Source organism: Streptomyces klenkii (genome assembly GCF_003626645.1).
GTDB lineage: Bacteria > Actinomycetota > Actinomycetes > Streptomycetales > Streptomycetaceae > Streptomyces > Streptomyces klenkii.
Genome location: NZ_RBAM01000009.1, coordinates 54,330 through 112,000 on the forward strand (window position 1 = coordinate 54,330; position 57,671 = coordinate 112,000).

The 57,671-nt window shown below is 73.5% G+C and carries 45 protein-coding genes and 2 pseudogenes; 28 read left to right on the plus strand and 19 right to left on the minus strand.

Annotated features, from left to right (window positions below):
* Window positions 1-69 precede the first annotated feature (69 nt).
* From D7231_RS22075 to D7231_RS22095, 5 genes are all read right to left on the minus strand, one after another.
* On the minus strand, window positions 70-1,179 hold the full coding sequence (locus tag D7231_RS22075) for an isoaspartyl peptidase/L-asparaginase family protein (protein WP_120757242.1): 1,110 nt from the start codon (window positions 1,177-1,179) through the stop codon (window positions 70-72).
* Between the two features lie 146 nt (window positions 1,180-1,325).
* Window positions 1,326-2,117, minus strand: a complete 792-nt coding sequence (locus D7231_RS22080; protein WP_120757243.1) for a class I SAM-dependent methyltransferase — start codon at window positions 2,115-2,117, stop codon at window positions 1,326-1,328.
* Window positions 2,118-2,234: 117 nt separating this feature from the next.
* On the minus strand, window positions 2,235-4,376 hold the full coding sequence (locus tag D7231_RS22085; RefSeq protein ID WP_241999852.1) for a PIG-L family deacetylase: 2,142 nt from the start codon (window positions 4,374-4,376) through the stop codon (window positions 2,235-2,237).
* A 362-nt stretch (window positions 4,377-4,738) separates the two neighbouring features.
* Window positions 4,739-5,497 (minus strand): response regulator, encoded by a 759-nt coding sequence (locus tag D7231_RS22090; RefSeq protein ID WP_120757245.1) that lies wholly within the window; start codon window positions 5,495-5,497, stop codon window positions 4,739-4,741.
* Window positions 5,494-6,720, minus strand: coding sequence for a sensor histidine kinase (locus D7231_RS22095; RefSeq protein ID WP_120757246.1), 1,227 nt, complete (start codon window positions 6,718-6,720; stop codon window positions 5,494-5,496). The genes D7231_RS22090 and D7231_RS22095 overlap by 4 nt, the downstream gene beginning before the upstream one ends.
* Before the next feature lie 180 nt (window positions 6,721-6,900).
* Between D7231_RS22095 and D7231_RS22100 the strand changes: the two genes are divergently transcribed.
* The 8 genes from D7231_RS22100 to D7231_RS22135 all read left to right on the plus strand — a co-directional run bounded on the left by D7231_RS22100 (window position 6,901) and on the right by D7231_RS22135 (window position 14,973).
* Window positions 6,901-7,140, plus strand: a complete 240-nt coding sequence (locus tag D7231_RS22100) for a hypothetical protein (RefSeq protein ID WP_120757247.1) — start codon at window positions 6,901-6,903, stop codon at window positions 7,138-7,140.
* 112 nt (window positions 7,141-7,252) lie between these two features.
* On the plus strand, window positions 7,253-7,708 hold the full coding sequence (locus tag D7231_RS22105) for a cupin domain-containing protein (protein ID WP_120757248.1): 456 nt from the start codon (window positions 7,253-7,255) through the stop codon (window positions 7,706-7,708).
* A 122-nt stretch (window positions 7,709-7,830) separates the two neighbouring features.
* The gene (locus D7231_RS22110) at window positions 7,831-8,379 is read left to right on the plus strand and encodes a hypothetical protein (protein ID WP_120757486.1); all 549 of its coding nucleotides are present in this window, start codon (window positions 7,831-7,833) and stop codon (window positions 8,377-8,379) included.
* Between the two features lie 232 nt (window positions 8,380-8,611).
* A complete protein-coding gene (locus D7231_RS22115) occupies window positions 8,612-9,772 on the plus strand; it encodes an alpha/beta hydrolase (RefSeq protein WP_120757249.1) in 1,161 nt (386 codons plus the stop codon).
* Window positions 9,773-9,857: 85 nt separating this feature from the next.
* A complete protein-coding gene (locus D7231_RS22120) occupies window positions 9,858-10,538 on the plus strand; it encodes an ArsR/SmtB family transcription factor (protein ID WP_120757250.1) in 681 nt (226 codons plus the stop codon).
* A complete protein-coding gene (locus tag D7231_RS22125; RefSeq protein ID WP_120757251.1) occupies window positions 10,535-11,959 on the plus strand; it encodes an MFS transporter in 1,425 nt (474 codons plus the stop codon). Before D7231_RS22120 ends, D7231_RS22125 begins: the two co-directional genes overlap by 4 nt.
* 57 nt (window positions 11,960-12,016) lie before the next feature.
* Entirely contained in the window at window positions 12,017-13,198 is a 1,182-nt protein-coding gene (locus tag D7231_RS22130; protein WP_120757487.1) for an alpha/beta hydrolase family protein, read from the plus strand.
* A gap of 152 nt (window positions 13,199-13,350) precedes the next feature.
* Window positions 13,351-14,973 carry an alpha/beta hydrolase gene (locus tag D7231_RS22135; RefSeq protein WP_120757252.1) on the plus strand — a complete coding sequence of 541 codons (1,623 nt, stop codon included), beginning with the start codon at window positions 13,351-13,353 and terminating at the stop codon, window positions 14,971-14,973.
* Between the two features lie 54 nt (window positions 14,974-15,027).
* Here D7231_RS22135 and D7231_RS22140 read toward each other — a convergent pair whose 3' ends face one another.
* Window positions 15,028-16,080, minus strand: a complete 1,053-nt coding sequence (locus D7231_RS22140) for a polyprenyl synthetase family protein (protein WP_120757253.1) — start codon at window positions 16,078-16,080, stop codon at window positions 15,028-15,030.
* A 77-nt stretch (window positions 16,081-16,157) separates the two neighbouring features.
* On the minus strand, window positions 16,158-17,204 hold the full coding sequence (locus tag D7231_RS22145) for a tetratricopeptide repeat protein (protein ID WP_120757254.1): 1,047 nt from the start codon (window positions 17,202-17,204) through the stop codon (window positions 16,158-16,160).
* 294 nt (window positions 17,205-17,498) lie between these two features.
* On the opposite strand from D7231_RS22145, the pseudogene D7231_RS22150 reads away from it, so the two are divergent.
* The 3 genes and pseudogenes from D7231_RS22150 to D7231_RS22160 all read left to right on the plus strand — a co-directional run bounded on the left by D7231_RS22150 (window position 17,499) and on the right by D7231_RS22160 (window position 21,615).
* A pseudogene (locus D7231_RS22150) lies at window positions 17,499-18,894 on the plus strand (multinuclear nonheme iron-dependent oxidase).
* On the plus strand, window positions 18,891-19,889 hold the full coding sequence (locus D7231_RS22155; protein WP_158673793.1) for a TIGR04222 domain-containing membrane protein: 999 nt from the start codon (window positions 18,891-18,893) through the stop codon (window positions 19,887-19,889). The pseudogene D7231_RS22150 and the gene D7231_RS22155 overlap by 4 nt, the downstream one beginning before the upstream one ends.
* Window positions 19,890-19,995: 106 nt before the next feature.
* The gene (locus D7231_RS22160) at window positions 19,996-21,615 is read left to right on the plus strand and encodes a phospholipase D-like domain-containing protein (protein ID WP_120757256.1); all 1,620 of its coding nucleotides are present in this window, start codon (window positions 19,996-19,998) and stop codon (window positions 21,613-21,615) included.
* Window positions 21,616-21,683: 68 nt separating this feature from the next.
* Here D7231_RS22160 and D7231_RS22165 read toward each other — a convergent pair whose 3' ends face one another.
* Window positions 21,684-22,922: a serine hydrolase domain-containing protein gene (locus D7231_RS22165; protein WP_241999853.1), complete on the minus strand. Its 1,239-nt coding sequence runs from the start codon at window positions 22,920-22,922 to the stop codon at window positions 21,684-21,686.
* 580 nt (window positions 22,923-23,502) lie between these two features.
* Here D7231_RS22165 and D7231_RS22170 point away from each other — a divergent pair.
* The 6 genes and pseudogenes from D7231_RS22170 (at window position 23,503) to D7231_RS22195 (ending at window position 32,664) form a co-directional block, all read left to right on the plus strand.
* Window positions 23,503-24,309, plus strand: coding sequence for a phosphatase PAP2 family protein (locus D7231_RS22170; protein WP_120757257.1), 807 nt, complete (start codon window positions 23,503-23,505; stop codon window positions 24,307-24,309).
* Window positions 24,310-24,450: 141 nt separating this feature from the next.
* Window positions 24,451-25,638 carry an acyl-CoA dehydrogenase family protein gene (locus D7231_RS22175; protein ID WP_120757258.1) on the plus strand — a complete coding sequence of 396 codons (1,188 nt, stop codon included), beginning with the start codon at window positions 24,451-24,453 and terminating at the stop codon, window positions 25,636-25,638.
* Between the two features lie 174 nt (window positions 25,639-25,812).
* Window positions 25,813-28,173 (plus strand): serine/threonine-protein kinase, encoded by a 2,361-nt coding sequence (locus D7231_RS22180; protein WP_120757259.1) that lies wholly within the window; start codon window positions 25,813-25,815, stop codon window positions 28,171-28,173.
* Window positions 28,174-28,271: 98 nt separating this feature from the next.
* Window positions 28,272-29,366: pseudogene (locus tag D7231_RS22185) on the plus strand (NAD(P)H-dependent flavin oxidoreductase); the annotation flags it as partial.
* Window positions 29,367-29,521: 155 nt separating this feature from the next.
* On the plus strand, window positions 29,522-31,075 hold the full coding sequence (locus D7231_RS22190; protein ID WP_120757261.1) for an acyl-CoA synthetase: 1,554 nt from the start codon (window positions 29,522-29,524) through the stop codon (window positions 31,073-31,075).
* Window positions 31,076-31,125: 50 nt separating this feature from the next.
* A complete protein-coding gene (locus D7231_RS22195) occupies window positions 31,126-32,664 on the plus strand; it encodes an acyl-CoA synthetase (RefSeq protein WP_120757262.1) in 1,539 nt (512 codons plus the stop codon).
* Window positions 32,665-33,117: 453 nt separating this feature from the next.
* Here D7231_RS22195 and paaK read toward each other — a convergent pair whose 3' ends face one another.
* Together paaK and D7231_RS22205 are read right to left on the minus strand one after the other, a co-directional pair.
* Window positions 33,118-34,422, minus strand: coding sequence for a phenylacetate--CoA ligase PaaK (gene paaK / locus D7231_RS22200; RefSeq protein ID WP_241999854.1), 1,305 nt, complete (start codon window positions 34,420-34,422; stop codon window positions 33,118-33,120).
* 110 nt (window positions 34,423-34,532) lie between these two features.
* On the minus strand, window positions 34,533-36,197 hold the full coding sequence (locus D7231_RS22205; protein WP_120757264.1) for an acyl-CoA synthetase: 1,665 nt from the start codon (window positions 36,195-36,197) through the stop codon (window positions 34,533-34,535).
* A 191-nt stretch (window positions 36,198-36,388) separates the two neighbouring features.
* On the opposite strand from D7231_RS22205, the gene D7231_RS22210 reads away from it, so the two are divergent.
* The 5 genes from D7231_RS22210 to D7231_RS22230 all read left to right on the plus strand — a co-directional run bounded on the left by D7231_RS22210 (window position 36,389) and on the right by D7231_RS22230 (window position 40,715).
* Window positions 36,389-37,189, plus strand: a complete 801-nt coding sequence (locus D7231_RS22210; RefSeq protein ID WP_120757265.1) for a crotonase/enoyl-CoA hydratase family protein — start codon at window positions 36,389-36,391, stop codon at window positions 37,187-37,189.
* Between the two features lie 13 nt (window positions 37,190-37,202).
* Window positions 37,203-38,210 (plus strand): Zn-ribbon domain-containing OB-fold protein, encoded by a 1,008-nt coding sequence (locus D7231_RS22215; protein WP_120757266.1) that lies wholly within the window; start codon window positions 37,203-37,205, stop codon window positions 38,208-38,210.
* Window positions 38,207-39,202 (plus strand): lipid-transfer protein, encoded by a 996-nt coding sequence (locus D7231_RS22220; protein ID WP_120757267.1) that lies wholly within the window; start codon window positions 38,207-38,209, stop codon window positions 39,200-39,202. Before D7231_RS22215 ends, D7231_RS22220 begins: the two co-directional genes overlap by 4 nt.
* Window positions 39,199-40,380, plus strand: a complete 1,182-nt coding sequence (locus D7231_RS22225; protein WP_120757268.1) for a thiolase domain-containing protein — start codon at window positions 39,199-39,201, stop codon at window positions 40,378-40,380. Before D7231_RS22220 ends, D7231_RS22225 begins: the two co-directional genes overlap by 4 nt.
* 98 nt (window positions 40,381-40,478) lie before the next feature.
* A complete protein-coding gene (locus tag D7231_RS22230; protein ID WP_120757269.1) occupies window positions 40,479-40,715 on the plus strand; it encodes a DUF397 domain-containing protein in 237 nt (78 codons plus the stop codon).
* A 7-nt stretch (window positions 40,716-40,722) separates the two neighbouring features.
* On the opposite strand, the gene D7231_RS22235 is transcribed toward D7231_RS22230, so the two are convergent.
* The 3 genes from D7231_RS22235 to D7231_RS22240 form a co-directional block, all read right to left on the minus strand.
* The gene (locus D7231_RS22235) at window positions 40,723-41,739 is read right to left on the minus strand and encodes an isopenicillin N synthase family dioxygenase (RefSeq protein WP_120757270.1); all 1,017 of its coding nucleotides are present in this window, start codon (window positions 41,737-41,739) and stop codon (window positions 40,723-40,725) included.
* Window positions 41,740-41,910: 171 nt separating this feature from the next.
* Window positions 41,911-41,985: a putative leader peptide gene (locus D7231_RS38545; RefSeq protein ID WP_353620260.1), complete on the minus strand. Its 75-nt coding sequence runs from the start codon at window positions 41,983-41,985 to the stop codon at window positions 41,911-41,913.
* A gap of 157 nt (window positions 41,986-42,142) precedes the next feature.
* Complete coding sequence (locus D7231_RS22240) at window positions 42,143-42,586, minus strand: rodlin (RefSeq protein WP_120757271.1); 444 nt, start codon at window positions 42,584-42,586, stop codon at window positions 42,143-42,145.
* Window positions 42,587-42,898: 312 nt separating this feature from the next.
* On the opposite strand from D7231_RS22240, the gene D7231_RS22245 reads away from it, so the two are divergent.
* Window positions 42,899-43,396, plus strand: coding sequence for a hypothetical protein (locus D7231_RS22245; protein ID WP_120757272.1), 498 nt, complete (start codon window positions 42,899-42,901; stop codon window positions 43,394-43,396).
* Window positions 43,397-43,474: 78 nt separating this feature from the next.
* Here D7231_RS22245 and D7231_RS22250 read toward each other — a convergent pair whose 3' ends face one another.
* Both D7231_RS22250 and D7231_RS22255 read right to left on the minus strand, forming a co-directional pair.
* Window positions 43,475-45,481 carry an N-acetylmuramoyl-L-alanine amidase gene (locus D7231_RS22250; protein ID WP_422396746.1) on the minus strand — a complete coding sequence of 669 codons (2,007 nt, stop codon included), beginning with the start codon at window positions 45,479-45,481 and terminating at the stop codon, window positions 43,475-43,477.
* 270 nt (window positions 45,482-45,751) lie between these two features.
* On the minus strand, window positions 45,752-46,858 hold the full coding sequence (locus tag D7231_RS22255) for an aminoglycoside phosphotransferase family protein (protein WP_120757273.1): 1,107 nt from the start codon (window positions 46,856-46,858) through the stop codon (window positions 45,752-45,754).
* Between the two features lie 304 nt (window positions 46,859-47,162).
* Here D7231_RS22255 and D7231_RS22260 point away from each other — a divergent pair, with 304 nt between their 5' ends.
* On the plus strand, window positions 47,163-48,677 hold the full coding sequence (locus tag D7231_RS22260) for a DNA-binding protein NsdB (protein WP_120757274.1): 1,515 nt from the start codon (window positions 47,163-47,165) through the stop codon (window positions 48,675-48,677).
* Window positions 48,678-48,685: 8 nt separating this feature from the next.
* Here the strand turns inward: D7231_RS22260 and D7231_RS22265 are convergent, their stop codons facing one another.
* Window positions 48,686-50,149: a PP2C family protein-serine/threonine phosphatase gene (locus D7231_RS22265; RefSeq protein ID WP_120757275.1), complete on the minus strand. Its 1,464-nt coding sequence runs from the start codon at window positions 50,147-50,149 to the stop codon at window positions 48,686-48,688.
* A 354-nt stretch (window positions 50,150-50,503) separates the two neighbouring features.
* Here D7231_RS22265 and D7231_RS22270 point away from each other — a divergent pair, with 354 nt between their 5' ends.
* Window positions 50,504-51,928, plus strand: coding sequence for a HEAT repeat domain-containing protein (locus D7231_RS22270; RefSeq protein WP_120757276.1), 1,425 nt, complete (start codon window positions 50,504-50,506; stop codon window positions 51,926-51,928).
* Between the two features lie 51 nt (window positions 51,929-51,979).
* Window positions 51,980-52,537, plus strand: a complete 558-nt coding sequence (locus tag D7231_RS22275) for a hypothetical protein (protein WP_120757277.1) — start codon at window positions 51,980-51,982, stop codon at window positions 52,535-52,537.
* A 78-nt stretch (window positions 52,538-52,615) separates the two neighbouring features.
* Here D7231_RS22275 and D7231_RS22280 read toward each other — a convergent pair whose 3' ends face one another.
* Window positions 52,616-53,083 carry a hypothetical protein gene (locus tag D7231_RS22280; RefSeq protein WP_120757278.1) on the minus strand — a complete coding sequence of 156 codons (468 nt, stop codon included), beginning with the start codon at window positions 53,081-53,083 and terminating at the stop codon, window positions 52,616-52,618.
* A gap of 340 nt (window positions 53,084-53,423) precedes the next feature.
* Here D7231_RS22280 and D7231_RS22285 point away from each other — a divergent pair, with 340 nt between their 5' ends.
* Both D7231_RS22285 and D7231_RS22290 read left to right on the plus strand, forming a co-directional pair.
* Window positions 53,424-54,080: a DUF4956 domain-containing protein gene (locus D7231_RS22285; protein ID WP_120757279.1), complete on the plus strand. Its 657-nt coding sequence runs from the start codon at window positions 53,424-53,426 to the stop codon at window positions 54,078-54,080.
* Window positions 54,077-54,994: a polyphosphate polymerase domain-containing protein gene (locus D7231_RS22290; RefSeq protein WP_241999855.1), complete on the plus strand. Its 918-nt coding sequence runs from the start codon at window positions 54,077-54,079 to the stop codon at window positions 54,992-54,994. The genes D7231_RS22285 and D7231_RS22290 overlap by 4 nt, the downstream gene beginning before the upstream one ends.
* On the opposite strand, the gene D7231_RS22295 is transcribed toward D7231_RS22290, so the two are convergent.
* The gene (locus D7231_RS22295) at window positions 54,960-56,093 is read right to left on the minus strand and encodes an alpha/beta hydrolase (protein WP_120757280.1); all 1,134 of its coding nucleotides are present in this window, start codon (window positions 56,091-56,093) and stop codon (window positions 54,960-54,962) included. The two genes, D7231_RS22290 and D7231_RS22295, sit on opposite strands and share 35 nt — an antisense overlap.
* An 87-nt stretch (window positions 56,094-56,180) precedes the next feature.
* The gene (locus D7231_RS22300) at window positions 56,181-57,197 is read right to left on the minus strand and encodes an SDR family oxidoreductase (protein ID WP_120757281.1); all 1,017 of its coding nucleotides are present in this window, start codon (window positions 57,195-57,197) and stop codon (window positions 56,181-56,183) included.
* Between the last annotated feature and the right edge of the window lie 474 nt (window positions 57,198-57,671).

A 57,671-nucleotide genomic window follows, 5' to 3' on the forward strand; every position in this document is an offset into this window, starting at 1 on the left:
AGCACTGAGTACCCAAGGGCGCCGGTCAGTCGCCGGTCAGTCGCTGGTCAGCCGCCGGCCCGTCGTCGGTCACTCGTCCGGGAACACCTTCGTGACCACCTTGCCGTCGGTGGTCACGTAGCCGTAGAACATGCCCTCGCTGCTGTACGGGGCGGCGAGCACGCCCCGCGGGTCGAGCGCGATCACGCCACCCGTGCCGCCCAGGGCGGTCAGCCGCTCGTGCACGACCTCGTGGGCGGCCGAGGCCACGTCCCGGCCGCCGAACTCCATCAGGTGGGAGATCGTCGCGGTCGCGGCGCCCCGCAGGAACACCTCGCCGTGCCCGGTCGCGCTCGCCGCGACCGTGCCGTTCTTCGCGTACGTGCCCGCGCCGACGACGGGGGAGTCGCCCACCCGGCCGGCCATCTTGTTCGTCGTCCCGCCCGTGGACGTCGCGGCGGCGAGGTCCCGTCCGCGGTCCACGGCCACGGCGCCGACCGTGCCCATCGCGGCCTCGCCGACCGCCCCTCCGCCCGCGTCCGCCGGTGTCCGCCCGCCCCTGCTCCGCTCCTTGGCCTTCATCAGGCTGTCCCAGCGCGCCTGCGTCCAGAAGTAGTCCTGGGTGACGGGCGGCAGTCCGTTGCGCGCGGCGAAGTCGTCGGCGCCCTGGCCGGCCAGCAGCACGTGCGGGGTCCGCTCCATCACGAGCCGTGCCGCGGAGACGGGATTGCGCACGTGCCGCACGCCGGCGACGGCCCCGGCCGCCAGGTCCGAGCCGCGCATGACCGACGCGTCCAGCTCGTGCCCCGCGTCCTCGGTGAACACCGCGCCGCGGCCCGCGTTGAACAGCGGATCGTCCTCCAGGCCCCGTACGGCCGCCTCGACCGCCGCCACGCTGCCGCCGCCGTCCCGCAGCACCCGCTGCCCGGCGCGCAGGGCGCCGGCCAGCCCGTCGCGGTAGGCCTTCTCCGTACGGGCGTCGGTGTCCTCGCGCCGCAGCGCCGTCCCGGCGCCGCCGTGCACGGCCAGCACCACCCCGGTCGCCTCCGGCCGGGACGGCGTCCCGCGGCCGGGGCCGACCGCCAGCGACGTGGTGCCCGCGGGCTCCGCGGACGGCTGCGACAGCGCCGGGAGCGCCGCCACGACCGCCACCAGGGCGGCGAGTACGGGGACGATCCAGAGTCTCGAACGCACGCGCATGGGCCCTCTCCTCGCTCGCTCGGTGTCCCGCTCACCTTGCCGAGGAGAGCGCCGCGAGGGAACGGGAACCGGGGAAACGGCCCGGGAACGGCCGGGAACACCGCCTTGCCGCGGCGCGCGAAGACACCACTACGGGCCGGCGGGGCTTACACGGGCTTGCGCGCCTCGATGAGGAAGCGTGACGAGTGGGCGACGAAGGGGCCGTCCGCCCGGATGCGCTCGTGCAGTTCCCGCAGGCGCTCGCGGTACTGTTCGACGCTGAAGCCGGGCACCATCCAGATCACCTTCCGCAGGAAGTAGATCACCGCGCCGACGTCGGAGAACTCCATGCGCAGCGTCTCGGCGCGCAGGTCGACGACGCCGAGCCCCGCGGCCTCCGCCTCCCGCCGCTCGTCGTCGGGGTGGCGCCTGCGCCGGACCTCCTCCGGCTGCGGCCCCAGGAAGTACTCGACCAGTTCGAAGGCGCTGGCCGGGCCCACGTGCTGCGCGAGGTACGCGCCGCCGGGCCGCAGCACGCGGGCGATCTCCTCCCACCACACCGTCGCCGGGTGGCGGCTCGTCACGAGGTCGAACGCCTCGTCGGCGAAGGGCAGCGGCGGCTCGTCGGGATCCGCGACCACGACCGCCCCGAGGGGGTGCAGCAGCTTCGTCGCCTTCGCGACGTTGGGCGGCCAGGACTCCGTGGCCACCATCGTGCGGGGCAGCCGGCGCGCGCCGGCGAGGACCTCGCCGCCGCCCGTCTGGACGTCGAGGGCCGCGTCCACGTGGGCGAGGCGCTCGCTCATCGTCCGCTGATAGCCCCAGGAGGGGCGCTGTTCAGTGGCCCGGCCCTCCAGCCAGGAGAAGTCCCAGCCGGCCACGGGGACGGCCGCGGCCTCCGCGACCAGATCGTCGAAGCTGCGCTGCGCATCAGGGCTTCCGGATGGCGTATATGACATACCAGAAGTAATACCCCAAAGGGCCCGGACAGCCCGGGGCCGCAAGCGCCCGCGTTTCGCGCCGCCGCCTGCCGGGCCGGGCCGCCTTCGGCGCCGCCTCCCTCGCGTGAGGACGTCCTACGACGACTGGACGTTCGTCTGCGCCTTCCCGTCGTGGGCGATCCAGTCCGTGAACGCGTCCTTGCCCGTACCGTGCATCCGCGCGCTGCTGAGCCGGTTGTCCAGGCCCATGACGACGACGACCGGATTGCCCTTGCCGTCCAGCACGAGACCGGGGACCCCGCGGTGCGGGATGCCGTCCTTGCCCCACGGGCCCGGCCGGCCCGAACCGGTGGACAGCCGCACGCGGCCCTTGCCGTCGTGGTCCGTGAGGACGGTCGTGTTCCCGGCCTGGGCCACGGCGGGCCGGGCGTGGCCGCCGAGCGGCTCGCACTGGGCGGAGACCCGCCAGCCCTTGTCGTCCCCGAGCCGGTCGGCGACGAGCACGCGGGAGGTGTTCGGCTGGCGCATGGCCATGCGTATGCCGCCGTTGGAGAGCGGGGCGAGGCTCAGCGGGCCGGTGGCGGTGGGGAGCTTCGTCGGCTCCGTCATTTGCAGCGGGGACCCGGGGCCCTGCGACATCCAGTGGTGCACGGTCTTCGTGTCGGCGGCCACGAGGTGGATCCGGCCCTGGCTGTCGACGGCCGCGTCGAGCCCGTCCTCGGCCCGTACCGGCGGGCCGGTCGTGGGGAGCGTCTCCCAGCCGGAGAAGTCCTTGCCGCCGGAGCCGCTGCGGAAGGCGATCTCGCCCTCGAAGGTGCGGACGAAGACGTGCACCGTGCCGTCCTTGTCCGCGGCGGCGACCGGGTAGCCCATCTCCATCGTGCGGGCCGGGTCCTGCTCGGGCGAGTCCAGCGACTCCCAGGGGCCGAAGGCCGGGGTGCCGCCGTTGCTGCCGCTCTGGAGGGCGGTGACGACCTCGCGCCGGTGCGGCTGGTCCTTCACGGGCAGCACCGTGCGTATGGAGAACAGCTGGAGGGTGCCGTCGGGGTGGCGCAGCGCCTGTATCTGGCCCTCCAGCATCGAGCCGCCGACGGAGGTGGGCGTGGACCAGATGCCGCTGCCGGCCTTGGCCTCGGTCCAGCACTGCGCGGCGCCGTCGAGGAGGCCGAACGCCGCGAGGCGGCCGTCGGGCAGCGGCTGCACCCAGCGCATGGTGCCGGGGGCGCGGTGGCGGCAGTTGCTCGACCAGCCGCGGTACTTGGTGTGCGACGTGTTGCCGACCTTGCGGTCGCCGCAGCCCGCGTCGTCGCCGCAGTCCTTGCCGTCGGCCCAGCCGTAGGTGTCGAGGAACTTGAGCTTGTGGTCCGTGGTGGCCTTGTCGAGGTTGCTGGGGAGGTGGGCGACCTCGTAGCCGACGTAGCTGTCCACGGCCGTCGGGCGGGTGTGCTTGCGGCCCCAGTACTCGGCGAGCGCGGCCTGGGCGAAGAACGCCGACGTGGTGTGGTCCTGGTGGTCGTACTTGGCTATGCCGCGCAGGACGGGCGGGGTGTTCGGGAACTCCGGCGGCTTGGGCAGGTGCGCCGGGTTCGGGTCCAGGGTGCGGACCACGGTCGGCTGGTAGCGCTCGAAGATCGCGACGAGGGTGTCGATGACCTGCTGGCGGCCGTACTGGAAGGTGCGCTTGACCGGGCTGCCGGCCGGCAGGAGCGTCGTCAGCTTGGGCGCCGCCCCGAGCCACAGACCGCGCAGGCTCTCCTTGCGGGGGTTGCGCAGGGTGCGGGCCTCGACCAGCTCCAGGAAGATCAGCTGGACCTGGGGGGCGGCGCGCAGCGTGTGGAGCTCGACCTGGATGCCGGGCAGGAGGGACAGCGGCTCGACGGTCCAGGGGCTGAGCCAGTCGCCGGTGGCCATCTGGGCCGTCGCCTCGCGGAAGCCGTTGAGCCGGGCGCGGACGAATTCGCCGCGCTTCTCCGGCAGCCGCTTGTAGCCGCGGGCGTTCGACAACTCGTTGCGGCCGTCGGACTCGCCGCCGGTGAGGCAGACCGTGACGGAGGGGCCGCCGCCGAGGATCGACTGCTCCAGCTCCGGGTTCATGAAGTAGAGGGAGTCGTCGGGGTGGGCGATGACGTGCACGAACGACTCGGAGGTCGTGGCCTTCGCGGGCCGCACCGGGGTGCTCCCGTGCCCGGTCTCCTTCTTCGCGTCGGGCGCGAGCCACTGCCAGGCCCCCACCGCGCCCGTTCCGAGGACGATGCCGCCGCCCGCGACCTGGAGCACGCGTCGGCGCGGTATGTGCCCTGGCACAGGTATTCCCCCAACTCTGCTGCGCGGGACGCGCAGTGGAAAAGCGAAAGGGCGATTAGAACTAATCGCCCATGGATCTTGAGTTCGATCTTATGAAACGCAACCTGCTGTTTCCCCGCTGTTTTGTAACAGCCGTACGTCGGCCGCATGTAGTTTCGTGCGCGGTTACGCAACGCGGCCCGCGGGCGCGCGCGGGGGTAACCGAGGGTTGCGCAGCGGTAGCGGAACGGGGCCGGGGGCGGGATCCGGGGCGACGTCCGGAGAGGGATTCCGAGGCGGTCCGGGGGGTGGATTCCGCCCCCGGGAATCCGGGGGCGGAATCCCGGGGGCGGGGCTCAGGCCTCCGTGTCGAGGCCGCCCGCGTCATGGACGAGCAGGGCGATCTGCACGCGATTGTTGAGGCTGAGCTTGGTGAGGACGCGCGAGACGTGTGTCTTGACCGTGGCCACGCTCAGATAGAGCGTGCGAGCGATCTCCGCGTTGGACTGCCCGCGCCCCACCGCGACGGCGACCGCCCGCTCCCGTTCGTTGAGCAGGGCCAGCCGCGCCCGCGCCCGGTCGCCGCGGGTGTCCTGCTCCTGCTGCTGTTCGTGCCCCGCGACCCGGGCGATCAGCTGCTGCGTTACGGCGGGGGAGAGGACCGGCTCGCCCGCCGCGACCCGGCGCACCGCCGCGACGATCTCGGCGGGCGGGGTGTCCTTGAGGACGAAGCCCGCCGCCCCGGCGCGCAGGGCCCGCAGCACCTGCTCGTCGGCGTGGAACGTGGTCAGGACGATGACCTCCGGGGCCTGCTCGCGGCTGCGCAGCTCCTCGGTCGCGGCCAGGCCGTCCATGGCCGGCATGCGGATGTCCATCAGGACGACGTCGGGGGCGTGCCGGTCGACGAGCGCGGCCACTTCCGTGCCGTCGGCGGCCTCGCCGACGATCCGGATGTCGGGCAGGCCGCCCAGCATGAACGACAGCCCGGCCCGCACGAGAGGGTCGTCGTCGACGAGCAGGACCCGGACCGGCGGGGTCTGCGGCGAGCCGGGCCCGCTCGGGGCCGCCGGGTCCTGGGGGAGCCCGGGGCTGTGCGGGCGTTGCAGGGCGTTCATAGCCGCCACGGTAGCCAGCCGTGGACACGGAAGCCGCCGTCAGGGGTGGGGCCGTGCGCGCAGCGGCCGCCCGCGAGCGCGGCGCGCTCGGCCAGCCCGATGAGACCCTGCCCGGACCCGGGCACGGATACGCTGCCCTGCCCCGCAGGGGACCCGTCCCTCCCGCCGCGCCCGCCCTGTTCACCGCCCGGCGGGTTGACGATCTCGATCTTCAGGCCTGCCTCCGGGGAGCCTTCCACCCGGACGCCCACCTCGGCTCCCGCGGCGTGCTTACGGGCATTGGTCAGCGCCTCCTGCACGATCCGGTACACCGTGCGGCCCGTGGCCTCCGGCACCGGGGCGGCGTCGGACACCTGCTGGTGAAGCGTCACCGACATGCCCGCCTGCCGGGACTCCTCCACCAGCTCGCCCAGCGCCGCCAGGGTGGGCTGCGGGCGGTCGCCGCCGCCGTCCGCACCGGGGGCGCGCAGCACGCCGATCACCTCGCGCAGCTCCTCCAGGGCCTGGTGGGCGCTGTCGCGGATCACTCCGGCGGCCCGGGCGACCTCCGCGGGCGGCGCGTCCGGCCGGAACTCCAGCGCGCCCGCGTGCACGCACAGCAACGACAACCGGTGCGCGAGGACGTCGTGCATCTCGCGGGCGATGCGCTCCCGGGCCAGGCGCTGCGCCTGCTCCGCGCGGAGCTGCGCCTCCGCCTCTGCACGGTGGGCGCGCTCGCGCAGGGACAGGACCAGCTGGCGCCGGGACCGGACGAACATGCCCCAGCCGATGACCGCGAGGACGAGCAGCATGCCCGTGACCGTCGCGGCAAGGAACGGCAGGTCGGGGTCGGGGCGCAAGGCCGGCTGCAACGGCTCGCTGGCCAGGGCCAGACCACCGACGGCGGCCACGGTCCGGAACGGCCGGTGCACAGCCACCGTGAACACCGCCACGAGCATGGCCCCGCCGGCCGGCGGCAGGAACGTGCTGACCACGATCAAGGTCACGGCCAGGGGCACCGGCCACCGGCGGCGCGTCCACAGCGCGACGCAGGCGGCGGCGCCCACGATTTGATCGGCTGCGAGGAGCGCGGGCGCGACGTCCGGCGCCTTGCGCAGGGCCTCGGCGTTCAGCAGTCCGATCACGGCCGCGAGCGCGATGCAGAGGATGTCGACCACCCAGTCGCGGAAGCTGCGCGCCGTGCGCGGCAGCTCCTCCGTCATCGCCTCTGAGGTCATGTCCATGAGCAGCCAATTTACTGACGCGGGGGAGGGTGCGGGGGCCCCGGACGACGGGCCTCTACCAAAGTTGCAGGGGACGAGACTTTGGATGATCCGAGGGTGCGGAAGAGGCTACTTCGGCCGGTGCCGGCGCAGCCTTCCGGGCGATGACCAAGGCCGGGTGGCGGCCCGAGCATGGCAGGCATGAAGAAGACGCTCGAAATCCTCGGCTTCATCCTTGCGCTTCAGGGCCTGGCCGGCATCGTCCATGCCATCACCGGCTGGTTCCACTACGGGGTCCTGGTGCGCCACCTCGGCTTCCTCGACGGTTACGAGATCTACGCGAGCATCGTGCTCGCCGTCCTCGGCGTGAGCATGCTCATAGCCTCCGACAAGGCCGACGCCTGGTCCGAGGCCGGGTCCGGCGACCGGAAGCACATCTGAAGCCGGGCGCACGCCTGAAGGCGGAAGCGCACCTGAAACCGGGCACACGCCTGAATCCAGGCGCACGCCTGAAAGGGGGGCGGCCGTCGTGCGAGTGCGCCAGGATGGGCCCATGGCTGACAGCGCTCCGGACACCTCGGAATCGGAACTGGTCGCACTTCTCGGTCTCCAACCGCACGTCGAGGGAGGGTGGTTCCGCGAGACGTGGAGGACGTCGCGTGAGGCGGTCCCCGACGGTTACGGCGGGCCCAGGGCGTTCGCCACGGGCATCTACTTCCTCCTCCACCCCGGCGAGGTCTCCCGCTGGCACCGCGTGCGCTCGGACGAGGTGTGGCTGTGGCACCGCGGCGGCCCTCTGCGGATGAGGCTCGGCGGCGCCGGCGACAAGCCGGATGAGGACGGTGCGTCGGAGGTGGTCGTGGGGCCGGCCGTCGAGCGCGGCGAGCAGCCGCAGTTCCTGGTCCCCGGCGGCGTATGGCAGTCGGCCGAGCCCGCGGGCAACGAGCCGGTCCTGGTGACGTGCGTGGTCGCCCCGGGCTTCGACGAGGCGGACTTCGAGATGGAGTAGAGGGAGAGGGAAGGGGACGGGGGAGGGGGTGGCCGGTTCGGGCTGATGCGGCGGAGGAGCGGGCTTCCCTAGGCTCGTCGGGACAGGCGCGCATGTCCCGCAAGTGGCTCCAGGGAGTTGACGTGTTGTACGCATTCGGCTTCGAACGGCTCGGCGTCGTGGTGAGCGACCTCTACTTCATCGACCCGGATCCGATGCCCGGGCAGGCAACCCCCGAGCGAGGGGTACGGCTGGAGCTCCGGCTCTTCGAATGCGGCGAGCCGACCGGGTCCATCTACGCCGCGCGGCCCATCACGATCGGCCGCCCACTGTGGCGGGTCGACCTGCTCCAGGACGCGGACGCCGCCCCGGGCACCTTCGACCGCACGCACCACCACCCCGACTTCGACGGCTGGATCCCCGGCCCCCGGGTCTTCGTCAAGGAGCTGTCCGCCGACCCGCTGCCCTGGCTGGCCGGCAAGCTCTCCGACCTTCCCGCCCTGCTGAAGGAGACAGGCGTCCACCCGGGCGACGTCGCGGAGGCGGACGCGGCCGGGCTCCGCGCGGCCGTACCCGAGATCACGGACACCGTCCGCGGGCTGCTGGAGCGGGTCTGGGCCGGCGAACTCGGCCGCCCGGCGGACGGAACCGGCACCGGGCCCGTCACCAGCGCGCGGATCAGCTGGCTGTAGCAGATCAGCCGGTGCTGTAGCGGATCAGCTGTGCAGCCGCCGCTGCCGGCGGGGCCCCACTACGGTGGCTCCGCTGTCGGCCCTACCGTGGCCCCCGTTGTCGGCAGGCCTCGCTGTCACCGGCCCCCTACTGAGGTATCACCCCAGGGTTGGCTCCCAGGGGTGACGTGGTCCCTGACCTGCCCTTCCTAGCTTTTTCCCTGTCACCGCACAGGGTTAGGGAGAGACATTCATGGGCCGCTTCAAGCGCACGCTGGTCGCCGCCGCGCTGGCCACCACGGTCGTCGCCGGTACGGCGGGCTGGGCCGCCGGCAGCGAGCAGACGGCCGTCACCGGCCCGCCCGCGGGCGCGGCGGAATGGCGGGCGGACCACTCCCTGCACCGCACGCTGCCGGACCCCGCGACGGCGACGCCGCGCGCGGTCGCCGCGTTCTTCGCCGGGCTCACGGAGAACCAGCGCAAGGACCTGGCGGCCCGTCACGCCCTGATCGTCGGCAACCTCGACGGCGCGCCCGTCACCCTGCGGTACGAGGCCAACGCCCGGGCGATAGCCGCCGAGCGGGAGAAGGCGCTGGCCCGGGCCGGGAACGCCGGCCTGTCCCGCGCCGTACGCGAAGAAGCCCGCAAGCACGCCGACCGCTGCGAGCGGCTCCTCGCGCCGGGCCGGAAGATCCTGGCCTTCGACCCGCGGGGACGCGGCCAGGTCGCCGAGGTCTTCGGCGACCTGGCGACGGCCCGGCACACCGCCGTCGTCGTCCCCGGCTCGGACATCGACCTCGCCACCTTCGACCGCACGCACGACAAGTACGGCACCCCCACCGGGATGGCCGACGCGCTGCGGTCCGAAATGGCGCGCAGGGCGCCCGGCACCCCGACGGCCGTCATCGCCTGGGCCGGCTACACCACGCCCGTCGGACTCGGCGTGGACGCCGCCACCGGCCGGCTCGCGCAGGCCGGGGCGGTCCGGCTGGAGCGCCTGCTCGCCGGGCTGTCCGCCGCCGCGGCCTCGCCCGCGGCACCGCCGCCCGCCGTGTTCTGCCACAGCTACGGCTCGGTCGTCTGCGGCCTGGCCGCGTCCTCCATCGACCGCACCGAGGCGGCCGACCTCGTCGCGCTCGGCAGCCCCGGCATGCGGGCCGACACGGTGAAGGAACTGCGCACCGACGCCCGCGTCTGGGCGGCCGCGCGCAACTCCTCGGACTGGATCGGCAACGTGCCCAACGTCGACCTCTTCGGCCTCGGCCACGGCGCCGACCCGACCTCCTCGGAGTTCGGCGCCCGCGTCGTGCCCACCGGCGGTGCCCACGGCCACACCGGGTACTTCGCCCCCGGCACGGACTCCCTGCGCAACTTCGCGGACATCGCCCTCGGCGCGTACGCCTCGGTCCGCTGACAGCGCCGCGCCGGTCGCCGCGGCCCCCGCAGAGACTGCCAAGGTTTCTTTGCAAAGAAACCTTGGCAGTTTTAGTCTGAAACCCATGACCGATGTGATCCTCGATGCCAAGGGGCTGCGTGCCCTGGCCCACCCCGTACGGGTGCAGCTCGTCGGGCTGCTGCGGGTGTTCGGGCCCTCGACCGCCACCCGGCTCGCCGAGCGGCTCGGCATCGCCTCGGGGGCGACCAGCTACCACCTCCGGCAGCTCGCCGCCGCGGGCTTCGTCGTGGAGGACGCCGACCGGGGCAACGCACGCGAGCGGTGGTGGCGCGCGGTCCACCACGTCACCCGGATCGACGACAAGGACCTTGCCGAGCAGGAGCCCGAGGCCGTGCTCGGCTTCTTCCAGGGCGTCGCTGCCGGTCAGACCCTCCTCACCCAGCTCGCCACCGCCGCGTACCCCGGTCTCCCGCGCCCCTGGCGCGAGGCGTTCGAGTTGAGCGACTGGAACCTCAGCCTCACCCCGCAGGAGGCCGTGGAGCTCGGCAGCGAACTGCGCGCCGTCGTCGACCGGTACCGGCAGCACGCACCCGGAGCGGACGTTCCCGCGGGCGCCGAGCGCGTCTCCCTGATCCTGCAGCTCCTGCCCGACCCGGCCGCGGCGGAAGCCGCCGAGACCGGACAGGGCGCGCCCGAGGCCGCGCAGGCCGACGCCGAGAGCGGACAAGGCACCTCCGAGGCCGCGCAGGCCGACGCCGGGCGCGGGCCGGGGTGCGGCGCATGACCGGGTCCGTTCCGGCGCAGCCCGGCCCGGTATCCGGGCGCAACATCCGCCCCCTCGCAGGTGTCCTCGCCGCGACCGCCGTCGCCCTGACCGGCACGCGCGTCTCGGCGATCGCCCTGCCGTGGTTCGTGCTCGTCACCACCGGAAGCGCCGCCCTGACCGGGCTCGTCGCCTTCTGCGAGATGACCCCGTACGTGCTGGTGAAGATGTTCACCGGCCCCCTGGTGGACCGTGTCGGCCCGCGGGTCGTCTCGTGGGCGGCCGACTCCCTCAGCGCCGTCGCCGCCGCGCTGATCCCCCTGCTCCACGCCTTCGGCCTGCTGCCCTTGTGGCTCCTGCTCACCCTCGTCGCGGTGATCGGCGCGGTGCGCGGGCCCGGCGACCTGGCCAAGGAGATCATGGTTCCGGAGGCGGCCGAGCGCAGCGGGGTCCCGCTGGAGCGGGCGACCGGCTTCTCCGGCGTCACCGAACGCCTCGCCTCCACCGTCGGCCCGGCAGCCGGCGGCGCGCTCGTGGCGCTCCTCGGCCCCATGGCCGGCATCGTCGTCAACGCCGTCTCCTTCGCCCTGGGTTCGCTCCTCGTCGCGCTCGTCCTGCCCCGAGAGATGGGCCGCGCCGTGCCGCCCGGAAACGAGCCACCGGACGGTCCGGACCGTGGCACTACGAGCTCCCCAACGAGCGCTGGCCCCGCGAGCACTGCCTCTACGAGCACCGCCCCTACGAGCGAGCCGGCCGGCTACTGGCGCCGCTTCGGCGAGGGCTTCACGTTCCTGCGCGGCGAGCCCCTGCTGCTCACCGTCATCGTCATGGTCGGCATCACCAACCTGCTCGACGCGGGCTTCGCGGCCGTCCTCGTCCCCGTGTGGGCCGAGCGGTCCGGGGACGGCCCGGCCGTCATCGGGCTCACGAGCAGCGCCGCGGGCATCGCCGCGGTCTGCGGCAGTCTCATAGCCGCCGCGCTCGCCCACCGGATGCCCCGCCGGCCCGTGTTCTTCGCCGGCTTCCTGCTCGCGGGCGCACCGAGGTTCGTGGTGCTCGCCTGCGACGCGCCGCTGTGGGCGGTGCTCGTCGTCTTCGCCGTCAGCGGCTTCGGCGGCGGGTTCCTCAACCCCATCCTCGGCGCCGTCTCCTTTGAGCGGGTGCCGCGCCGCCTCCTGGGCCGGGTGCGGGCGCTCGGCGACTCGCTGGCCTGGGCGGGCATCCCCTTGGGAGGCCTGCTCGCCGGGCTCGCCGTCACCTCCGCCGGGCTGGTGCCCGTGCTCCTGGCGGGCGGAGCGCTGTACTTCCTCACCACCAATCTGGCCGGACTGCGCCCGGAATGGCGCGAGATGGACCGCGACCGGGGGCACAGGGGCGGGCGCGGGCGCGACGCGGAGGACTCCCGTACGGCGCGGAGCGAGGACGCCGCCGCCCTGCGGTGATCATTTCCGACCTGGGGCCGATGCCCGGCGTGCGGGCGGCCGCATAGCGTAGTGATCATGATGTGGAAATCGCGGAAGACACCGCGGCGGTCCGTTGTGGCCGCCGCGCTCCTCACGGCCCTCGCCGCTCCCCAGATACCGGCCGCAGCCGCGGCCGCCCGGACCCCGGGCCCGGCAGTGGCCGCGGCGGCGTCCGAACACGCCACGACCGGGGCACCGGCACAGCTCCCGGCGCCCACCGGCAAGGAGCCGGTCGGCACGAAGACGCTGCACCTTGTTGACACGTCGCGGCCCGACCCCTGGAAGCCCGCCGCCGGCAACCGTGAGCTCATGGTCACGCTCTGGTACCCGGCACGGCACCAGGGGGACCTGAATGCCCCCTACATGTCGAAGCAGCTGTCCAAGGCGTGGCTCGGCAAGGAGGAGCTGGCCGGTGTGCGCACCAACGCCACCGTCGGCGCCCGGCCGGCCGGCAAGGCCCGGCCGCTGGTCGTCCTCTCGCCGGGCTTCGGGATGAGCCGCGCCTCGCTCACCGGGCTCGGTGAGGAGCTCGCGTCGCGCGGCTATGCCGTGGCCGCGGTCGACCACACCTACGAGGCTCCGGTGGAGTTCCCCGGCGGACGCGTCGAGACCGGCGAGACCTGCGAGACCTGCCGGAAGCCGGACCTCTCCGCGGTCGTACCGAACCGGTCCAAGGACATCCGGTTCCTGCTCGACCAGTTGACCGGTCCCCGCAGCCCGCTCGCCGTCGACGCCCGCCGGATCGCCGTGGCCGGGCACTCCATCGGGGGCGCGAGCGCGGTGCAGGTCCTCCACGACGACCCGCGCGTGGACGCCGCCGTCAACCTCGACGGCAACTTCTTCGGCGAGCTCACCGGCGGCGTGCACAAACCGGTGCTGCTGATGGGCGCGCAGCGCGGCGCACTCGCCGAGCCCAAGGCGAACTGGGAGCAGACCTGGAAGCAGCTGACGGGCTGGAAGCGCTGGCTCGACGTCCCCGAGGGCGGGCACATGACCTTCACCGACGCCCCGTGGCTGGCCGACCAGTTCGGCCTGCCCGAGGGGACGCCGCCGGACGACGTCAAGGCGGGCTACGGCACCCTGCACGGCCCGCGCTCGACCGCCCTCACCCGCGCCTACGTGGGCGCGTTCCTCGACCGGTACCTGCGCGGCACCCCGAGCCCGCTCCTCGACCGGCCGTCCCCGGCCTATCCGGAAGTCACGTTCCTGAAGAAGTAAGCAGAAGTAAGTAGAAGTAGAAGCAAACAGAAGTAAGCAGTGACGTCCCGGGGTGGTGCCAGTACCACCCCGGGAACGGATACCAGAGGGATCGTCCGCGACCCCGCCGCCCGGGAACATCGAACCGTCAAGAAACGCGCCCAGGAGGTTCGATGTTCGAGTCCAGGAAGCCGCGGCGGGCCCTCTCCGCCGCATCCCTCGTGCCGGCAGCAGTGGCCGTCGTGATCGCGGCCACCGCGCTCCCGGCGGGCTCCGCGACCGCGGCACCCCGGGCGGCCGGAACGTCGCACACGGCCGAGGCGTCGCACACCGGCGGCCCGTCGCACACGGCCGCCGCGGTGACCGTCCCCGAGCGCTACACGGCCCAGAAGCTCGCCTGGAAGCCCTGCCCCGAGGTCGCGCCCGGCCTGGAGTGCGCGCAGATGACCGTCCCGCGCGACTGGCACGCCCCGGACGCCGGCAAGGACCTCACGATCGCCGTGTCGCGCGTGAAGGCGAGCGACCCCGCCCACCGGCGCGGCGTGCTCATGATGGCCGCCGGCGGCCCGGGCGGCTCCGGCCTCAGGCGGCCGGCCGGACTCGCCAGGAGCGCGCCCTCCATAGGCGCCGCCTACGACGTCGTCAGCTTCGACCAGCGCGGCGTCGGAGCGAGCACCCCGGTGCAGTGCCAGACCCAGGAAGAGCTCGACGCCTTCTTCGCCGGGGACTTCCGCGACCGCTCGCCCGAAGCCGTCCAGCGCGTCCTCACCAACTCCCGCAAGCTCGCCGAGGCCTGCGGCGCGCGGCACGGCGACCTCCTCCCGTACATCACCACCGAGCAGACCGTGCGCGACATGGACCTCCTGCGCACCCTGCTCGGCGAGCGGAAGATCTCCTACTACGGGGCCTCCTACGCCACCATGGTCGGTGCGTACTACGCCTCCGTCTTCCCGCAGCACGTCGAACGCGCCGTCCTGGACAGCAACATCGCCTTCGACGGCACGTGGGAGGACTTCGAGAAGGGCCAGCCCAAGAGCTTCCAGCGCCGCTTCGAACAGGACTTCCTGCCCTGGCTCGCCAAGAACGACGCCACCTACCACTACGGGAAGACCGCCGCCGAGGCCAAGGCCACCTGGGAGCGCCGCCGCAGCGCCCTGCACGACCGGCCGCTCAGCCTCGACGGCGGTAAGACCAAGGGCAGGACCGTCGACCCCAACCGCTTCGACAGCGGCACCATCCAGGCGATCTACGACTCGCAGCAGGGCTTCCCCGGCCTCGCCACGGCCCTGGTCGCGCTGGAGCACTGGGACTCCGCCACGGCCGCGGAGCGGCAGATCACCGACAAGGTCTTCGGCGCGTACCTCTCCCCGAACTTCTTCGCCGAATTCCTCTCCGTCACCTGCGCCGACACCCCCTGGACGCGCGACACCGGCTACTGGGTCCGGCGCAGCGCCGAGGACACCGCGAAGTACCCCCTGATCGGCGCCCGGGAGCTCGCGTTCTCCGCCACGTGCGCGGCGTGGCCCACGTCCCCCGGCCCGCGCGTCAAGATCACCGGCAAGGGGATGCCGCCCGTCCTGATGCTCAACTCCCTGCACGACCCGGCCACGTACTACGAGGGCGCGCAGCGCGCCCACCGGGCGCTGCGCGGCTCGCGCCTGGTCACGGTCCCCGGCGGCGACCACGGCGTCTACGGTGACGGCAACGCCTGCGCCGACGGGATCGTGAACAAGTACTTGCTGTCGGGAGAGCTGCCCGCACGGGACGTCACGTGCGAGGCGGCACCGGCCGAGTAGCGCGGCCCGGAGGCTCCCACAGCTCCCTTGCAGTCCTCCTCCTTGCAGTCCTCCCTACAACCGCCGCTCCAGCAGCTGCGCGGAGAGCGCGACGAGTTCACCGGTCGCGCTCTCCACGAGCCCCGCCCCGCGCAGGCACGCCTGCGCGGCCGCGGCATGGCGGCGCGCCTCCTCCAGGGCGAAGCCCCGGCCGCCCGCCGCCTCCACCAGGGCCGCCGCCCGCTGCGCGGCAGTGGCGTCCGGCACGGTCTCCGAGCCCAGCAGCCGGGTCAGTTCGCGCCCGGTCGCACCGCCGCCCCGGGCGACGGCGGCGAGCACCGGCAGGGTCTTCTTCCGCCGCAGCAGATCGCTGTGCACCGGCTTTCCCGTCGTGAGCGGGTCGCCCCAGATCCCCAGCAGGTCGTCCACGGCCTGGAACGCCACGCCGAGCCGCCGGCCCGCCTCCACGAGCGCGCCCGTCTGCAGCGCGGGGGCACCCGCGAGGACCGGGCCCAGGGACAGCGCACAGCCGAGCAGGGCACCGGTCTTGCGGCCGGCCATCGCCTCGTACTCCGGTATGGACACGGCGTCCGGCCCGGTCCACGGCCGGTCCTCGAACAGCAGGTCGTCGGCCTGTCCGCGCACCAGCTCGCCCAGGCAGTCCGCGAGGTGCGCCACCGCCCGGCCCGCGTGGCCGCCCCCGGCCCCCGCCACCGTCTGCACGGCGAGCGCGAACAGCGCGTCGCCCGTCAGGACCGCGGGGCCCGTGCCGAACGCCTTCCACGCCGCGTCACGGTGCCGCCGCCGCTCGTCCCCGTCCATGATGTCGTCGTGCACGAGAGAGAAGGTGTGCACCAGCTCGACGGCCACCGCCGCCTGCACCGCGGCCTCCTCCGGCGCCCCGACCGCCTCCGCGCCGAGCAGCGCGAACGCCTGGCGGACGCCCTTGCCGCCGGGGGACGGGGCCGGAGTGCCGTCGGCCTCGCACCAGCCGAACGAGAACGCCGCCATCCGGGCCGGCAGCGGGTGCAGCGTCGCCACGGCGGCCCTGAGGGCCGGCTCCACCAACTCCCGGGCACGGGCCGTCGCCTGGGGCGCGGGGGTGCGGAGACCGGTCTGCGTGGGCATGGGGGCTTCTCTTTCCTGTGGTGTGGACCAGTGACGTAACGACGTACGGGAAGGCGTACGGAAGGAAGCGCGGCCGGTCAGGCGGCCGGCCGGGCACCGGCCGGCGCCACCCCCAGCTCGGCCCGCGCCGCCTCGACCATCTCCCGGGCGTGCAGCAGCCCGATCCGGCCGAGCGTACGATGCAGGTCGTCCAGCTCCGCGGCCGTCGCGGCGCGGTCGTGCCCCAGCCGGGCCCGGGACTTCACCAGCCCCAGCCGGGCCAGCGCCGCGCCCCGCGGCTCCGCCATCTCCTCGAACTCCGCGAGCGCGCCCCGGTAGCACTCCTCGGCCTCGGCGTAACGGCCCGCGCGGAACAGCACGTTGCCCCGCATCTTGTGGTTGTAGGCGAGCGCGCTCACCAGCTTCATCCGCCGGCACGTCGCCTCCGCCTCCGACAGCAGCGCGAGCGCCCGGTCCGTCCCGCCCCGCAGGGACAGCACGTCGGCGATCCCGCGCAGCGCCCACGCGTGGCCGCGCGCGTCGTCGGCCCCGCCCGATATCTCCGCGGCCTCCTCGAACATCGCGAGCGCGGTGTCGTACGAACCGGAGTTGCGGTGCATCTGCGCGATGCCCTCCAGCGCCCACACCGTGTGCCGGGCCTCGCCGCGGCGCCGGGCCTCCGCCAGCAGCTGCTCGTGCAGCGCGCCGACGGCCTCGTAGTCACCCTGGATGCGGCCCGTCTCGGCCAGGCCCGCGAGGGAGTAGCCGCGGGCGACGACGTCGCCGCCCCGCTCGGCGAGGGCGGCGGCGATGGTGAGCCACCGTCGGGCCAGGGCCAGCTCGCCGCGCTGCCGGGCGAGCGTGCCGCCGCTCCACACCGCCCACGCCATCGCCCCCTGGTCGCCGGCCTCCCGCGCGGCCCGGTAGCTGGCCTTCCACGCGCTTTCGGCCTCCGTCACCCGGCCGAGCCGCCGGCTCGCCTCGGCGACGGCCAGCCCGGCGTGCGCCGCGTCGAGGGCGGATCCCGCCAGCGCGGCCCGCTGCTGCTGCTCGACGGCCTTGGCGTGCACTTCTTCGAGGGAAGCGTTCACCGAGAGGTCCTCCAGGGAGCCCCGGTACTCGGGAGCAAATGCCTTGCCGTACATGGTCCGCCTCACGTCGGGATTTCCGGGATCGCTGACGGCAGGGCGGGAGCTCCGTGCGAGGCAGCCCCGTACGCCCTGCCGATGATCAAGAAACTACGGCCCCCGGCCACCTCGGGTAATCAGACCGTGAGGCGGTGTTCCGTACATCTGAGGTCCGGTGCGGACGGCGCGGGTCATACGCGAGATGTACGGGGATCCAGGGCCGGGGGAAGGATTTGTAAAGTGTCCTGCTGGGAAATCCCCTGGTACGGGCGTTCGACGCCAGGGGGAGTACGGAAAGACGGGGGCGGGGCGATGAGCGATTCCGGTGTGCCCGGCAGGCTGGGGACGGGGGTCGGCTGGCGGCCGGAGATCGCCGGTGCCCTCGCCGGACCGGTCCGCGCCGACTGGGTGGAGGTCGTGGCCGAGAACGTCTGCCCCGGCCACCTCCCCGAGCCGCTCCGGCTGCTGCGCGAGCGCGGCACGGCGGTGGTCCCGCACGGCGTCTCCCTCGGCCTGGGCGGCGCGGACCGCCCGGACCTCGCCCGGCTCGCGGCGCTGGCCGAGCGCGCCGAGGCCCTCGGCTCGCCGCTCGTCTCCGAGCACATAGCCTTCGTGCGGTCCGGAGGGCCGCTGACGGGCTCGCCGCGCATCGAGGCCGGCCACCTGCTGCCCGTGCCCCGCACCCGCGACGCCCTGGACGTCCTGTGCGAGAACGTCCGCATCGCGCAGGACATGCTGCCCGTACCGCTCGCCCTGGAGAACATCGCGGCCCTCATGACCTGGCCCGGCGAGGAGTTGTCGGAGGGCCGGTTCCTCGCCGAGCTCGTCGAGCGGACGGGCGTGCGGCTGCTCATCGACGTCGCCAACCTTCACACCAACCACGTCAACCTGGGCCAGGACCCGGCGGCCGCCCTGGACGAGCTGCCGCTCGACGCCATCGCCTACGTGCACGTGGCCGGCGGCATCGAGCGGGACGGCCTGTGGCACGACACCCACGCCCACCCCGTCACCCGGCCCGTCCTCGACGTCCTCGCCGAGCTGGCGTCCCGCGTCGACCTGCCCGGCGTCCTCCTGGAACGGGACGACGCCTTCCCCGCGCCGGACGAGCTCGCGGCGGAACTGGACGCGGTCAGGGCGACGGTGGCCCGGTCCCGGCGCTCTCCGCAGCCGGCCCGCCGGCAGAAGGAGGCCTCCGGTGTCTGACCCCGCCGGCTCCACCAGCCACACCATCCCCACCGCCTCCACGGCCGACGCCGCGCGGCAGCGCCTCGCCCGGGCCCAGCACGCCCTGCTCTCGGCGCTCGTCGCGGACGCGCCCCCGCCGGCCGGCCACGACCCGCAGCGGCTGCGGGTCCAGAGCCGGGCGCTTCTGAGCAAGCGCGCGGAGGTCGTCGCGAAGGTCGCGCCGGAGCTGCCCGCGATCCTCGGGGCGGACTTCCGGCGGCTGTTCCTCGACCACGCCCGCGGCCGCCCCATGCAGCACGGCTACCGCCAGGACGCCCTCGACTTCGCCGCCGGGCTCCTGGAGGCGGACGGCGCCCTCACCGACCCCGCACAGCGGGAGCGCCTCGCGGCATGGCGGGACGCGCACGGCACGACGGACCGTACGACGGGCCCCACGGCCCCGGTCCCTCCGCCGTCCGCCCGCCTCGCCACGGCCTGGCGCACCCTGCGTTCGCGCGTGACCCGAAAGGCAACAGACCAATGACCACCGGCATCGTCGTGCTCTCCATCGTGGGGTACCTCGCCCTCCTGGCCCCCTCGGCCTGGCTGGCCGTCACGCGCAAGCGCACGCTCACCGGCCCGCCGGCCGTACCGGGTGAACCCGGCCTCCTGGAGGTCGCGTACCTGCGGGGCGGCCCGATCCGGGTGGTGGACACCGCCATCACCCGCATGTGCGAGGACGGACGGGTGTCCGTCAACAGCAGCGGCGCGCTGAAGGTGGAGCGGGCCGCCGCGTCCAACGCCGTGGAGCGCGCCCTGCTGGCCCGCTGCGGCGCCGACTGGGGCACCAAGCTGTACCGGCTCCGCGTCCAGTTGCAGTTCGACCCGGCCGTGGACGCAGTGCGGAGCTCGCTCGTCAAGCGCGGGCTGCTGATATCCCGTGCGGCGGAGGAGAAGTGGAAGCGGGCCGGGGAGGTACAGGTGGGCGGCCTCGTCGTCGGAGGTGTCATCGCCCTGGGGCTGCTCGGCGTGCCCGCCGCCCTCCCGGTGTCGATCGTGGCGCTCGTCCTCCTCGCGGGCGGCATAAAGCTCCGCATGGCGTACGGGCCGGGTCCCAAGCCCGGGTTCACCCCGCGCGGTCAGCAGTTCACCGACCAGGTGGGGAAGACAGGCCCCTGGAGCGTCCGCACGTCCGCCGGACACCCCGAGGGCGTCGCGGGCGTCGTCGCCGTGCGCGACACGGTCGGGCCCGAGCCGGACCAGCCGTACCTGCACCAGCTGAGGCTGGCGGTGCGGACGCGCCCCGGCGCGAGCACCACCGCGAAGACCTCCAAGTCCGCCAAGTCCGCGAAGTCCTCCTCCTCGTCCTCGTCGTCGTACTCCTCGTCCTCCACCGGCGGGTACAGCTGCTCCGGTGCCTCCAGTTGCTCCTCCGGCTCCCACCACTCCGGTCACTCGGGCCACTCCAGCTGCTCCTCCGGTTCCTCCTGCTCCAGTTCGAGCTCCAGCTGCGGCGGTGGCAGCAGCTGTTCCTCCTGAACCGTTCCTTCCGGTCTGAACCATTCCTTCCGGTGAGCTGGTAGCTTCACCAGGTGATCACTTCTTGATCACCTGGTTGTCACCACACCCCCGAAAAGGAAGCACCTTGGCTCGCCACCGGCTCCGCCGTTTACTCCGCACCGCAGGCCCCGCGGCGGTCTCCGCCCTCGTCGTCACCGCGCTCCCCGCGACCCCGGCGTCCGCCGACTCCTCCGCCACCCCGCACCTCGACGCCGTCGAGCAGACGCTCCGTCAGGTCTCGCCCGGCCTCGAAGGCCGCGTGTGGGAGCGCACCGCGGGCAACGCGCTCGACGCCCCTGCCGGTGACCCCGCCGGCTGGCTGCTCCAGACCCCCGGCTGCTGGGGCGACGCCAACTGCGCCGAGCGCACGGGCACGAAGCGGCTGCTGGCCAGGATGACCGAGAACATCTCGAAGGCCACGCGCACCGTCGACATATCCACCCTCGCGCCCTTCCCCAACGGGGCGTTCCAGGACGCGATCGTCGCGGGCCTGAAGAAGTCGGTGGAGAACGGCAACAAGCCGAAGGTCCGCGTCCTCGTGGGGGCCGCGCCGGTCTACCACATGAACGTGCTGCCCTCGAAGTACCGCGACGACCTGCGCGACAAGCTCGGCAAGGCCGCCGACGGCCTCACGCTCAACGTCGCGTCGATGACGACCTCCAAGACCGCGTTCTCCTGGAACCACTCCAAGCTCCTGGTCGTGGACGGGCAGTCGGCGATCACCGGCGGCATCAACAGCTGGAAGGACGACTACGTCGACACCACCCACCCGGTGTCCGACGTCGACCTCGCCCTGACCGGCCCCGCCGCCGGCTCCGCGGGCCGGTACCTGGACCAGCTGTGGACCTGGACCTGCGAGAACAAGAGCAACATCGCGAGCGTCTGGTTCGCCGCGTCCCCCGGCGCCGGCTGCATGCCCACGATGGAGAAGGACGCCAACCCCGTGCCCGCCGCGGCCACCGGGAACGTCCCCGTCATCGCCGTCGGCGGACTGGGCGTCGGCATCAAGGACTCCGACCCCTCCTCGGCCTTCAAGCCGGAGCTGCCGTCGGCGCCCGACACCAAGTGCGTCGTGGGCCTGCACGACAACACCAACGCCGACCGTGACTACGACACGGTCAACCCCGAGGAGAGCGCCCTGCGCGCCCTCGTCGGCAGCGCGCGCAGCCACGTCGAGATCTCGCAGCAGGACCTCAACGCCACCTGCCCGCCGCTGCCGCGCTACGACGTCCGCCTGTACGACGCGCTCGCGGCGAAGCTGGCCGCCGGCGTGAAGGTGCGCATCGTCGTCAGCGACCCCGAGAACCGGGGCGCCGTCGGCAGCGGAGGCTACTCGCAGATCAAGTCGCTGAACGAGATCAGCGACCTCCTGCGCAACCGCCTCTCGCTCCTCCCCGGCGGCGCGCAGGGCGCGAAGACGGCCATGTGCGGCAACCTCCAGCTCGCGACCGCACGCAGCTCGGACAGCGCGAAGTGGGCGGACGGCAAGCCGTACGCCCAGCACCACAAGCTGGTCTCGGTGGACGACTCGGCCTTCTACATCGGTTCGAAGAACCTGTACCCGTCCTGGCTCCAGGACTTCGGGTACATCGTGGAGAGCCCGGAGGCCGCCCGTCAGCTCGACGCCGAGCTGCTCGCCCCGCAGTGGAAGTACTCGCAGGCGACCGCGACCTTCGACTACGCCCGCGGGATCTGCCAGGGCTGAGCCCCTGACGGTCCCCGCAGAGCGGATCCGCGGCCCGCGGCTGGTGACAGCCGCGGGCCGCGGTGCTGTCAGCGCAGCGTCATCACCTTCTGCGGCGCGCGCTCGGGCGTCCGCGCGGCGGCGTCCCCGGAGGGCGCCTTGCCGCAGTACTCGGCCTCGGCCAGCGCATTGAGGTCGCCGGTCCAGTCGCCGTTGAGGTTGAAGGCGGCGGTGTGCTTGCCGTCGGCCGTGGAGGCGGCCATGGTGAGGGAGCCGTGGATGCCGCCGGTGTGCGACCACACGGTCACGCCGCACGACAGCGGTATCTCGGCGATCCCGAGGCCGTAGCGGGCGCCGGGCATCTCGCCACGGGTGGACACGGTGGTCTGGAGCTCCCGCTGCTGGGCGCGGGGCAGCAGCTTCCCGTCGACCAGGGCCCCGTAGAAGCGGTTGAGGTCGCCGGTGGTGGAGATGATCTCGCCGGCGGCCCCGCCCCAGGAGGGATTGAGCTCGGTGGCGTCGACGGGCTTCGTGGCCGGGTCCTCGGAGTGGACCTTGCTGTACGCCGTGCCGTGCGGGTCGGGCATCTTCGCCGACGTGCCCGGGAGGGTGGTGGCGCGCAGGCCGAGGGGCCGGATGACGCGCCGCTCGATCTCCTTGGCGTACGGGTGCCCCGTCACCTTCTCGACGATCATGCCGGCGAGGATGTAGTTGGTGTTGGAGTAGTGCCAGCCCTCGCCCGGCCGGAAGTCCGGCGCGTGCCCCATCGCGGTCTTCACCAGGTCGCCCGGGGTGTGGGTGTCGTAGCGGTGCTCGAGGAAGCCGGGGCCGAGCAGCTTCTGGAGGCCCGGGTCCTCCGTGTAGTTGTAGATCCCGCTCGTGTGGTTGAGCAGCTGCCGGACGGTGATCTTGCGGCCGTCGTGGCCGTTGCCCCGGACGACGCCCGGCAGCCACCGGTCGACGGAGTCGTCCAGGCGCAGCTTGCCCTCGGCCTCCAGCTGGAGGAGGACGACGGAGGTGAAGACCTTGCTGACGCTGCCGATGCGGAAGCGGTCCTGGGGGAGGCGAGCGCGTCCCGTATCGACGTCGGCGACGCCCGCGGACCCCTGCCAGGTGCCGCCGGCGTCCCGTGCCTGCCCCAGGACGCCGGGTATGCCGGCCCGGACGTGGGCCTCCATGGCGCTGCGGGTGGCGGCGTGCCGGTCGTGCCGCCCGGTGGCGGCGTCGCCGGCCGTGGCGGCGGACGCGGGGACGGCGAGGGCTCCCGCGGTCATCGCCGCGGTGGCCAGCGCCCCCGCCATCGTTCTCTGGACGGTGCGTATGTTCATGACGTTCAGCCCCTCTGCTCCGGTCGGTATGCGGACAGGGGGCAGGACTCCGCCAAGGCGCCCGGGGTTGAAGGGCCTTGTGGGGGAGGAGTGGGATCCAGCCAGAGGGAATCGGATCATCCGGTTCCAAACCGATTCCAGATAGAGCGGGGTCCGGACACCGGGCGGGGTCCGGTTTGAGATACCGCACAGAATCCGGCGCGCGGGAACCGCGGAGCAGGCCGTGGCGTCAAGGGTGACCGCACCGGCCCGGGAGGGCCCGCCCCACGATCGGCTGAATCCCGCCCCCGGTCACCGGCCTGTTCGCCGCCCCGGCGCCGCATCGCCGCCGCCTCCGCGTCCGGCGAGGGTCTCACCGTCAGGTATAACTCGCTCACCCAGGGTGCTCCACGCCTGGTGGGCGACCCGTGCCCGCGGCCCGTGCCGGCCGCCCCGGCGGGCGCCCCCGAGGGGGTGCGGGCGGGGCGCGTGTAGCTTTGCCGTACAGCCGTGCCGTCGTCACCTGTGCGGCATGCGATCGTCACCTTCGCGTGTACTGCCGTGCCGGTACCGCCCTACCGATTCAAAGGACGCCCCACCCATGCCGTACGTGCGCCACTGGTTGCGCAACTCCGTCCTGCTGTTCGCCGTCGCGATCGCGCTGGGCCTGGTCGCGGTGCACACCGACCTCATCCAGCCGCACGACCTGAAGCTGGACCGCACGGTCCAGACCACCTTCCGCACCGGGTGGCTGAACGTGGTCATGGAGGGGGTCAGCGCTCTCGCGTCCCCGATCGCCGGCGTCCTGATCCTCGCGGTCTGGAGCGGCTGGCTGCTGTTCGTGCGGCGCCGGCCGGTCACGGCGGTCGCCACGTTCCTCGTCGTCGCGGTCGGCTGGAACAGCACCCAGATCGCGAAGGCCATCGTCGCGCGGCCCCGGCCGCCGAGGGAGTTCATGCTGGACCCGGAGATCGGCTCCAACAGCTTCCCCAGCGGCCACACCGCCTTCACCGTGGCCGTGGTCATCGCCGCGTACTTCCTCTTCCGCGAGTCGCGCCACCGGCGCACCGTGCTGGTCGTCGGCGCCTTCGCCGTGCTGCTCGTCGCCTTCTCCCGGTGGTACGTCGGCGCCCACTACCCGACCGACACCCTCGGCTCCGTCCTGATCGCCTCGTCCGCGATCCTCTTCGTCACCGGCATCTGGCACGCCTGGCTGCTGCCGCGGCTCTACCGCATCCCGCTGCTGGAGCGCTTCGGCCTGGACCAGGAGCTCGCCGAGCTGGAGGCCGCGGAGCACGGCGGCCACCACGGCCACACCCGTCCCGTGCCGCACAGCCGGCGCCGTGGCGGGGGAGGCGGAGGCGGCGCGGCCGCCGGGGGGCGCCACCGCCGGCACGCCGGCCGCTGACGGCCGCGGCGCCGTCCGCCGCATCCGACGGGACCTCGCAGGGCTGACGCCCTGCGAGGTTTTGTTTTTCTTCGCCTTCCACATTTCTGGAACAAGTTCTACGGTGTGCGCCGTCGACGCGGGCGAGACCCTGGAGGGGCCGTGGACCTCGAATACACCCCGGAGCAGCAGCGCTTCCGCGCCGAGCTGCGCGACTACTTCGCCGGACTGGTCGCCGGCCGGGACCCGGAGAGCCACGACGACCCCGCCGGGCAGAAGCGCTTCTACCGCGCCACGATCCGCCGCCTCGGCGCCGACGGCCGCCTCGGGGTGGGCTGGCCCACCGAGTACGGCGGCAGCGGCCGGACCCCGATGGAGCAGTTCATCTTCTTCGACGAGGCCGCCCAGGCCGGCGTCCCCCTGCCCCTGATGGCGCTCAACACCGTCGGCCCCACCCTCATGCAGTTCGGCACCGCCGAGCAGAAGGCGTACTTCCTGCCGCGCATCCTCTCCGGCGAGCTGGACTTCGCCATCGGCTACAGCGAGCCCGACGCCGGCACGGACCTCGCCTCCCTCAAGACGCGCGCCGTGCGCGACGGCGACGACTACGTCGTCAACGGGCAGAAGATCTGGACCACCAACGGCGACAGCGCCGACTGGATCTGGCTGGCCGTCCGCACCACCCCCGTCACGGACGGCACCCCACCGCACAAGGGCATCACGCTCCTCCTCGTACCGACCAGCGCCCCCGGCTACTCCTGCACCACCATCAACACCCTCGCCTCCCACAGCACCACCGCCGGCTACTACGAGGACGTGCGCGTCCCCGTCCGCAACCGCGTCGGCGAGGAGAACCAGGGCTGGCGGCTGATCACCACCCAGCTCAACCACGAGCGCGTCACCCTCGCCGCCCACGGCGCGACCGCGATCCGCGCCCTGCGCGACGTCCGGCGCTGGGCCGCCGCCACCAAGCTCGCCGACGGCCGGCGCGTCATCGACCTCGGCTGGGTCCGCACCCGGCTCGCCCGCACCCACCTGCGCCTGGAGGCGATGAAGCTCCTCAACTGGCAGATGGTCGACGCCCTCCAGCGCTCCGCCCTCACCCCGCAGGACGCCTCCGCCGCCAAGGTCTACGGCTCCGAGACCCGCCGCGACGCCTGCGCCTGGCTCATGGAGGTCCTCGCCGCCGCGGGCCCCCTCAAGGAGGGCTCCGCCGGCGCCGCCCTCCACGGCGAACTGGAACGCGCCTACCGCGCCGCCGTCATCTTCACCTTCGGCGGCGGCAACAACGAGATCCAGCGGGAGATCATCTCCTGGATCGGCCTGGGGATGCCGCGCGTGCGCCGCTAACCTGACGACGACGGGAGGTGCCCCCATGCCGCAAGCCGATCCCGGGCTCATCCTCCGCGCCGTCGCCGGACTCGGGCCCGGTACCCGTCCTTCCGTCTACAACCTGCACAGACGGGCCGCCATACTGGACGGGCCGGGGGAGGCGCGGGGCATCGACGGGGGCGGCGGCGCGGGATGGCGGACACCAGGCTGATCCAAGGGCGGTACCGCCTGCTCGAGCGCATCGGGCGGGGCGGCATGGGCGAGGTGTGGCGGGCGCTCGACGAGTCGCTCGGCCGGCAGGTCGCCGTCAAGTGCCTCAAGCCCATGGGGCCGCGGCACGAGCCCTCCTACCTCCGGGTGCTGCGCGAGCGCTTCCGGCGCGAGGCGCGCGTCGCGGCCGCCCTCCAGCACCGCGGCATCACCGTCATCCACGACTTCGGCGAGTCCGACGGCGTGCTCTTCCTCGTCATGGAGCTCCTCGACGGCCGCAACCTCAGCGAGCTCCTGGAGGACACCTGCGGGCACCCGCTGGCCGTGCCCGACATCCTGGAGATCGCCGAGCAGGTCGCCGCCGCCCTCGCCTACACCCACGGCCAGGGCGTCGTCCACCGCGACCTCAAGCCCGCCAACGTGATGCGGCTGACCGACGGCAGCGTCAAGATCTGCGACTTCGGCATCGCCCGCCTCGGTGACTCCATCGGCTACTCCTCGGTCTCCTCCCGCCTCACCGGCACCGGCATCGCCATGGGCACGCCCCACTACATGTCGCCCGAGCAGATCGGCGGCGCCCCGGTCGACCACCGCAGCGACCTGTACTCCCTGGGCTGCGTGCTGTACGAGCTGGCCACCGGCGCCCCGCCGTTCGACATGGACGACGCCTGGGCCGTGCTCGTCGGCCACCGGGACACCGCGCCCGTACCGCCGCGCACCCACCGCCCGGAGCTGCCGGAGGCCTTCGAGCGCATCGTCCTCGACCTGCTCGCCAAGGACCCCGAAGAACGCCCTCCCGACGCCGCGGAGCTGCACGCCCGCCTGCTCGTGCTGGAGCCCCCGGGCCGGCTCGCCCGCCCGGTGACCGTCCACCGGACGCCACCCCGGCTGCCCTCCGTACGGGCGTCCGTCCGGCTGCCCGAGCCGCGGCTGCCCGGCTGGGCGAGGAACATGACCACCGGCTCCAAGGCGACCGGACCGGGCCCGCGGACGCCGCTGCCGCCGGACCCGGCGGCGGCGCTCACCGGCGCCTGGACGGAGGGGCTCGCAGGCCCGGCCGTGGGGCTCACGGGCGTGTGGACGGCGGGCCCGGCCGGGCTCACGGCGCCCGTGCAGCGCACCGCGTCCGGGCCGGCCGTGCCCGCCGCCGGCCTGCCCACCGTCCGCGAGGCGGCCGTTCCGCCCGCGCCGGAGGCCCTCGCCGTGCTCGTGGCCCGCCACCAGGAGGGTCTGCGCCTGGGGAGGCTGGGCCGCTGGGAGGAGGCGGGCCGGGCGCACGCCGCCGTCGCCGCCGACCGCGAGCGGCTCCTCGGCCCCGACCACCCCGACACCCTCACCAGCCGCTACGAGGCCGCGTTCGCCCTCAGCGCCCTGGGCCGCCCGGGCGAGGCGCTGCGCGAGTACGCCCGCGCGGCGGCCGGGCGCGAGCGCGTCCTCGGGCCGGACCACCCCGCGACGCTCGCCGCGCGCCAGGAGACGGCGTACGTTCTCGGTCAGCTCGGCCGGCACTTCGAGGCGCACGACGTGTACGCCGCCGTGCTCGCCGCGCGCGAGCGGACCGTGGGCCCCGACCACCCGGACACCCTGCGCTGCCGCCACAACCTGGCCTTCAACCTCGGCCGCCTGGGCCGGCTGGAGGAGTCGTACCGCATGGCCTGCGAGGTGGCGGTCACCCGCTCCCGGGTCCTGGGCCCGGCCCACCCGGACACCCTCGTCAGCCGCTACGAGGTGGGGTACGCCCTCGGGCAGCTGGGCCGCTGGCCCGAGGCGTTGCAGACCTACCGCGAAGTGGCCGTCGCACGGCAGCGGGTGCTCGGCGCGGGCCACCCCGACACGCTCGCCGCCCGCTACGAGACCGGCATCTGCCTCGGCCGCCTCCAGCGCAGTGCGGAGGCCCTGCGGCTGTTCCGCGAGCTCGTCGACGAGCGCACCCGCGCCCAGGGGCCCGAGGACGCGGACACGCTGCGCGCCCGCCACTGCCTCGGCGTCAACCTCGGCCGCCTCGGGCGCTGGGAGGAGGCCCTGGCCGAGGCGCGCGACGTCTGCGCGGTGCGCGAGCGGGTGCTGGGCCGCGACCACCCCGAGACGCTGGTCAGCCGGCGCGAGATCGCGGTCGGGCTCGGCTGGCTCGGCCGCTGGACCGAGGCCCTCGCCGTCTACCGCGACGTCGCGCAGGCCCGGCAGCGGGTCCTGGGCGCGGACCACCCGGACGCCCTCACCAGCCGCAACGACGAAGCGCACTGCCTCGAACAGCTGGGCCGCTCCACCGAGGCCGTGGAGCTCTACCGGCAGGTCGCGGCGGTCAGCCGCGTCCGGGCCACGCGGAGCCGCTCCGGACCCTGAGGGCCGGGGCCGGGGTGGTTCCGGCGGAACGCCTTCATCTGACGGCGCGTCAGAAAAACCCCTTCCCTCGCCCGGCCCCCTGCGGCATCCTGCCGCCCATGCAGACCGAGTTGAGCCGGCGGCTGGGCATCGAGCACGCCGTCTTCGGCTTCACGCCCTTCCCCGCCGTCGCCGCGGCGATCTCCCGCGCCGGAGGGCTCGGCGTCCTCGGCGCCGTCCGCTACACCGACCCCGGCGACCTCGCCCGGGACCTCGACTGGATGGACGCGCACACCGGCGGCAGACCGTACGGGCTCGACGTGGTCATGCCCGCCAAGAAGGTGGAGGGCGTCACCGAGGCGGACGTCGAGGCGATGATCCCCGAAGGGCACCGCCGGTTCGTCCGCGAGACCCTCGCCCGGCACGGCGTCCCCGAACTCGCCGCCGGGGACCGGCGGGGCTGGCGCATCACCGGCTGGATGGAAGAGGTCGCCCGCGCCCAGCTCGACACCGCCTTCGGCCACCCGCTCGCCCTGCTCGCCAACGCCCTCGGACCGCCGCCCGCCGACGTCGTGCAGCGCGCCCACGCCCACGGCGTCCTCGTCGCCGCGCTCGCCGGCAGCGCCCGGCACGCCGCCCGGCACGCCGACGCCGGCATCGACGTCGTCGTCGCCCAGGGGTACGAGGCCGGCGGGCACACCGGCGAGATCGCCACCATGGTCCTCACCCCCGAGGTCGTCCGCGCCGTCGGGCCACTGCCCGTCCTGGCGGCCGGCGGCATCGGCTCCGGCGAGCAGATCGCCGCCGCGCTCGCCCTCGGCGCCCAGGGCGTCTGGATCGGCTCCCTCTGGCTCACCACCGAGGAGGCCGACCTGGGCTCGCCCGCCCTGACGGCCAAGCTCCTCGCCGCGGGCTCCGGCGACACCGTGCGCTCCCGCGCCCTCACCGGCAAGCCCGCCCGCCAGCTGCGCACGGCCTGGACCGAGGCCTGGGACGACCCCGCCGGCCCCGGCACCCTTCCCATGCCCTTGCAAGGCCTCCTCGTCGCCGAGGCGCTGACCCGCATCCAGAAGTACGAGGCCGGGCCGCTGCTGGGCACGCCGGTCGGCCAGATCGTCGGCAGCATGAACACCCGCCGCGGCGTCCAGGCCGTCTTCGACGACCTGACAAGAGACTTCGAACGCGCCGTGGCCCGCCTGAACGGCATCGCGGGGGATGGGCAGGGCCCACCCGGGGACCGTGTCCGCGGGGCCGCCCCGAAAGCCGGCGCCGACGCGGGGCCCGGCCCGGACTGACCGTCAGAGCACGCAGGCCATCCACTCCCTCCGCGCCGTCCACGTCCCCCCACCTCCGACCCGAAGGAGGTCCCATGCCCTCCCGACCACCCAACGGCTTCTGGGCGCAGGCCGCCGCAGAGCCCGGCCGCCCCGTCCTCGTCGACCCGGCCGGCACCACCTGGACCGCCGGCCGCCTGCACGCCGCCGCCAACCGGCTCGTCCACGGGCTGCGCGCCGCGGGGCTGCGGGCCGGGGACGCGTTCGCCGCCGTGCTTCCCAACGGCGCCGAACTGCTCACCGCCCACCTCGCCGCGACGCAGGCGGGCCTGTACCTGGTCCCGGTCAACCACCACCTCGTGGGACCGGAGATCGCCTGGATCGTCGCCGACTGCGAGGCCAAGGCGCTCATCGCCCACGAGCGGTTCGCCGCCGCGGCGACGGCCGCCGCGGACGAGGCCGCCCTGCCCGCCGCCCGGCGCTACGCGGTCGGGAACATCGAGGGCTTCCGCCCGTACGCGGACCTCCTCGACGGCCACCCGGACAGCCCGCCGGCCGACCGCACCGCCGGCTGGGTCATGAACTACACCTCCGGCACCACCGGCCGGCCCCGCGGCATCCGCCGCCCGCTCACCGGCAGGCCGCCCGAGGAGGGGCACCTGGGCGGATTCCTCGGCATCTTCGGCATCCGGCCGTTCGACGGCAACACCCACCTGGTGTGCTCCCCGCTCTACCACACGGCCGTGCTCCAGTTCGCCGCCGCGGCCCTGCACATCGGCCACCGGCTGGTGGTCATGGACAAGTGGGCGCCCGAGGAGATGCTGCGCCTGATCGAGACCCACCGGTGCACGCACACACACATGGTCCCCACCCAGTTCCAGCGGCTGCTGGCCCTGCCGGAGCACGTCCGGGCCCGCTACGACGTGTCGTCCATGCGCCACGCCGTGCACGGCGCCGCGCCCTGCCCCGAACACGTGAAGCGGGCGATGATCGAGTGGTGGGGCGGCTGCATCGAGGAGTACTACGCGGCCAGCGAGGGCGGCGGCGCCTTCGCCACCGCCGAGGAGTGGCTGAAGAAGCCCGGCACGGTCGGCAAGGCGTGGCCCATCAGCGAGCTCGCCGTGTTCGACGACGACGGCAACCGCCTCCCGGCGGGCCGGCTCGGCACCGTCTACATGAAGATGACCACCGGCGGCTTCGCGTACCACAAGGACGCCGACAAGACCCGGGCCGGCCGCATCGGCGACTTCTTCACCGTCGGCGACCTCGGCTACCTGGACGAGGACGGCTACCTCTTCCTCCGCGACCGCAAGATCGACCTGATCATCTCCGGGGGCGTCAACATCTACCCCGCGGAGATCGAGTCCGTGCTGCTCGGGCACCCGGCCGTCGCCGACGCCGCCGTCTTCGGAGTGCCGCACGACGACTGGGGCGAGGAGGTCCGCGCGGTCGTCGAACCGGCCGAGGGCCACGCGCCGGGCGCCCCGCTGGCCGCGGACATCCTCGCGCACTGCGCCGGGGCCCTGGCCGGCTACAAGCGGCCCAGGGCCGTCGAGTTCATCGCCGCCATGCCCCGCGACCCCAACGGCAAGCTCTACAAGCGCCGCCTGCGCGAGCCCTACTGGGAGGGCCGGGACCGCCCGGTGTGAGCGGCGGCCGCCCCTTGACCTTCCGGGCGCGGCGGCACCAGGATCCGGGCATGACGGGAGTGCACGACAGCACGGTGGACGGCATCCTCCGACGCACGGCCCGGCGCGTGCCGGACCGGACGGCCCTGCGGTACGGGGAGCGTGCCTGGACCTACCGCGAGCTGGACGAGGCCGTGACGGGCGCCGCCGCGGCCTTGCTCGGCAGCGGCCTGAGCGACGGCGACCGCGTCGCCGCCTACGGCCACAACTCCGACGCCTACCTGATCGGCTTCCTGGCCTGCGCCCGGGCCGGGCTGGTGCACGTGCCCGTCAACCACCAGCTCACGGGCGGCGAACTGGCCTACATCCTGGAGCAGTCGGGCAGCGCGCTGGTGCTCACCGACCCGGCCCTGGCGCACCGGCTGCCCGCTGCCGTCCGCACCCTGCCGCTGCGCGACGCCACGGGCTCCCTGCTGGAGCGGGCGGTGCAGCGGCGCGCGGGCAGCGTGACCCTCTTCGCCGGAGGCCCGGACCAGGGTGACCTCGTACAGCTGCTCTACACCTCCGGCACCACCGCGCAGCCCAAGGGCGCGATGATGACGCACGGCGCGCTCGTGCACGCCTACCTGAGCGCGATCACCGCCCTGGACCTCAGGGAGACGGACCGGCCGCTGCACGCCCTGCCGCTGTACCACTCGGCGCAGATGCACGTGTTCCTGCTGCCGTTCCTGGCGGTGGGAGCGGAGAACACCCTCATCGACGCGCCGGACCCGGACCGCGTCCTCGAACTGGTGGAGGCGGGGCGGGCCGACAGCTTCTTCGCCCCGCCGACCGTGTGGATCGCGCTGGCCGCCCACCCCGGCTTCGCGACCCGGGACCTGTCGGCGCTGCGCAAGGCGTACTACGGTGCGTCCGTCATGCCCGTGCCGGTCCTGGAACGGCTCCGCTCCCGCCTGCCCCGCCTCGCCTTCTACAACTGCTTCGGGCAGAGCGAGATCGGGCCGCTGGCCACCGTGCTGCGGCCCGAGGAGCACGAGGGGCGGATGGACTCCTGCGGCCGGCCGGTGCTGTTCGTCGAGGCGCGCGTCGTGGACGACAAGGGCGCCGACGCGCCCGACGGCACCCCCGGCGAGGTCGTCTACCGCTCCCCGCAGCTGTGCCGGGGCTACTGGGGCAAGCCCGAGGAGACCGAGGAGGCCTTCCGGGACGGCTGGTTCCACTCCGGCGACCTGGCGGTCCGGGACGCCGAGGGCTACTTCACGGTCGTGGACCGGCTGAAGGACGTCATCAACTCCGGCGGTGTGCTGGTCGCCTCCCGCGAGGTGGAAGACGTGCTCTACGGTCACCCGGCGGTCGCGGAAGCGGCCGTCGTCGGGCTCCCCGACGCCCGCTGGATCGAGGCGGTCACGGCCGTGGTCGTCACGCGCGGCCGCGTGACCGAGGAGGAACTGGTGGAGTACGCACGGGACCGGCTGGCGCGCTTCAAGGTACCCAAGCGCGTACTGTTCACGGACGCCCTGCCAAGGAATGCCTCCGGCAAGGTCCTGAAGAGAGAACTGAGGTCAGCCCTCTCGGGCGGGCGGCCGACGACCGCATTCAGACCGCAGTGATCGCGAATTCCGCCGGACTCCCACCACGGTGGTGCCTCGCCGTAGCGGCGGGCATTTTTGTCGGCGCCGCGGCGCCGGAACGGCCGCCGCCGGGCGCGCCGGTGGGGGCTTGCCGCCGCGGCGGCGGATTTGGAGGGGGCCGGCAGCCCCTCCACCTGCGGCGAGCTGCCGCGGAGGAGCCCACAGCTCGGGCCCGGTGCGGCGCCGCCGGGCACCCCGATGGGGCCGGATCCCCGGGGCAGCGGTTTTTGAGCCGACCCGCGGGCGGGAACGTGCAGGAGGGGCGGGGGCGCAGGGGCAGGGTCCCTGGACGCTGACGTGTATTTGCGGCGCCAAGTGCGGGGCACGAACGCGCAGAGGGGAAGGGCGCCGTAAATATACGGTCCAGGGACCCTGCCCCGGAGCCCCCGGCCCGGCCCGCCCCGCAACGCACCGGCCCGCACCCGCGCCGCGTCACCCCCGCTCGTCCACGACCCGCCTCAACTTCCCCACCGACCTCTCCAGCGTCCCCCCGTCCACCACCTCGACGGCCACCGTCACACCCACCCCGTCCTTCACCCCCCGCGCCACCTCCCCGGCCGCAGCCACCCGCCGCTCCGCCGTCGCCCCCGCCCGCGCCTCCACCCGTACGGTGAGGTGGTCCATCCGGCCCTCGCGCGTGAGCCGCAACTGGAAGTGCGGGGCGAGCCCGGACGTCCGCAGCACGATCTCCTCGACCTGGCCGGGAAACAGATTCACCCCCCGCAGGATGATCATGTCGTCGCTGCGCCCGGCAATCCGCTCCATCCGCCGGAAGGCAGGGCGAGCGGTGCCGGGCAGCAGCCGGGTCAGATCGCGGGTGCGGTAGCGGATGACGGGCATGGCCTCCTTGGTGAGGGAGGTGAGGACCAGCTCGCCGTGGCTGCCCTCGGGCAGCACCTCTCCCGTGACCGGGTCGACGACCTCCGGGTAGAAGTGGTCCTCCCAGATGTGCAGGCCGTCCTTGGTCTCCACGCACTCCTGGGCGACGCCGGGCCCGATGACCTCCGAGAGGCCGTATATGTCGACGGCGTCGATGACGAAACGCTCCTCGATCTCCCGCCGCATCTCCTCCGTCCAGGGCTCGGCGCCGAAGATCCCGGTGGTCAGGGAGGTGCTCCGGGGATCGATGCCCTGGCGCTCGAACTCATCGAGAAGAGTGAGCATGTAGCTGGGCGTCACCATGATGATCCGTGGCTCCAGATCCCGGATGAGCCCGACCTGGCGCGCGGTCATGCCGCCGGAGGCGGGGATCACCGTGCAGCCGAGCCGCTCGGCGCCGTAGTGCGCGCCCAGGCCGCCGGTGAACAGGCCGTAGCCGTAGGCGACGTGGATCCGGTCGCCGGGCCGCCCGCCGGCGGCGCGGATCGAGCGGGCGACGACCTCGGCCCAGACGTCCAGGTCCCGGTCGGTGTAGCCGACGACGGTGGGGGTGCCCGTGGTGCCGCTGGAGGCGTGGAGGCGCCGGATCTCGCTGCCGGGGACGGCGAACATGCCGAAGGGGTAGTGCTCCCGGAGGTCCGCCTTGGTGGTGAACGGGAGGCGGGCGAGATCGGCGAGGCTGCGGCAGTCCTCGGGACGTATGCCCGCGGCGTCGAAGGCCCGCCGGTAGAAGGGCACGTGCTCGTACGCGCGCCGGAGCGTCGCCCGGAGCCGCTCCAACTGGAGCGCGGCCAGTTCGTCGCGGGACATCCGCTCGGCCGGATCCCCAGGAACCAACCGATCGTTCGGTAGTTGCATGAGATCAAGTATCCAGGGGCGGCGCCGCGCGTCAAGAGGGCACTAACCCCACAGCGACGCGCACCCATAACTCTCCGGCGTGCGCTCCCTCGCCCCCCGCCCCCGCGCCGTCAACTCTCCGCCCGCGCCCCCTCCTCCACGACCGCCCCTTTCTCCACGACCGCCCGCGCCCACCGGTAGTCCGCCTTCCCGCTCGGCGACCGCCGCACCCGCTCCGTGAAGACCACCCGCCGCGGCACCTTGTAGCCCGCCAGCCGCGCACGGCAGTGCGCCTCCAGCGCGCCGGGCGGCAGCGGCCCGGCCCCCTCGCGCAGCTGGACGACGGCGGCCACCCGCTGCCCCCACCGCTCGTCGGGAACACCCGCCACCAGCACGTCGTACACGTCCGGATGCGCCTTGAGGGCCTGCTCGACCTCCTCCGGATAGACCTTCTCGCCGCCGGTGTTGATGCACTGCGAGCCCCGCCCCAGCAGCGTGATCTCGCCGTCCGCCCCGGCCCGCGCCATGTCGCCGAGCAGCACCCACCGCTCGCCGCCCGCCCGGAAGAACGTCGCCGCGGTCCGCTCCGGGTCGTTGTAGTACCCGAGCGGCACGTGGCCGCGCTGCGCCACGCGCCCTTCCCCGCCGGGCGCCACGGGCTCGTGCGTGACCGGATCGACGACGGCCGTGCGCTCGTTGACGCGCAGCAGCAGCCCCCCGCCCGCATCCACCCCCGCCCCCACCCCGTCCGCGGCGGTGCCGTTGAAGCCCGACTCCGAGGAGCCGAAGTTGTTCAGCAGCGCCACGTGCGGCAGCAGCGCCGCGAACTGCTCCCGCACGGTGCGGGAGAGGATCGCCCCCGAGCTGCTGACGCTGAACAGCGATGAGCAGTCGGTGCCCCGCAGCGGTCCGGCCAGCGCGTCCACCAGGGGCCGCAGCATCGCGTCGCCCACCAGGGAGACGCAGGTGACCTTCTCCCGTGCGACCGTGCGCAGCACTTCGTCGGGGGCGAACCTGCTGTGCAGCACGACCTTCTGGCCGTAGTCGAAGGCGATGAGCGCGGTGAGCGTGGACGTGCCGTGCATCAGCGGCGCGGTGGGGAAGAAGACCAGGCCCTCACCGCTTTCGGCGACCCGCTCGGCGAGCTCCCGCGGGTGCCTGACCGGCTCGCCCGTGGGCGCCCCGCCGCCGAGCCCGGAGAAGAACAGGTCCTCCTGGCGCCACATCACGCCTTTGGGCAGGCCGGTCGTGCCGCCCGTGTAGATGATGACTTGGTCGTCCGCCGAGCGCGGGCCGAAGCCCCGCAGGGGCGAGCCCGACGCTTCGGCTTCGGTGAAGGGGACGGGCGTGAGGGCGGGCTCGGGCGCCCCGTCCGGAGGCGTCCCGGCGCGCACGAGGTGGCGCAGCACGTCCGTACGGGGGAGTGCCGCGGCCACCCGGGCGGTGAAGGCGGCGTCGAAGACCAGGGCCACGAGGTCGGCGTCCCGGTAGAGGTAGGCCAGTTCGTCCTCGACGTAGCGGTAGTTGACGTTGACGGGCACGGCCCGGATCTTCAGGCAGGCCCAGAAGGACTGGACGTACTCGACGCCGTTGTAGAGATGCAGCCCCACGTGGTCGCCGGGCCGGATCCCCCGGCCGCGCAGGTGGTGCGCCAGCCGGTTGGCGGCCGCGTCGAGCTGCGCGTACGTCAGCCGCCGCTCGGTGCCGCTCCCGGGGAGGTCCGCGTGGACCAGGGCCTCCCTGCGGGGCACGGCGTCCACGACCGACTCGAAGAGATCCGCGAGGTTGTAGTCCACGTTTCCTCCTGCCCGGCGGAGCGGCGGCCGGCGCCCATTAGAGCGCCGCGGGGCGCAGGGAGGAAGGGCCGGGACCCGGGAAGGGCCAAGAAATCTGACGGGAAGTCAGAAAACTCTTGAACCCCGCCCCCGCCTCCTGCACCCTGTTCCCGTCGCCGGGACGGGAGGAAGACCCACGGGAGGAAGACCCAATGAGCGGGACCGAACACCTCACGGCCGAACGCGTCGGCGCCACCATGGTGCTCACCCTCAACCGGCCGGAAGCGAAGAACGCCCTGTCACTGCCGATGCTGGCCGGGCTCCACGACGGCTGGCTGGAAGCCGACGCCGACGACGCGATCCGCTCCGTCGTGCTCACCGGCGCCGGCGGGGCCTTCTGCTCCGGCATGGACCTCAAGGCGCTCCACGGGCCGGGCCCGGCGGACGACGCCTGCCGCGCACGGTTCAAGGCCGACCCCGACCTGCACTGGAAGGCCATGCTCCGCCACCACCGCCCGCGCAAGCCGGTCATCGCCGCCGTCGAGGGCCCCTGCGTCGCGGGCGGCACCGAGATCCTCCAGGGCACCGACATCCGCATCGCCGGCGAGAGCGCCGTCTTCGGCCTCTTCGAAGTGCGCCGCGGCCTCTTCCCCGTCGGCGGCTCCACCGTCCGCCTCGCCCGCCAGATCCCGCGCACCCACGCCCTGGAGATGCTGCTCACCGGCCGCCCCTACAGCGCCGCCGAAGCCGCGCGCATCGGCCTCATCGGCCACGTCGTCCCGGACGGCACGGCCCTGGAGCGGGCCCTGGAGACCGCCGCACTCGTCAACGCCAACGGGCCGCTGGCCGTCGAGGCCGTCAAGGCCTGCGTCCACGACACGGCCGGCCTGGACGAGGCCGCGGGCCTCGCCCTCGAACTCGAACGGGGCATGCCCGTCATCGGCAGCGCCGACGCCAAGGAGGGCACCCGGGCCTTCGCCGAGAAGCGCCCCGCCGTCTACCGGCGCGCCTGAAGGGAGCCCCGCCGTGCCGGAGATCCTCACCGCACCCCTGACCGTCTCCTTCCCCTTCACCCGCTCCCTCGGCCCCGTCCAGAGCGCCTTCCTCACGGGCCTGCGCGAGCGCACCGTGCTCGGCGTGCGGACCACCGACGGCCGCGTCCTCGTACCGCCCGTCGAGTACGACCCCGTCACCGCCGGGGAGATCCGCGACCTCGCCGAGGTCGCCCCCACCGGAACCGTCACCACCTGGGCCTGGAACCCCGCCCCCCGGGACAAGCAGCCCCTGCGCACGCCCTTCGCCTGGGTCCTCGTCCGCCTCGACGGCGCCGACACCGCCCTGCTGCACGTCCTCGACGCCCCCGGCCCGCACGCCGTACGGACCGGCATGCGCGTCCGCATCCGCTGGGCCCCCGAACGCACCGGCGCCATCACCGACATCGGCTGCTTCGAGCCGTACGAGGACGAGCCCGGCGAAGACGAGACAGCCGCAGGGAAGGCCGGCGCAGGCGAGGACCGCGCGCGGGAGGCCGGCCACCGTCCGGCCGCCCCGCACGACGGCGTCTTCGACGCCCCCGTCACCGGCATCGTCACCCCCGCCCGCCTCGACTACACCTACACCCCCGGCCGCGCCATGAGCCGCCACCTCGCCGCCCTCGCCGAGCACAGGATCACCGGCGAACGCTGCCCCTCCTGCCGCAAGGTCCACGTCCCGCCCCGGGGCGTCTGCCCCACCTGCGGCGTTCCCACGACCGAGCAGACGGAGGTCGGCCCGCACGGCACCGTCACCACCTTCTGCGTCGTCAACATCAAGGCCAAAGGCGCCGGCATCGACGTCCCGTACGTCTATGCCCACATCGCCCTCGACGGCGCCGACCTCGCCCTCCACGCGCGCATCGGCGGGATCCCCTACGACGAGGTGCGCATGGGCATGCGCGTCGCACCCGTATGGACCGGCGACGCCCGCCACCCGGACCACTTCCGTCCCACCGGCGAGCCCGACGCCGCCTACGACACCTACAAGGAGCTGCTGTGACGCCGCCCCGCGACGTGGCCGTCGTCGCCTTCGCGCACAGCGAGCGCGACGGCAGCGCCGACGGCGCGTCCGAGCCCGAGATGCTGCTGCCCGTCCTGCGCGAGGCGCTGCGCCAGGCGGGACTGGCCCCCGGCGAAGCCGACTTCACCTGCTCCGGGTCCAGCGACTATCTCGCGGGCCGCCCCTTCTCCTTCACGCTCACCCTCGACAGCGTCGGCGCCTGGCCGCCCATCGCCGAGTCCCACGTGGAGACGGACGGGGCCTGGGCCCTGTACGAGGCCTGGGTGAAGATCCTCACCGGCCGCGCCGACACGGCCCTCGTCTACGCCCACGGCAAGCCCACCGCCGGCGACCCGGCCGACGTCCTCACCCGCCAGCTCGACCCCTACTACCTCGCCCCCCTGTGGCCCGACCCGCGCGCCCTCGCGGCCCTCCAGGCCCGGGCGCTCATCGACGCCGGCCACCTGGAGGAACCGCCCGCCGCGGAGGCCCACGCCGTACTGCCCCTGCGCGCCGGCGACTTCCCGGCTCCCGTCGACGGCGCGGCCGCCGTCGTCCTCGCCGCCGGCGACACCGCCCGCCGCATGTGCGAGCGGCCCGCCTGGATCCGCGGCATCGACCACCGGATCGAACCCCAGGCACCGGGCCTGCGCGACCTCACCGACTCGCCCTCCACCCGCCTGGCCGCCGAACGCGCCGGAGCCTTCCGCGCCCCCGTCGACACCGCCGAACTCCACGCCCCCTGCACCGCACAGGAGACCGTCCTGCGGCGGGCGCTGCGCCTCGACGGCACCGTCACCGTCAACCCGTCGGGCGGAGCGCTCGCCGCCGACCCCGTCATGGTCACCGGCCTCGTCCGGCTCGGCGAAGCGGCCGCCCGCATCCACCGCGGCGACTCCGACCGGGCCCTGGCCCACGCCACCTCCGGGCCCTGCCTCCAGCACAACCTCGTCGCCGTACTGGAAGCCGTTCCGGAAGGGGAGACCCGGTGAGCGGACAACGGACGGGCAGGGAGCCCGTCGCCGTCGTCGGCATCGGCCAGACCAAGCACGCCGCGGCCCGCCGGGACGTCTCCCTCGCCGGACTCGTCCGCGAAGCCGCCCTGCGGGCCCTCGACGACGCACAGCTGTCCTGGGCCGACGTCGACGCCGTCGTCCTCGGCAAGGCCCCCGACTTCTTCGAGGGCGTGATGATGCCCGAGCTCTACCTCGCCGATGCCCTCGGCGCCGCCGGGAAACCCGTCCTGCGGGTGCACACCGCCGGCTCCGTCGGCGGCTCCACGGCCCTCGTCGCCGCCGACCTCGTCGCCGCGCGCGTCCAGCGCACCGTCCTGGCCGTCGCCTTCGAGAAGCAGTCCGAGTCCAACGCCATGTGGGGCCTGTCCCTGCCCGTGCCCTTCCAGCAGCCCCTGCTGGCCGGCGCCGGAGGATTCTTCGCCCCGCACGTACGGGCCTACATCCGCCGCAGCGGCGCGCCCGGCGGCGTGGGCGCCCTCGTCGCCTACAAGGACCGCCGCAACGCCCTGCGGAACCCCTGGGCCCACCTCCACGAGCACGGCATCACCCTGGAACAGGTGCGCTCCTCGCCGATGCTGTGGGACCCCGTCCGCTACTCCGAGACCTGCCCGTCCTCCGACGGCGCCTGCGCCGTGGTCCTCACCGACCGTGCCGGAGCCGCCCGCGCCCCGCACCCGCCCGCCTGGGTGCACGGCGGCGCCATGCGCAGCGAGCCCACGCTCTTCGCCGGCAAGGACTTCGTCTCGCCGCGCGCGGGCCGCGACTGCGCCGCCGAGGTCTACCGTCAGGCCGGCATCACCGACCCGCGCCGCGAGATCGATGTCGCCGAACTCTACGTGCCCTTCAGCTGGTACGAGCCGATGTGGCTGGAGAACCTCGGCTTCGCCGCCGAGGGGGAGGGCTGGAAGCTCACCGCCTCCGGTGCCACCGAGCCCGGCGGCGAACTGCCCGTCAACCCCTCGGGCGGTGTCCTGTCCACCAACCCCATCGGCGCCTCCGGCCTCATCCGCTTCGCCGAAGCGGCCCTCCAGGTGCGGGGGACGGCGGGGGAGCACCAGGTCGACGGCGCCCGGACGGCGCTCGGCCACGCCTACGGAGGGGGCGCGCAGTTCTTCTCCATGTGGGTGGTGGGGCGCCGGCCGCCCACCACGTGAAGGAGCGCACGGCGGAGCTCGGCCGCCGTGCGGCCTGTGCGGCGCACGCCGCGCTCGCTAGGGTGGGCGCGGGACGACGACCGGGAGGAGCTTCAGCAGTGGCGGAGAGCACGACTGAACGACCGGCGGGCGGCATCGTGCCCGAGCTCGACCTCGGCAACGCCGCCTGGCTGTCGAGCAGCCAGGGAACCGGCGATGTCCAGATCGCCTTTGTCGAAGGCTTCATCGCGATGCGCAACGGACGCAATCCGGACGGGCCCGCGCTCGTCTTCACGCCGGGGGACTGGCGGGCGTTCGTACGCGGCGCGCGCGAGGGCGAGTTCGACCTCACCTGACGGGCTGTCAGCCCACGAGCGCGCCCTCGGTCAGCAGATCCGCGTGGTGGCGGCGGGCCACCTGGGGGTGCGCACGCAGCCAGCCCTTGATCTCGTTGCGGCCGTACTCGGCGAACAGCGGGTTGCGGGCGTCCTGCGTGACGCCCGGCGCCCGGTCCGCGTGCGCGAACGGCACGGGCGCGATGCGGGCGTCCAGGCGCGGGTTGTAGAAGAACGGGACCGAGAACCGCTCGCGGGTGCCGGCCGGGCTGACCACACGGTGGTTGGTGGCCTTCAGGTAGCCGTTCGTGGCCACCTCCAGCAGCTCGCCCAGGTTGATCACGAACGCGCCCGGCACCGGCGGCACGTCGACGAAGGACCCGTCCGCGGCCTCCACTTGCAGGCCGCCGACCTCGTCCTGGAGGAGGAGGGTCAGGAACCCGTAGTCCTTGTGGGCGCCCACGCCCTGACCCGCCCCGTCGGGGGCGCTGCCGGGGTAGCGGACCAGCTTCAGGTGCAGGTGGGGGCGGTCGGCGAAGGCCTCGTCGTAGAAGTCCTCGGGGGCGCCGATCGAGGCCAGCAGCTCGTGCAGCAGCCGCTCGGCGACCTCGCTCAGCCGGTCGATCCAGCGCAGCGCCGCCGTGCGCAGCCCGGGCAGGGCCGCGGGCCACTGGTTCGGGCCCTCCAGCCACCAGTAGCCGGGCTCGTCCGCGCCCGGCGCGCGCGCCTCCCGCTCGGCGCCTATGTCGAGCTGGTCGCGCCAGTCCTGGCTGCCGCCGGTCCGCTCGTCGCCGGTGCGGGTGTAGCCGCGGAAGTGGGGGGAGTTGAGGTTGCTGATGGACAGCCGGTCCGCCTCGGGGAGCGCGAAGAACGCCCGCATGGTGCGCCACAGCTCGGCCGTCTCGGCCTCGGTGACGCCGTGGCCGGTCAGGTGGAAGAAGCCCACGTCGCGCGCGGCCGAGTGCAGCTGCTCGCGGAAGCGGGCACGGGCCTCGGGGCCGGCGGAGGCGGCGGAGAGGTCGAGGACGGGAAGCTCGTTGCTCATGAGGGTTGTCCACAGCGTGAGGGCCCGGAATTGCGTACGGCGGTGCGCCGGACGCCCGCGCCGCCGCCGCGGGGTACGCGGGCAGGGCGGAGCGGGACCGGGAGAACGGCAGGAAGGAAAAGAAAGAAAGCAGGCCACGGGCCCGAAGAAAGGGGCCGGGCAGGAAGAAGATCAGCCGTAGCGGCGACAGGACATGCTCGTGACGCGGAGGAGGTCCACGTGGCGGCGTTTGACGAGCATAGTCACGCGCCTATCGTATACGACCGGCCGGGAAACCGGCGCCAGGTGCTCTGACCTGCGGGTTTCCGGACAAGGGAATCCCCCTGCCCCGGGGCCCGTGCACCCGAGACAGGGGGAGATCCGGCCATCCGCAGACCAGCAGCAGCGCCGGTCGCGGCGTCGGTCAGTGGCCGTGGTTGAAGCCGGGGCCGCCGAAGCCGGGGTGGCCGCCGCCCTTGTTGCCCGAGCCGTTGCCCGAGATGATCGGGATCTCGTCGAGGATGTGCGACAGCGGGTCGTCGCCGTCGCTGATCGTCGAGTTGTCGGTGCACTGCTGCTGCTGCTGGGAAGTGAGGATCGGCACGTCCTGGATGCCGACGTTGATCAGCAGGGCGAGGACCGACTGGAGGCCGATCTTCCCGATGCCCAGGCACGGCTTGTTGAGTGTGCCCTGGATCAGACTCATCTGAGGGCTTTCCTTGCCACCGGTCTTGGTGTTGCCGTAACCGGTGTGCGAGGCGTTGCCGTTGGCTACGTCCTGGTCGTTGCCGATCGCCATCGCCGGGCTGGCAATGGTGCCGACAGCGGTAGCCGTCACGGCGGCCGTCGTGAGTACATTCTTGAGCACGTCTGTGCCTTTCGATCGATTAGCTGCCTCTCAAAGACAGGGAAGCGATCTGAGTAACTCGGCCGCATAACGGAAGTTTCGGGAATTCACTCATTTGCTCCAGGACGGTGGTTTCCGTAAGGAGAAGTCCCGCATTCGCCTGGTAACGTGCCGCCGCGGCGGAGTTCTTCGGCCGTCGGGCCCGCCCGGACAGCGCCCCCACAAGCCGCGTCCGGGCGGGCCCTGGCCCGGCCGCCGCGAGCCCTTCGTACGGGCCGCCGCCGAAGCCCGCCCCGGCGCCACTACCGGGCCCCGGGCACGTACGATGTGAGCATGTCCTTCCTCCGCCGCCGCAGCGCCACGCCCACCGGGCCGGACTTCGACGTCCTGGCCATGGACCCGGGGGACTGGCCGGGCGATCTCGGGGCCGGGCTGCTGCCCGCGCCCGACGGCAGCTGCCAGGGTGTCTTCCTCCGCTACGACCTCTTCGGCGGGCGCGGCCCGGCGATGATCATCGGCAATCTGCCCGAGGGCTCCCCGGCGCGCGAGCTCGACGAGGGCCAGGTGCCCTTCGAGGTCACGCAGCTCCTGGCCGCCCTCGGCAACGAGGAGCCGGTGCAGGTGCTGGAGACCGAGGACATCCCGGTCATGCACGAGGACAGCCTGCTGATCGTCCGGCGCATCAAGTGCTCCGAGGGCCGCATCTCCTGCACCCAGTTCGACCGCAGCGACGGCGTCCTCGTCACCATCGCCAGCTGGGACCGGCCCATCACGGACGAGCTCTACCAGCTCCTCAAGCCGCTGCCCGCCGAGATGTTCCAGACGGCCTGACGAGGCCCCCGCACCACGACGCACCGGAGCCCGGTACGGCCACGCCGTACCGGGCTCCTGGCGTCCTCTTCGACCGCGCTACCGGTTCGAGGGCCGCACGGACACGTCAGCGGCCTTCACGAAGGCCACCCGGTGCCCGAACTGGATCTCGTAGTACGCCTCCCTGCCCCGGATCACCTTGTGGCCCGCGGGATCGAAGGTCTTCGCCCACAGGTACTCGCTCCGGAGCCGATCCCCCATGACGTACGCCTGCCCGGCGAACAGCTTGTACGGCAGCGGGGCCAGCGCCTGCACCGGCACCTCCGCGGGATACGCCTCCTTCTCCGGATACGCCCGCCCGAACACCGGGACCTCCGCCAGCCCCTCCTTCGGCGTCACCACCGAGCCGTAGGCGCTGACCGCGGTCGGCCGCGACGCCGGGTCCTTGAACCACGCCTTCTGCCCCAGGTACCAGATCGCCGTCCACGAGCCCTTGCGCCCCGCCACCGCGAACTGCTGGCCCGTCGAGGCGCGGGCCCCCGTGTCGTTGACGTCGATCGTGGACGCGCCGCCGTCCGGCCGCAGCCCGGCGTCCTTCACCAGCGGCGCCTTCTCGCTCGGCTGCGTGTACAGCCGCACCGCACCCGAACCGTGCGGGGCGCACGGCTTGGCCGGCCCCGTGCAGCCGGTGTAGGCGGGCTTGTGCGCGTCGTACTCGGGCAGGACGGTGACCATCCCCGCGTTCGCGCCGCCCGTCGAGCGGAACGGCTTGCCCATCAGATCGAAGTAATGCGCCCAGTCCCAGTACGGACCGGGGTCGGTGTGCATCCCCTTGATCGTCGCCGGGGTCGTGCCCGGGACGTTGTCATGGCCCAGGATGTGCTGCCGGTCCAGCGGGATGTCCAGCTCTTCCGCCAGATACCGCACCAGACGGGCCGAGGCGCGGTACATCTCCTCCGTATACCAGGCGTCCGGCTGGGCGAGGAAGCCCTCGTGCTCGATGCCGACCGACTTGGCGTTCACGTACCAGTTGCCCGCGTGCCAGGCCACGTCCCTCGTCGGCACGTGCTGGGCGATGTGGCCGTCCGCGGAGCGCACGGTGTAGTTCCACGAGACGTACGCGGGGTCCTTGATCAGCTTGATCGTCGTCTCCCAGGACCCCTCGGTGTCGTGGATGACGATGAACTCGGTCTTCTGCGAATCCGGGCGGTCCGCCAGATCGTGATTGCCGTAGTTGTTGTCGCCCGGCAGCTTCTCGTACGGGGCCGGGATCGCCTCGCAGGCCACCGCCGACGGACACTCGGTCTCCTCGTCCGAAGGCTCCGGCAAGCCCAGCCGCCGCACCTGCTCCGTGCGGTCGGGCAGGCGCGGGACGGCCGCCAGGGCGACCAGCTGGCCGACGTCGGTCGTACGCCGCTGACCCGAACGGATCACGTCGAAGACGTCACGCGCGAAGGCCGTGGCCGTCGCCGTGTCGGAGGCGCCCGGATAGGCCGCCACAGCACCGAACCAGTCGGCCGGATTCTCGCTCAAGGGCAGCCGCAGCCGCTTCTGGGCGGCGGCGAGCAGCGCCGCGCCACCCCGCACGTTCGCAGCGGGATCCTTGCGCAGGGCCTCCCGCGACAGACCGGACACCCGGGCGGCCTGCTCCAGGGTGCGCAGCCGCGCCGGGACCTCCCCGGCCGGCAGCACGGACGGCCGGACCGTCCGGGGACCGGCAACCGGACGGGAGCCGTCGCCACGCGGATCCTCACGGCCCTCGCTGTGGTGCGGAACCGCGGCCACGGCATGCGCGGCATCGGTCAGATGCATCGGGCCGTAGCCACCGGTGACGCTCGGGGCACCGCCGTGGCTGTCCCACCGCGACTCCATATAGGAGAGGCCCAGCAGCACACTCTGCGGAACACGATATTCATGGGACGCCGCGGCGAAGGCCCGCTGGAGCGCGCCGGAGCGCGCCTGGCGGTCCGTGGCCGTCGCCGCACCGGGCGCCAAGGGCAGCAAAAGGGCGGCCGAAGCCAGTACTCCGGCCGCCTGGAACGCCCCCCGGCTTCTTCGGAGGGCTCTCAGGGGGGCGGTCCACGATTCGGGAACGGATCCTCGCAATGCAGCCTCCTCGGGGCGTGCCGTGCCACGCGCGGGAAATGGTCGGGGCGCGAGCGGGCGTGCGGGACCGGACGTAACCAGAGGTAGTCCCTGGCAGACGATCCGTCAATCATGCTGCTGCGAAGCATGTTGCCCGTACGAACGCTGCGCCTCCGACGCCGAGGCTGCACCCTTTCCGGCCCCGCACACGGCGACACGCCGCGCTCGGGGCGCGGCGTGTCGCGAAGGAGGTCGCTGAGCTGCCGTCGGCGTGGCATTCAGCGGGGGCCGTCAGCGGGTGCCCACCGCCGCCCGGACGGCGCGCCGGGCCAGCGCGCAGTCGTCGTGCAGCCGGCGGAGCAGCAGCCGCTGCTCCTCGCCCGAGTCGGCCGCGCCGGGCGCCGCCGGGGCGGGGTCCTGCATGGCGCGCTGCACGGCCGTCTCGCACGTACGGAGCTCGCGGGTCAGGATGAGCATGAGGTTCACCAGGAAGGCGTCACGCTGCACCGTGCCCGCCTGCCGGGCGACCTGGCTGATGTGCCGGCGCGCCACCGGGGCGTCGCCGAGGGCCATCCAGAGCGTGGCCAGGTCGTACCCCGGGAGATACCAGCCCGCCTGGTCCCAGTCCACCAGCACCGGGCCCGTGGGGGCCAGGAGGATGTTGGAGAGCTGGGCGTCGCCGTGGCAGAACTGGCCCTGGACGTGGGCCAGCCCGTACAGCAGCTTTTGCAGGTCGCCCATGTCGCGGTCGGTCAGCAGGCCCAGCTCGTGATAGCGCGCGATGCGCTTGCCGTAGTCCAGCGGCATGTCGAACATGCCGGCCGGGGGGCGCCACAGATTGACCCGGCAGATCGCACCCAGCGCGGCCCGGACATCCGCCCGCGGCGGGGTCTCCGAAGGGTGGCGCTGTACGGCGGCGGGCCGCCCGGGCATGCGCTCGATCACCAGCGTGCAGTTGTCGGGGTCGGCGGCGATGAGCCGCGGCACCCGCACCGGCGGACGGTGGCGGACGAACGCACGGTATGTCGCTATTTCCTGCCGGAAGCGCTCGGTCCAGGCCGACGAGGTATCCAGTAAACACTTGGCCACGGCTGTGGTGCGGCCGGTGGAGCCGACCAGCAGGACGGAGTGCCCGCTGCGGCGCAGGACCTGGACGGCGTTGAACTCCGGGCAGATGCGCTGTACCGCGGTGATCGCTGTGCGCAATTGCGCCCCCTGAGGGCCGGACAAGTCGATTCTCCCGCTGAGCGGCTGGCCGCCTAGCCCCGGGGCCGGCCGGGCCCGTCCGCCCCCGAAGGCAGCCCCCGCGGCGTGGGAGGGGTCGAGGTACGGCCCGCCGCCGGCGTGCTGGGGACGGAGCCGGGGCGGGGCGGACACGGAGGACGAGGCTGCATACATGAGCGGAACGGATCCCTTCGTGTGCCGACGAGTTGCCGCGCTGCCCCGGAAACCCGGACCGGCCGTGCACCCTGGGGAATGCACGGGGAGGATCCTCCCTGCATATGCCGCTATATACGCGCTGCATACGCGGGGAGCCGGCGATCCGTGGCCGGCTGCCGGGTGACCGGGGTGGCGCGTTCCTACATCACACCCCGCCACGGGTGGCACACCATGTGGCGGACCCTGGCGAACCCTGGCGAATACTCGCTTGGTCCATGACGGGCCGCTACCTTCAAGTCAGCCGAGAACCTGGGGGCTTGACGTGACAAGGGAACCCAACACCCGCCTCGCGGATCTGTTCGGCCTGGCCGGATGGTCCAAGGGCGAACTGGCGAGGCTCGTGAACCGGCAGGCGGCCGTCATGGGCCACCCGCAGCTGGCGACCGACACCTCGCGAGTGCGGCGTTGGATCGACATGGGGGAGTCCCCGCGCGATCCCGTGCCCAAGGTGCTGGCAGCCCTCTTCACCGAGCGACTCGGCCGTGTCGTGACCATCGAGGACCTCGGGTTCGGCCGTCGAGGGCGCGCGGGTAGGGGGCAGTCCGCGGACGGCCTCCCCTGGCCGCCCGAGCGGACCGCCGCGGTCCTCACCGAATTCACGGGAATGGACCTCATGCTCAACCGACGCGGCTTGGTGGGCGCGGGCGCCGCGCTCGCCGCAGGCTCAGCACTCAGCAGCGCCATGCACGACTGGCTGCACTCCGATCCGGTCCTCGCCTCCGACTCCCCCCGCTTCGACGATCCGCTGCACCGGGACGCCGTCCACGCCGAAACCGCCGGGCTCGACCGCTACGAGGCCGTGCCGGTGGGCTCCACCGAGATCGACGCCCTGGAGCGCTCGGTCGAGGTGTTCCGCGCGTGGGACGCGGCCCGCGGCGGCGGCCTTCAGCGCAAGGCGGTGGTCGGCCAGCTCAACGAGGTGGGCGGGATGCTCTCCTACCACCACCCCGAGCACCTCCAGCGCAGGCTGTGGGGCGTCGCCGCGAACCTCGCGGTGCTCGCCGGCTGGATGTCCCACGACGTGGGGCTCGAACCGACCGCCCAGAAGTACTTCGTCATCGCCGCCCACGCGGCCCGCGAGGGCGGCGACCGGCCCCGCGCCGGCGAGGCGCTCTCCCGCGCGGCCCGTCAGATGGTGCACCTCGGCCGGCCCGACGACGCCCTCGACCTGATGACGCTCGCCAAGTCCGGCTCCGGCGACGAGACCCTGCCCCGCACCCGCGCCATGCTCTACACCATCGAGGCCTGGGCGCAGGCGTCGATGGGCCGGGGCCAGGCCATGCGGCGCACGCTCGGCGAGGCCGAAGAGCTGTTCGTCTCCGACAAGCGGGACGTGCCGCCCCCCAGCTGGATGCAGCACTTCGACGAGGCCGACCTCCACGGCATGCAGGCCCTGGCCTACCGCACGCTCGCCGAGCACGACGCGGCGGCCGCGGCCATCGCCCAGCAGCACGCCAGAGAGGCGCTGGCCTTGCGCAAGAGCGGCCACCAGCGGTCGATGATCTTCGACTACATCTCCATGGCGTCGGCCTGCTTCATCAGCAACGACCCCGAACAGGCCGACACCTACGCCCGGCTGGCACTGGTGTCCATCGGCGAGACCTCCTCGCACCGCACCTGGGACCGGCTCCGCGAGATGTACCGCCTCACGGGGAAGTACGCCGGATACGCCCGGATCGAGGATCTCCGGCAGGAGATCAAACGGGCCCTGCCCAAAGCCCCCAAGGCGCAGCCCAAGAAGGGCGGAGGGAGCGGAGGGAAGGGCATGGCCGTCTAGTCGGCCGTCTAGCCGCTGATGCGGCCGATCAGCAGGCAGGCATCGTCCTCGCGCTCCTTGCTGCCGAACTCCTCCAGCACGGCCCGTACGCAGTCCTGCGCGCTCCTCGCCGCGGTGAACCGCGGGGCGAGGTCCAGCAGGCGGTCGGTGACCGTCCCGGCGGCCGACCCCGTGCTGTGGGGCGAGAGTCCGTCGGTGTGGAGGAGAAGGACGTCGCCGGGCTCCAGGAGCTCCTCGGCCTGCCCGTAGGCGGCATCCGCGACGGCCCCGAGCAGCATGCCCTCCGGCGGCCGCAGCGCACGGCCCTTCCCGCCGCGGAAGAGCAGCGGTGCGGGGTGGCCCGCCTGGGACCAGGTCAGGGTGCGGCTCGCGGGGTCGTAGCGGCAGCAGACGGCGCTGCCCAGGGCGGGCTGCGCGGAGGCGTCGAGGAGGCGGTTGAGCCAGCCCATGAGCGGGCCGGGCTCGGCGCCGGTCACGGCCATGCCGCGCAGCGCGCCGAGCAGCATGGCCATGCCGGAGGTGGCGGCCACGCCGTGGCCGGTGAGGCCGCCCACGCTGAGGAGGGTCTGCCCGCCGGGCAGCCCCAGGGCGTCGAACCAGTCACCGCCGATGAGGGCGCTGCTGGCGGAAGGGAGGTAGTGGGCGGCGAGGTCGAGGGCGCCGGGGGAGCCGTCGGACTGCTCGGCGCCGCCCCGGGGGAAGCGCAGGGAGCCGCGCCACGGCGGCAGCACGGCTTCCTGGAGCTCGACGGCGATCCGGTGCTCGGTCCGGGCGAGGTGCTGCCGGCGGTGCAGGGAGTCGCACGTCTCGTCGACGGCGCGGCGGCTGCGGCGCAGCTCGCTGATGTCGCGTAAAACGGCCCACATGGAGGTCGCGGTGCCGTCGCCGTCCAGGACGGGCTCGCCCATCATGTGCACCGCGCGGAGCGAGCCGTCGCCGCGGACGATGCGGAATTCGCCGTCGATGGGCTTGCCGTCCACCAGGCAGCCGGTGACCATCGCGGTCAGCCGGCCGCGGTCCTCCTCGGGCAGCCAGGAGGGGAGCTCGTCCAGGGTGAGGGGGCCGTCCTCGGGCCGGCGGCCGAAGAGCTGGTAGAGCTCGTCGGACCAGGTGGCCTCGTCGGTGAGGAGATTCCACTCCGCGCTGCCGACCCGGCCCGGCGCGGTGCCGGGCTGCGGGGCGGGCGGCGCGGCCGGGGCCGGCACCGCGCCCGTGGGGAGGCCGGGCGGGGGAGGGCCCTCGCGGAGCTGGCCGAGGTGCTCCCCGAGGTCGTCGAGGTGGTGGGCGGCGAGATCGCACAGGGCGCGGTGCCAGCGCCTGCGGGCGTCGTCCGGCGCCTCCTCGGCGGCCGCCGCGCGCCGCACGGCGTCGAGGCCGCCGCGCAGCCGCCGCGTCTGGGAGATGAGGGCGTCGACCGTGCCGTGCTCGGGCGGCTGAGCTGCGGAGGAGTCCGCGTGGAGGGGGGACGGCATGTCGTACTCCGATGGGGGGAGCGGCACAGCCGGCTCCGTAGGGTCCGCGGGATGAGCCGTAACGACTCTGGCACAGGCGGGGAGGGCCTGTAAGGGCTTTGGCAACACCCGATCCGGTGGTGTCCAGGGCATATGCCAGAGGCAGGAGGGTGAGGTGAGGGGGTAAAAGAGCGGAGGAAAGGCGGCGAAACGGACGGGGCTCGGCGGAATCCCACACTCCAGGTAGGCTGCGGGGCGCTCGACCGACCTCGAGTTCCCCCTGTTCACCACGCATAGCACCGGTGGACACCGGCAAGAATGCCGGACGACGGAAATCCCGTTGCCAGCCGACTCCCCGCACCGGATGCTGACCCCATGTTCGATCCAGACATAGCGCCCAGCGGCACCCTGCTCGGCCTCCTTCAGCGAGGCCGCGGCGACGGGACCCTGCATGCCCTCGCGGCGCCGCGGGCGGAGGCGCTCGCGGCGCTCCACCACTGCCTCCTGCGCGACCCCAGGCGCGACTGGCAGGTGGAGAACCGCTCCCTGTACTACGCGCGCCTTTGTCTGGACCTCGACGCCGGGCTCGGCGAGCTGGAGCGGCACCTCTTCTGCGCCGACGACCTCCTCGACACCGCGGAGGAGCGCACCGGCCTCGCCCTCGCCGTCCTCGGCCACCTCGCCTCGTACGGCCGCGAGGACGCCCTGCTGCTCCTGCGGCGGTATGCGATCTCCGGCGCGAACTGGGCCTGGGCCCTCGACGAGCTCGCCCTGCGCGACGACGACGCCGGCCTGATAGCCCTCGGCGAGAGCGTCCTCGCCCGCTTCCCCGCCGGCCCGGAGGGCGACCGCGACCTCGCCGCGGCCGTGCGCGACGCCTTCGAGCCCCGCCCCTGGCGGCTGTGGGCCGACGAGGCGCAGTCGCCCGCGACCGCCCTCCGGGTGCGCGCCGCGCAGGAGCAGGGCTCCTTCGACCGCTGGCAGCGCCAGCTGCGCCCGTCGGGCCCGCGGCCCGGCTGGAGCGTGCGCGAGGTCCTCGACTGGGCCCAGGAGGGCCTCGGCCTGTACCCCGCCCAGCTCCGCCACGTCCCCGCGACCCGCTGCCTGAACGCCGTCGCGGGCCCCGAGGACCGGCTGGAGATCATCGAGGCCGCCGCGTTCGGCCCCGAGGCCGCCCGCGCCACCGCCCTGCGCTACCTCGCCGAGCACGACGACCCGCAGGCGCTCGACCTCATCGAGGCCGCCGCGGCCGACCCCGCCGGGCTCGTGGCCGAGGCCGCCGTCACCGCCTTCGAGCGCATGCGCGGCACGGCCGCCCTGGAGCGCGCCCGCGCCTGGATCCACCGCACCGACGCCCTCGGCGGCGCCGCCGCCGGCATGCTCGCCTCCCGCGGCGCCCCCTACGACGCGACGCTGGTCCTCGGTGCCCTGCGCCGCACGGTCCGGGCCGAGGGTCCCGACGCGCCGGTCCTGTGGGACCTCGTGCCGGGCGCCGGGCGCCTGGGGATCACCTGCGCCGCGCCCGTGCTGCGCCACGTCTACCGGGAGACGTCCTCCTCGCACCTGCGCGGCCGCACGGCGCGGGCCCTGGCGGCGACGGACCCGTCGTTCGCGACCGGCTTCGCGGTGGAGTGCCTGTGGGACTGCGAGGAGACGACGCGCGAGCTCGCCGCGCACCACGCCACCACCGCCGACGCCCGCGTCGTCGAACAGCTGCGCAGGCTCGCCGCGGATCCGGCCGAGGAGGACGACGTCCAGACCGCCGTCCGCAGCCGCTTCGGCCCGGAGACCGCGGTGTGAGCGGCGTACCAGCAGAATGATCGCGTGAATGCGATAACAAGTGCGAAAAAAATGACAGCCGCGGTCGCCGTCCTCATCGGCGCGCAGCTGGCGGCCGCTACGGTCGCGACGGCTGCTGAGGCGGCTCCGGTGCCTGCCGCTGCCGCCGTTTCCGGCAAGGCCGCGGGTGGTACGGACAGCAAGGCGGCCGCCGTCAGGATCACGGAGGGGCAGGTCGCCGAGGCCGCCCCGGGCGGCACGCTCTTCTACCCGAGCGTCACCAGCTGCCTCACCGTCACCGTCCGGCTGCGCAACGGCGGTCTCGTGGGCGCCCACGCCAGCCTCTTCCAGGTGCCGGGCGAGCTCCGCTCCGACCGCATCCTGTCCGCGCTGAAGCAGCGGGTGGGCGGCCGGGCGGTGCGCGCGGTCGAGGTCAGGGGCGCCGTCGGCGCCTGGGACCCGAGCTACTTCACCAAGGCCATCGAGAGCTACGGGGACGGCGAGGCCGTGCCCTTCCCGGAGGCGCCCGACCCCGGCGGCATCGCCGCGGCCGTCGCCGCGGGGCTCGGGCAGCCGCGCGCCGTCGTGACCGTCCAGGACGTACCGGACGGCGACCAGACCGTCAGCTGACATCGGAGGGCGGAAACGGAAAGGGGGTGCGGGGCGGCCGCGCCGCCCCGCACCCCCTGCCGCTCACGGCGGACCGCCTCAGGGGCGGCGGCGCCTGAAGGCCTTCCGGATGAAGTGGATCGCCAGGGCGATCAGCACGATGATGAGGATCACGACCAGGATCAGCACGATGATCAGGAAGATGCCGAGCTTCTTGAAGAAGCCCTTTTTCTTCTTCTCCTTCTTCTCCTTCTTCGGCTTCTTCGCCGCCGTCGTCACGTGGTCCTTCGCGGACCGGTGGCCGTGCGAGGCCTGGAGCGCGTTCGCGGCGCCCGGCTGCGCGGCGCCCGCCGCCGTGCTCACCTCGGCCTGACGCTCGGCCGCGGCCGTCACGACGGCCGGCCGGGCCTGCTCCGCGGCCTGGGCCGGGGCGGGGGAGACCAGCAGGGAGGCGCCCAGCGCCAGGGCCGCGACGACGGCCGCCCGGCGGGCCCGCTGCCACCGCCGCCGTACGGCCGGCGCCGCCGCGCCCGCCCGCTGCTCGTCGTCCATCAGCTCAGCGTTCATTGACGCCCCTATCGGTGTTCCGGGTGTTCTCGTACGTACGTTGCGCCCCGGTGGTGAGGGGGCCGCAGGGGCCCGTCCGCCGGAACGCGGCCCCTATTATCTGCACACCGACAAGCCGCCGAGCAGGGCGCACGGAAGCTCTGGGACGGAACTGGAACGTTCAGCTCCTAGAGCGGTGTGACACGCGGGGCAAGAGCGTCGAATGCGACACGCGTCGTACTGATCCGGACACTTGGGATCCACTTCCGTCAAGGACGCGCATTGTTCACCATGAAGTGAGCGATTGTTCACCCAGCGTTTCCTATGGTCTGTGTTCCTACCGACACACAGAGAGTGAGCAATGGACTCCCTTCGACACCTCGCCGCCCACCTCGGGCTCGACCTCCTGGCCGTGTGTCTGCTGACGTTCGCGATCTACTACCCGCGGCACCGGCGACGCGACCTCGTGCCCGCCTACCTGGCCCTGAATGTCGCCCTGTTCACCGTCGTCGCGGCCCTCGCCGAGCTGGGCGGCAGCGGCGGCATGGCCCTCGGGTTCGGGATGTTCGGCGTGCTGTCGATCATCCGGCTGCGGTCGGACTCCGTACAGCACGAGGAAGTCGCGTACTACTTCACGACGCTGGTCCTCGGCCTCATCACCGGCCTGCCGCACCTCGCGTTCGGGCTCGCCGCCGCGCTCAGCGCGGTCCTGCTCCTCGTCGTCTACGCCGCCGACCACCCCCGCCTGCTCGCCCGTTCGCGCCGCACCGTCGTCACCCTCGACACCGTGCACGGCGACCCCGCCGCGCTCCGGGCCGACCTCGCCCGGCGGCTCGGCGAGCCCCTGCACTGGACGGTCATGGAGGTCGACTACGTACGCGACCTGACGGTCGTCGACGTCCGCTACCGCGAGCCCGAGCCGGGAACCAGGCCGGTCCGCACCGTCCTCGACGAAACCGGGACCGAGGCCGGGACCACGGCGATTCGTACGGGCGCGCCCGCGTGGGAGTCCGTGTGACCGCCGCGGCGCAGCAGCAGCCGGCGCCGCCCGCACTGCCCGAGGCCGCGTCAGTGCGGGCCATCCACGGTGCGGCGCACGCCACCGCCCCGATCTCCCTCGCGGAGGTCAACCGGCGCGCCGAGCTCATGGCCCGCTTCGACCGCAGTTACCTCGTCCCCGCAGAAACGTTTCTCTATATGGCGGAGCAACTCACCGACCCGGGCCGCCCGGGCGGGCCCTTCCGCGCCCTCACCATCGACGGCCGCCGCGCCTTCCGCTACCACTCCGTCTACTACGACACCCCGGGCCTGCGCTCCTTCCACGACCACCGGCAGGGCCGCCGGCTCCGCTTCAAGGTGCGGGAGCGGGTCTACGAGGACACGGGGGAGCGGCAGTTCGAGGTCAAGCTCAAGGGGAAGCGCGGCGACACGGTCAAACACCGCAGGCCGATCGTGGGCGCGGACACCCCGCTCGACCCCGGTTACCGGGCCTTCCTCGCCGAGACCCTGCACCGCGCCTACGGCATCGGCTCGCCCGCCACGCTGCGGCCCTCGCTCAGCACGGACTACCTGCGCGCGACGTTCGTCGCCGACGGGGAGCGCATCACCTGTGACGCGGGGCTCGTCTGCGACGACCTGCGCGCCGGGCGGCGGGTCACCTGCGGCGCGGACCTCGTCCTCGTCGAGACCAAGACCGCCGGGCACCTGACGGACGCCGACCGGCTCCTGCACGCCTGCGGGGTGCGCCCGGCGGTCTTCACGAAGTACTGCGGTGCGCTGGCCGTCCTCCGCCCGGCCCTGCCCGCGAACCGCTGGCGGCGGGCGGCGCGGTGGGCCTTCGGCGGGGGCGACCCGGCCGAGGGGGCCGAGAGGGAAGGACCGGCGGTGGACCATGGCGCTACTGACCGCCGTTGCGGGCCGCCTGCTCCTTGAGCTCCTTGTCCAGCCACTTGAGGACGACCGGGTACTCCTCGCGCCACGTCTGGAAGTTGTGCCCGCCCTCGTCCCGGACCAGCTTGTCGACCTTGAGCGGCGGCTTGGCCTTCTGCGCGAACTTCAGGCTGGGCCCGTAGTTGTCCTCGTTCTTGCTGGTGCCCACGAGCAGCGACACCGGTGGCGGGGGCAGGTGCTCCAGGCGCCACGTCAGGTCGTTCTCGTTCTTGTACGCCTTGCTGCCGGCGTACAGGTCGCCCGTCTTGCTGTCCTGCCGGGCGAAGTAGTCGGCGGACAGGCCGGCGGCCGCGCCGTAGCGCGCGGGGTTGGTCATCGCGAGCTTCAACGCGCAGTAGCCGCCGGTGGAGTTGCCGACGGCGCCCCAGCTGGCCGGGGCGTCGTCGGCGCGGTAGACGTCGGTCACGGCCAGCGGCAGGTCCTGGTTGAAGAAGGCGAGGGCCTGCGGACCGCCGGGGACGTCCGTGCAGTTGGTGTCGCGGTCGGCGACCACCGAGGGCCGGACCAGTACGTAGATCGTCGGCCGGATCTCCTTCTTCATGATGGCGGAGGAGGCGACCTGCGGGATCTTGAGCTGGGTGATGAGGTTCTTGGAGACCCCCGGCTGGCCGGTGATCGCCACCACCACCGGGAACTTCTCCTTCTCGTGCTCCTTCTGGAAGTACTCCGGCGGCAGGTAGGCGTAGCCGTCCATGCTCAGCCCGGTGACCGGGCCGCGGATCTCGATACGGTCCACCTGCCCGGCCTTCTCGCGGGTGCCCTTGAGGCCGATGGACTCCTGCCCCTTCACGGTGAGCGCGGGCGGCCGCTTCCCGCCGGCCGTGCCCGGCTGGAGGACCTGTTTGCTCGACGCGCGGCCCAGGAGCTCGTTCCAGGTGGAGTAGAAGCCGAACTCGTTGTTCGCGGCGACGAGCAGGACCGCCAGGATGGCGACCTGCGTCAGGACGAGCAGGCCGACGCGGCCGGCCAGCGCGAGCGGTCCCTTCCGCGCCGCGCGCGGCCACAGCCACAGGGCGAGCACGCACACCGCTGCGGCGATGAGCGCGAGGACGAGCAGGAACGTCTGGGACGTCAGGCCCACGGCAGTCACTCCTCTTGGAGGTGGTCTCCAGGAGAGAGGGGAGTTCGAGCGGACGAGGTTGAGTCGCGTCACCCTTATTTCAGTTTTTCACTTTATATTGACATTGGTGTCCGTGCTCGCAGAGCGTCCCAGCAGCTCCTCCTCGCGCTCCCGGTCCAGCCCGAGCGGCGGCCTGTCCGGCCGCTGCGGCGCCCGGCCGCCGATCCGCTGCAACCACGCCCACGTGTCCGCCACGGTCGCGGCGACGGGCCGGCAGCGCAGCCCCGCCGCCACGGCCTTGGAGGCGTCCCCCATGTGGAGTACGTCGTAGAGCTCGCCCGGCGGCACCCACACCGGCAGGTCGCTCCACGGCTCGATGCCCGCGGCGAGGATCCGCCCGGGGTCGGTCCAGCGCAGTTCGGCGCCGGATCCGGTCACCCGGACGCACGCCTCCAGCAGCTCGCCCATGGTGGTGTGGCCGGGCGGGCTCACGAGGTTGTACGGCCCGCCGAGCCCCGCGCCGAGCGCGTCCAGGGTCCACTCGGCGAGGTCGCGCACGTCGATGTACTGCAACCCGAGGTCGCGGGGGCCGGGGGCCAGGACCGGCCCGCCGCGGGCGATCCGCCCCAGCCACCACGGCAGCCGGCCCACGTTCTCGCCGGGGCCCAGGATCAGCCCGGCCCGCACCAGCAGCGCCCGGTCGCCGAAGGAATCGAGAGCGGCCAGCTCGCCGCCGCGCTTGGCCTCCGCGTAGTCCACGTCTCCGGCGTCGGGCGAACCGTCCACCACGGGCCAGTCCTCGTCGTGCCCGGCGGGCGAGGGGTAGCGGTACACCGAGCCGCTGGAGACGTAGGCGTACCGCTCGGCGCGCCCGGCGAGCAGCCGCGCCGCGTCCCGTACGGCCGACGGCGCCCACGACCACGTGTCGACGACGGCGTCCCACTCGCCGCGGGCGAGCGCGCGCAGGCCGTCCGGCGCGGTGCGGTCGCCGTGCAGGACCGCCGCCCCCTCCGGCGGGGCGTGCCTGCCCCGGTGGAAGACCGTCACCTGCCAGCCGCGGGCCAGCGCCGCCTCGGCGACGGCCCGGCCTGCGAACTCCGTGCCACCCAGTATCAAGAGCCTCATGCTCCCACCCTGCCTCTTGCACCCCGGCCCGGGGAAGAACCCGAGGGAGAAGGGCAGGCGTCCGGGAGGGGAAAAGCGGAGGGGAGATCATCAAGCGGAAGGAGGGCAACCTTACTTAGAGGGCGAGGAGTTGCTTCCGGTTGCGTCCGGGTCCTGCGGGCCGTCCCCCGGCATGAGGCCACCGGCAAGGGCGACCGGGGGGATGTAGCCGCTGATCGGGCGACAAAGGCGAAAAGTCGGACGGCCGTCATCCGGCCGATCTCGGGGCGATCCGCCGCTCCCGTGACACCTGGGGCGCCGGGGAGCACGCGCCGGGGAGCGCGCGGCGCGCGCCCATGTTGCCACAGGTCACCGCCGCGCGGGCGGCATCCCGGCACGGAACCGGAGCCCTTGCCCGGGGTGATCGCGCCGCGGTCAATTCCGGCCACAGGGCGAAGAGTTCACCCCGGCTCCTGGCCAGTGAGCCAGCGAGAC

Bases quoted from the DNA above. Each gene is read 5' to 3' on its own strand.
- D7231_RS22140 (WP_120757253.1), bottom strand. From the start codon at position 16,080: ATGCCCACGCAGACCGGTCTCCGCACCCCCGCGCCCCAGGCGACGGCC.
- D7231_RS22120 (WP_120757250.1), top strand. From the start codon at position 9,858: ATGACCGATGTGATCCTCGATGCCAAGGGGCTGCGTGCCCTGGCCCAC.
- D7231_RS22155 (WP_158673793.1), top strand. From the start codon at position 18,891: ATGACCACCGGCATCGTCGTGCTCTCCATCGTGGGGTACCTCGCCCTC.
- D7231_RS22080 (WP_120757243.1), bottom strand. From the start codon at position 2,117: ATGTCATATACGCCATCCGGAAGCCCTGATGCGCAGCGCAGCTTCGAC.
- D7231_RS22180 (WP_120757259.1), top strand. From the start codon at position 25,813: ATGGCGGACACCAGGCTGATCCAAGGGCGGTACCGCCTGCTCGAGCGC.
- D7231_RS22190 (WP_120757261.1), top strand. From the start codon at position 29,522: ATGCCCTCCCGACCACCCAACGGCTTCTGGGCGCAGGCCGCCGCAGAG.
- D7231_RS22125 (WP_120757251.1), top strand. From the start codon at position 10,535: ATGACCGGGTCCGTTCCGGCGCAGCCCGGCCCGGTATCCGGGCGCAAC.
- D7231_RS22265 (WP_120757275.1), bottom strand. From the start codon at position 50,149: ATGCCGTCCCCCCTCCACGCGGACTCCTCCGCAGCTCAGCCGCCCGAG.
- D7231_RS22255 (WP_120757273.1), bottom strand. From the start codon at position 46,858: ATGTATGCAGCCTCGTCCTCCGTGTCCGCCCCGCCCCGGCTCCGTCCC.
- D7231_RS22280 (WP_120757278.1), bottom strand. From the start codon at position 53,083: ATGAACGCTGAGCTGATGGACGACGAGCAGCGGGCGGGCGCGGCGGCG.
- D7231_RS22130 (WP_120757487.1), top strand. From the start codon at position 12,017: ATGATGTGGAAATCGCGGAAGACACCGCGGCGGTCCGTTGTGGCCGCC.
- D7231_RS22195 (WP_120757262.1), top strand. From the start codon at position 31,126: ATGACGGGAGTGCACGACAGCACGGTGGACGGCATCCTCCGACGCACG.
- D7231_RS22075 (WP_120757242.1), bottom strand. From the start codon at position 1,179: ATGCGCGTGCGTTCGAGACTCTGGATCGTCCCCGTACTCGCCGCCCTG.
- D7231_RS22170 (WP_120757257.1), top strand. From the start codon at position 23,503: ATGCCGTACGTGCGCCACTGGTTGCGCAACTCCGTCCTGCTGTTCGCC.
- paaK (WP_241999854.1), bottom strand. From the start codon at position 34,422: ATGCAACTACCGAACGATCGGTTGGTTCCTGGGGATCCGGCCGAGCGG.
- D7231_RS22275 (WP_120757277.1), top strand. From the start codon at position 51,980: ATGACAGCCGCGGTCGCCGTCCTCATCGGCGCGCAGCTGGCGGCCGCT.
- D7231_RS22145 (WP_120757254.1), bottom strand. From the start codon at position 17,204: ATGTACGGCAAGGCATTTGCTCCCGAGTACCGGGGCTCCCTGGAGGAC.
- D7231_RS22270 (WP_120757276.1), top strand. From the start codon at position 50,504: ATGTTCGATCCAGACATAGCGCCCAGCGGCACCCTGCTCGGCCTCCTT.
- D7231_RS22090 (WP_120757245.1), bottom strand. From the start codon at position 5,497: ATGAACGCCCTGCAACGCCCGCACAGCCCCGGGCTCCCCCAGGACCCG.
- D7231_RS22135 (WP_120757252.1), top strand. From the start codon at position 13,351: ATGTTCGAGTCCAGGAAGCCGCGGCGGGCCCTCTCCGCCGCATCCCTC.
- D7231_RS22095 (WP_120757246.1), bottom strand. From the start codon at position 6,720: ATGGACATGACCTCAGAGGCGATGACGGAGGAGCTGCCGCGCACGGCG.
- D7231_RS22285 (WP_120757279.1), top strand. From the start codon at position 53,424: ATGGACTCCCTTCGACACCTCGCCGCCCACCTCGGGCTCGACCTCCTG.
- D7231_RS22165 (WP_241999853.1), bottom strand. From the start codon at position 22,922: ATGAACATACGCACCGTCCAGAGAACGATGGCGGGGGCGCTGGCCACC.
- D7231_RS22100 (WP_120757247.1), top strand. From the start codon at position 6,901: ATGAAGAAGACGCTCGAAATCCTCGGCTTCATCCTTGCGCTTCAGGGC.
- D7231_RS22105 (WP_120757248.1), top strand. From the start codon at position 7,253: ATGGCTGACAGCGCTCCGGACACCTCGGAATCGGAACTGGTCGCACTT.
- D7231_RS22115 (WP_120757249.1), top strand. From the start codon at position 8,612: ATGGGCCGCTTCAAGCGCACGCTGGTCGCCGCCGCGCTGGCCACCACG.
- D7231_RS22300 (WP_120757281.1), bottom strand. From the start codon at position 57,197: ATGAGGCTCTTGATACTGGGTGGCACGGAGTTCGCAGGCCGGGCCGTC.
- D7231_RS22235 (WP_120757270.1), bottom strand. From the start codon at position 41,739: ATGAGCAACGAGCTTCCCGTCCTCGACCTCTCCGCCGCCTCCGCCGGC.
- D7231_RS22245 (WP_120757272.1), top strand. From the start codon at position 42,899: ATGTCCTTCCTCCGCCGCCGCAGCGCCACGCCCACCGGGCCGGACTTC.
- D7231_RS22210 (WP_120757265.1), top strand. From the start codon at position 36,389: ATGAGCGGGACCGAACACCTCACGGCCGAACGCGTCGGCGCCACCATG.